Consider the following 57,114-nt stretch of genomic DNA (forward strand, 5'->3'; position numbering starts at 1 on the left):
ACGTACGGTTCTGTAAGAGGGATGAGGCAAAAGCCTCACCCTACTCGATACTCTTTTAGCTAAATGTAGGTTAAAGGATTTACAGTCTAGAATTCGGATAGTTAGTGACCTGAACGTCCTATATTTTGCAAGCTTGCACTGTGGTGTTCAATCCAACCCCATTGATAGAATAAATCAGTTACTTCATTCAGCCCTAGATATGTAGAGCTTAAACCAACAACCGTAAGTACAATGGTATAGGGAAGTGCCATATACACCATACGGCTGTAAGATAAACGTAATACGGGAGCAAGTGTTGATGTTAGTAAGAATAAAAATGCAGCTTGCCCATTAGGTGTGGCTACACTCGGTAAATTTGTGCCAGTATTAATTGCTACTGCTAATAAATCAAATTGGTCGCGACTAATTTGTCCTGCTTTTAAAGCCGCCGCCACTTCATTGATGTAAACAGTGCCAACAAACACATTGTCACTGACCGTCGAGAGTAGGCCATTAGCGATAAAAAACATAACTAACTGTGATTGTCCTTCAAATGTCAGTACCCAAGTTATCACAGGTGTAAATAAATGTTGGTCAATAATTACAGCAACGATTGAGAAAAATACACATAACAGTGCAGTAAACGGCAATGCTTCTTCAAACGCCTTTCCGAGTTGATGTTCTTCGATTATACCTGCAGACGCAGTTGCAAATATAATGACGGATAAGCCAATTAAGCCGACGGTGGCAAAGTGTAAAGCTAATGCAATGATCAACCATACAGCAATAACTGACTGAAATATCAGGTTAACTTTATCACGCTTAGTGCGTTTGTTATCGAGCTCTTTGGCGTGATCAGCAAGTATTTGATGAATAGGCTCTGGTAACTTTGCGCCATAACCGAAAGTTTTTGTCTTTTCAAGTAATATTGTAGTCATAATACCAGTGATGAATACAGGCATAGTCACAGGCAACATACGTAAGAAAAACTCCCCGAATTGCCAGCTTGCTCGCTCTGCAATAATAAGGTTTTGTGGTTCTCCCACCATAGTACAGACTCCACCAAGGGCTGTACCAATTGAGGCATGCATTAATAAGTTACGTAAAAAAGCTCGAAATTCTTCAAGCTCTTGACGATTAACTGGGCGTACTTGGTTATCATCGTTAATATCATGTTCGCTGGTGGAATCTTTTCCAGAGGCGACTTTATGGTAAATACTGTAAAAGCCCATGGCGACAGCAATGACCACCGCCATTACCGTAAGTGCGTCTAAAAATGCAGAGAGAAATGCTGCCGCAATAGTAAATGCCAAGGAAAGCACTGTTTTGCTACGCACTGATACCACCAAGCGGGTAAAAATATAGAGTAATAAATCTTTCATAAAGTAGATGCCTGCGACCATAAATATCAACAGTAAGATAACATCTACATTTTGAACAATTTCATGCTCTACTTGCCCAGCAGTTGTCATGCCTATAAACAGTGCTTCAATTGCAAGTAAACCACCAGGTTGCAGTGGATAACATTTAAGCGCCATCGCGAGAGTGAAAATAAACTCTAAAACTAATGCCCAGCCCGCCATGTAGGGGTTGATATGAAATAACACAGGATTAATAGCTAAAAAAGCAATAATTGTGTATTTATACCATTGTGGGGCAGAGCCTAAAAAATTCTTAAAAATTGTATTGAAAACATTCTGTTGCATAGGTGTTCCTTATTATTATTTATTTAAGTATAACAGTTGTTGGTTAAGTTAATTTAGTCTAGCCATCAGGGCAGGAGTATACTTTGTAAATATTTATAATTTATAATTTATGATCTAATTCTAGAAATTTCATTACTTTATATTCCTTATTTTCCCATTTAGAACTTGTAAAAAATAACTGCTCAACTATCAACCAGCATCATAACCTTGTCGCTGTGCTTTTCCTTATTATTAATGCTTGTTACATCTGGATGCGAAGGATGGCAACATATTGAAGTATACGGTAAAAGTAAGATTGACTGGTTAAAAAAATTTCGTCCTTTCAATAATGGTATACCGACACAGCATTGCTAGAATATTTCGAATGCTCGATACTGACTCATTGCTACTGAGCATGTACAGCTGGGTCAACCAACAGCGTGTTAAATCAAATCAATCTTAATGGAGTGACTTTACTTGTTAGTTTGGCTTCATCTGGTACAATCAGTCAGTTAATAGTTTAAAGTCATGTTATGTGGTAACTCAAGTGGGAATTGAATGAGAATTTTTAAAGCGAAAAGCCCAGCAGGGTTTGCTGAAGAGTACATTGTGGAGTCAATTTGGAATGGTGATTTTCCACCAGGTTCTATTCTTCCTGCTGAGCGAGAGTTATCAGAATTAATCGGTGTTACTCGTACAACCTTACGTGAAGTATTGCAGCGTTTAGCGCGTGATGGTTGGTTAACAATCCAACATGGTAAACCGACTCGAGTAAATAACTTTTGGGAAACCTCAGGACTCAATATTTTAGAGACGTTAGCGCGTCTTGATGAAGATAAAATGCCCGAGTTAACCGACCAGTTACTTTCTGCGCGTACTAATATTAGCGCTATTTATACTCGTGCTGCCATTAAACTAGCACCTGATCGCGTGATAGAAATTCTTTCACAAAGTGATGAACTTGAAGATAGTGCACAAGCGTTTGCTGATTATGATTATAAAGTACACCATGAGTTAGCCGTTGCAGGTAATAACCGTATTTATGTACTTATTCTTAATGGCTTTAAAGGTTTTTACTCTAAAATTGGTTGTCATTACTTTTCAGATCCAGGTACGCGCCAGTTAGCGCGTCAATTCTATAAAGACTTAACCATACTTGCTGAGAAACGCGAACATGACGGCGCAATTTCAATGATGCGTAAATACGGTCATCAAACGGGTGAAATTTGGCAAAAAATCCGCGGTGATATGCCGGAAAATATCATGGATTAACTATCATAGCATTAAAATAAAAAGCCTGTTTTTACAGGTTTTTTTGTGCGTTATTGCTATGTATTTAAGTATTCTATATTTTCGATTGCAGTGATTTGAAAATCCGATTATCTATTTGGTCTGATTACCCCTAAAATATTTCAACAATTATGCGTGCTAGCCCTTGGTATTTAATTTTTAGATCCCATAATAAAGCAAGCATTGCGTAAGCAATTAGAAATAAACTCAAATATTTGGAGAATAAAATGGGTGTATTAGTAGGCCGCCAGGCACCAGACTTTACCGCTGCAGCAGTACTAGGTAACGGCGAGATCGTAGATAGCTACAATCTTCACGAAACAATCAAAGGTAAAAAAGCAGTTATCTTCTTTTACCCACTCGATTTCACTTTCGTATGTCCTTCTGAACTAATTGCTTTTGACAAGCGTTATGAAGAATTCCAAAAGCGTGGCGTTGAAGTAATCGGTGTTTCAATCGATTCACAATTCTCGCACAACGCATGGCGTAAAACTGCTGTGGCAGACGGCGGTATCGGTGAAGTTAAATATGCATTAGTTGCAGACGTTAAACACGAAATCTGTAAAGCGTATGACGTTGAGCACCCAGAAGCTGGCGTTGCATTTCGTGGTTCATTCTTAATCGACGAAGAAGGTAATGTACGTCACCAAGTAGTAAATGACTTACCACTAGGTCGTAACATCGACGAAATGCTTCGTATGGTTGACGCACTAGCGTTTCACACTGAGCACGGTGAAGTATGTCCAGCTGGTTGGACTGAAGGTAAAAAAGGGATGGATGCAAGCCCTGCAGGCGTTGCTAAGTTCCTTTCTGAAAACGAAGGCGACCTATAATTTAGGCCTTTGTTTTAGAATATAAAAAACCGCCAATTTGGCGGTTTTTTTGTTTAGGGTAATCGCTAGAAAGCGAATGGTGGCTCTTCATCAAATAGGTTATTTACGCCAATCGAGATCTTGGTCGATTCGGTAATACGATAAGCCGCTTGTAAATCAACCATTCTAGATGTGTTACACAAGCGATTAGCTTAGGTTTAAATGGGAGTATATTCTTCATCCTTAAATCCTTATCATGATGTAATGTGTTTGTTATCAAATTGAATTACAAAGAGGTGTACTATATTTGATACAGTTAGAATAATTTAAGGGACATAAATAGAAACGCCTAACGGAATTAGGCGTTTTTGAGGTTGTTTAGATAGATTAAACTTTGTGTTTCATTAACCGTTCTTTTTCACGAGACCAGTCTTTGTTTTTACCGTCTTCACGTTTGTCATGCATTTTTTTACCTTTACCAAGGTGAAACTCTAGTTTCACCCAGCATTTTTTCCAATACATGGCAGTGGCGATTAATGAATAGCCATCGCGCTCAGTCGCACCAACTAAACGGTCTAGCTCACGTCTGCTTAATAATAATTTGCGATAACGTAATGGATCGCAAATGACATGGGTTGAAGCACTATTGAGTGGCTGTATTTGACTACCAAGCAAAAACGCTTCGCCATTTTTAAGGTGAATGTATGTTTCAGAGATGTTTACTTTACCAGCTCGGATGCTTTTTACTTCCCAGCCTTGTAGTTCAACACCAGCCTCAAACTTGTCGTGTAAAAAATACTCATGACGCGCCTTTTTATTTAGCGCGATAGTATTACTTGTCGATTTAGATGAATTTTTCTTAGCCATAGTGGCCCATATTATACGTAAAGCTCTACTTTTTACATCGATTTTTTATTTTTGCGGATAAAAAAGTGTTTGTAAATAAAGCGCCAGGAAAGTTTGGGGAAAAACGCAAAGCTTGCTAAAATTCGCCCACACAGTTGGGAGTGAGTATGCCACAAATAAAAAAAAGTGCGCTAGTAATGTATAGCAGCAAAGAAATGTTTGATTTAGTCAATGATGTGGATGCTTATCCTGAATTTTTACCTCATTGCTCGGCTGCAAAGATTATTGCACAGCACGATAATACCATGACAGCAAGTTTGGAAATTTCCAAAGCGGGTATAAAAAAATGGTTTACCACTGAAAACACCTTTGCAGACGAAAATACCGTAACATTACGTTTAGTGGATGGACCATTTAAAGCCTTGCAAGGGCGTTGGCATTTTCAAGTGTTGGATGACAATGCATGTAAAGTTCAATTGCAGCTTGAGTTTGAATTTGCGAGTAAATTAATTGAACTTGCGTTTGGGCGAGTATTTAACGATGTTGCAAAAAACATGGTGAATGCATTTACTCAGCGAGCAAAACACGTATACGGACCACGATTATGATAAAAGTTGAAGTTGTGTATGCATTACCTAACACGGCAACTTGTTTGCTTGTTGAAGTACCCGTAGGTACAACGGCAGAAAATGCCGTGATGCAATCAGGTATCCTCGCTAAGTGCCCCGAAATTGATGGCTTAGCGTTGACCTTAGGAATTTGGAATCGTACCTGTAAGCTTACGCAAGTGCTTGAGGATGGCGATAGAATTGAAATTTACCGTCCTTTAATTGCTGATCCTAAAGACGCGAGGCGTAAACGTGCAGAAAAAGCCAAAGACGAAGGTCGTGCTAATAAGATTACTGGTGGACGACCGCTTGATAAAGCTAAGTAATAGCTCAAACAAAAAAGGTTAGCTGTTGCTAACCTTTTAGTAATTTACTGAGTTGGAGCATTATTGCTCAAGTGGTGTATTAAACTCTGCGGGTTGCTCATAGTCACCACTGAGTGATACCAATTTTTCATTTTCAAAATTGATAGTAAGTGATTTACGTTGTTCGTTATCACGGCCATGATTAAAAGAATATAAATAATGCCACGTGTTTTTATCGAAAGCGTCTTCAGCAACAGGTTTACCTAATACATAAAGAACTTGCTCACGGGTCATATTGATACGAAGCTTGTCAACATCGGTTTGTTCTAAAAAGTTACCTTGTGGGATGTTGATACGATAAACCCAGCTAGAACAACCTGCGGTTGCGCTTAAAGTCAGAGCAACGATAAACCAACGAGAAAAAGTTTTTAACGACTGCATTGTTTGTTTGGATCCTTATTTTTTATAAACTGCATGATACCGATTAGTCACCTAAGGTAAAACCCTTTTGAGTAATTGTTTGTGACTTAATTTTTACTATCGATGTTTGGAGCGTAATTTTGACCTCAGAGTCCGCTAAAAGTTTAACTACCACTGAAAATACTGCGACAATTAATATCTCCACTTGGTCTCTTTATATTGTACAAACACGTTTAGGGCATTGGTACACAGGGATCAGTACGGATGTGGCAAAACGATTTGCAGCACATCAAGCGGGCAAAGGGGCTAAAAACTTAAAGGGGAAGGGGCCACTGACTTTAATATATCAATGTGAAGTCGGTTCTCGCAGTGAAGCTAGTAAACTTGAGATAAAAATTAAACGCTTAAGCAAGGCACAAAAGCGAGCATTTGTTAGCTCTGGGATTTTGTTAACCTGAACTGAGTTTAAAATAGATTTACTATCCACAATTTAGCTCAAAGAGTGTTTATATCGAGTTGGCTAATAAATGCGCCAATATAATTAACTGCATCAATATAAAGTGCTTGGTTAATATTACTTAATAGGTCGGAATTTTTAATTCCAACGACGCTCGTATCTTGAGGTGGTTTGGGTATATGATGGTGGGGATCATGGCCCATACCAAAATAAAATAGTTAATCATTAATTACTCGCGCGGTCATGTCATTGAGTGCCTGTAATTTATTTTTATAACGTTGCTTATCATGATCAAAATCGGCATGTTTATCAGCTAAGCGTAATTGGCGATACGCTTGTTTAAAATCACCTAATTGATAATAGGTACGAGCCAAGCCAAAGTAGCTATCATGAATATGTTTATCAATAAGCTTGGCTTTATTAAAGTGTTTAATAGCGTCTTGATAGTTTTTAATAAGGTAAGCATCGTTACCTAAAGCAACATGGTAGTATGGATTACTTTGGCGTTTTAAGTCCAGTTTAGTTAAAATTTCATTTGCCAGCTCAGTCCGTTCAGTAAGTTGATACAGTAGAGCTAAATTGCCCAGTGCGGTGTTATTGTCAGGGTTTAGTGCAATTGCGTAGTTATAGGCTAGTTCGGCGTTTGCGTATTGTGAATGGAGGCGCAGCAATACCGCTAAGTTACCCCATGCAGCAGAATAATTTTCATCGGCTTTTGTGGCAGCTAAAAAGTAGCTATAGGCTAAGTCGTGTTGCCCATTCAGCATCGCTGTTGCACCTTTGTTGTTATAAAACATAGCGGTAATTCGTTGTTTGCTGATCGGTGTCGTTTTAAATCTTTCACCTCGCGAATTAGGATCAAAATCAATGACAAGTGAGTTTTCGGTATTATAAAGGTAAGTAACACTGTTGCTAGTACTGCTATTACGCTGTTGTGTAACAACTAAATTTATATGCCCAGTTAATAAGTTGTAGCCGTTACTTATCGCCCAATACTCAGGAATGTGTACTGTTTGAAACTGCCCGTACAGGCCTAAATATTCCGCCATGCTATAAGCTAAAATCGATAAAGATAAACAATTGGCATTTAAATCGCTGTAAGCTTGATTTGCTGTGAGGGTCGCTCCTGCTTGATATGATAAAGATGCATCGCCATTTTTTAATAAAAAGTTTAATAATTTTCTGGTGTTATTTAAATTTCGTTTATTGCTTGGGAAGGCTGCATCGAGTTGTTGTGTTATTGCATCACTTAAGGTAAATATCTGTTCGCTACTCTCTACAGGATAAAGCGTGAAAGATTGTTTTTCAGTGACTGGTGGAGGGGGGAGCACTGGTTGATTACTCACATTGGTACAAGCAGATACACTACTAAGCAGCACGATGACTGCTAACTTACAAAGTCGCGTTAATATTGTCATAATCATACCCCAATTAATAACTGACTTAGTAAGTTTAGTCTATTTTTTAGTTGGGGTAGATGTTAACAGTTACAAACTGTGTCAGCGCTTTTCAAAGGTGGCGACTAAACTCGCTAAGGTTTGTGCGCTGTTGGCAAGTCCCTTGATCGCCTGCTCGGTATCAATTTGTTCTCGCATTGCCATATCGCTGATCTCACTAATTTGTTCAATATTACGACCTACGTCAGCAACCACGCTACTTTGCTCTTCTGTAGCTGTTGCAATCAAGGTTGCCATATCATTAATTTCATTAGCGGTATTGGTAACAGCATCAAGCAACTGCACAGAGCTTTGCATTGTTGCTACGCTGTGCTGAGCCTTATCTTTGGATTGGGCTATATGTTCAACCACATTAGTAGCCGTTTTCGCAAGTTCTTCAATCATTGCCTGAATTTCAGTCGTTGATTGTGATGTACGGTTGGCCAGTGCTCTTACTTCATCCGCAACCACGGCAAAGCCGCGGCCGTGTTCGCCAGCACGTGCTGATTCAATTGCTGCGTTTAGTGCTAGTAAATTAGTTTGCTCTGAAATACCACGAATAGAGTCAACAATACTAGCAATAGTCTGGGTTTTATTAGCAAGTTCAGTTACTTGTCCCGCAATTGTGTCAATATCACCGGCTAATGCCGTGATACTCTGTTGGCTTTGTGCTACTTGCTGGTGGCTCTGTAATGTATTGGCTTTACTATCTTCGGTCAGTTTTGCGGCAGTTGCGGCGCTGTGGGCAATTTCTTGCACTGTCGCGCCCATTTCGTTGATTGCTGCTGCAACAGAGATAGTCTGCTCTTTTTGGTTGTCCATTGCCTGTGAGTTACGCTTAGCTTGAGCAAATACCTGATCTGAGCTTTGACGAATTTCTAAACTTTCGTGGGAGACTTGTGCAATGGCGGTTTCAATTTTATCAATGAATTGGTTAAAACCATTCGTTAATGCTAATAACTCAGGCTGGTCACTGTGAGGCAAACGATAAGCGAGATTGGCATCACCAGATCCTAAACGAGTAAATAATTCTGTCATTTTTGAAAGTGGTGAAGATAACGAACGAGCCAGTAAAAAACTGATGATACACGCCAACAGCGCAATAGCGATAGTAAAGCTTAAAATTTGCCACTGTAATGTGGTGATCCCTGCAAAAACTTCTGCTTTTGGCACCTGTGCAACGACATAGAGTTGGGTGTTTTTAATTGGACTTGCTGCTAGAAAAAAAGTGTCGCCATTGAGTTCGACTTCTTGTAAGTTAAATTCATTGCTTGTTAATAATTGACCACTTACTTGATAACCATACAAGCTATCTAGGTTTGTTTTCTCTACTTTATTGACGTCTTGATGGAGTTTAACAACGCCTTTATCGTTAGTAATAAATACAAAACCGGTTTGCTCGATAGTAAATTTACTCAGTAGTGCCTGCATATCAGCAATACTTTTTGCCAGTCCAGTTAAGCCGATGCCATTGAGCTGTTGATGATTAACGAACATTTTTGTGTCACCATTAGGCTCTTGATATAAGCTGATAGAGTAAGCTTGGTTGGCGTTTTTAAAATCAAAAAACCAGCTATCTTGCTGTCTATCTAATACTCTTAAAAAACCATTTTGATTCCAGTACTGCGCGGTATCACGATTAGCCCATGATGCAGTTGCCAGATCGTATTGTTTTACTAAACGGTTTAATTCTTTTATTAAAATTTCATCATTACTATCACGCCTATTTGCCCACGCGAGTATAAAATGATTACTTGATACTTGTTCGGCGGCACTGAGTAGTTCATTAATTTCTAAGCTAATATAGTTATTAATGGCGTGTAGTTTGCTGGGCAACTCAGATTGGATCATCCGTTGTTCGATGATGGTTTTGGCGGATAATAGTGCGGTAATGCCAATCAAGCTGGCGACTGATAAGGCAATAGCGATCCCTAAAATAGTGATTTTACGTGTGATACTAAAATTTTTAAACGGCATTATGGGTACTAAATTTACAAATTATGGGGCATTTTAGCATGTTTTTTTCATGCAGTTCATCATCTAATAGAGTAAGTTCTCAGTTTGTAAGTTACTCTAAAACGTATATTGATAAAGTAAATAAAATGAAAAAGCCCACAGCGTGAGCATGTGGGCTTGGTTTCTAACAAGCGAAATTGTTACTTTCCAGGGATTACAATTTAGGGTTAGAGTTAAACAATTTTCTTCATTGCTGACATGTAGCCACGCAATTTGGTGCCAATGATTTCAACAGGGTGCTCACGCAGTGATTTGTTGATTGCAATTAGTGTTTGGTTATCAACATGATTACAGCGCTCGCCTAAGCCTCTACCAATCACATCAGTATCGATGTTTTGCATAAAGTCTTGTAACAGTGGCAAACATGCGTGATTGTATAGGTAACAACCATATTCTGCCGTATCAGAAATAGTACGGTTCATTTCGAATAACTTTTTACGTGCAATGGTATTGGCAATTAATGGTGTTTCATGTAGCGACTCATAATATGCTGACTCAGCGATAATACCCGCAGCAGTCATGGTTTCAAAGGCAAGCTCAACGCCTGCTTTAACCATAGCAACCATCAATATACCGTTATCAAAAAACTCTTGTTCGGTGATTTCAACATCACCAGCAGGGGTTTTTTCAAAATTTGTTTCAGCTGTTTCTGCACGCCATTTTAAAAGATTTGCATCATCATTCGCCCAATCTTCCATCATGACACGCGAAAAAGTGCCATCGATAATGTCGTCTTGGTGTTTATTGTAAAGCGGGCGCATGATTACTTTTAATTCTTCACTTAATTCAAACGCTTTTACTTTCGCTGGGTTTGATAAACGGTCAAGCATATTTGTAACGCCGCCGTATTTAAGTGCTTCAGTAACAACTTCCCAACCGTATTGAATTAGTTTTGATGCGTAACCGGCGTCTATGCCTTTTTCGATCATCTTATCAAAACATAAGATTGAACCGGTTTGTAACATGCCGCAAAGAATTGTTTGCTCACCCATTAAGTCTGATTTTACTTCAGCAATAAATGAAGACTTTAATACCCCAGCGCGATGACCGCCAGTACCGGCTGCATAAGCTTTCGCTTGCGCCAAACCATGGCCTTGAGGATCATTTTCTGGGTGAACAGCTATAAGGGTTGGTACACCAAAACCGCGTTTATACTCCTCACGAACTTCAGAGCCTGGGCACTTAGGTGCAACCATGATCACAGTGATATCTTCACGCACTTGCATACCTTCTTCAACAATATTGAAGCCATGTGAATAAGCAAGTGTAGAGCCTTGTTTCATCATCGGCATGATTGCGTTTACAACCGCAGTATGCTGCTTATCGGGTGTTAGGTTTAACACAACATCAGCAGTTGGGATCAATTCTTCGTAAGTACCTACAGTAAAACCATTTTCAGACGCATTAAGAAATGATTGACGACGTTCGCAGATTGCAGAATCACGCAATGTGTAGGCGACATCTAAGCCTGAATCGCGTAAGTTAAGACCTTGGTTTAAACCTTGTGCGCCACAACCAACAATAACAAGTTTTTTGCCTTTAAGTGCATCAACACCATCGGCAAATTCAGCCGGATCCATAAATTCACACTGTGCTAGTTGTGCTAACTGCTCGCGTAAAGGAAGAGTATTAAAGTAATTCGCCATCGTTAGTATCCTATAAATTTCGTATTTGTTAGATGCAAGCGCTTATTGCCTTGCTTAAAGTCACCATAAGGAATTTTTACCCTTGCGTAAAATGATATATTTGCATTAAAGTATTTCAAAAAATGAAACACCCTAATTAATAACCGCTAACGGTTGGGATCACTATGGACCATAAACGATTACATTATTTCCTGGCACTTGCCAAAACCTTACATTTTGCTCGTGCCAGCGAGTTATGCCACATAAGTGCGCCCACTTTAAGTCGCAATATTAAGCAGTTAGAGGATGAAGTGGGAGTTACATTATTTAGTCGCGATAATCGCAGTGTAAAGCTAACGGCTGAAGGAGAGTCGTTTATTGACTATGCAACGGCTACGTTAGCTAACTGGCAGCGTTTTCGAGCAAATGTACAAAATCCTGAGCAAACTATATATGGTAAGGTAAGTATTTACTGTTCAGTAACGGCCTCTTATAGTTTTTTGCATCAACTATTAGAGCAACTGCGTTTGCAACATCAACATATAGAAATAAAGCTAAATACTGGCGACCCCGCAGTTGCAATTAATCGTGTGCTTGACGGACAAGAAGCTATGGCAATTGCTGCAAAGCCTGATAAATTACCGACACAAATTGCATTTGCCAGTATTGGTTATTCGTCCTTGGTGTTTATCGCGCCACGTATTCCGTCGTTACTCACTGAAAAACTGGCCCAGTTTGGCGATAAGATAGATTGGTCTGAGCTTGAGTTTATAGTGCCAGAGCAAGGTTTTACTCGCCAAAGATTAGAGCTGTGGTGGCGTAAACATGGTATTAATGCAAAGATCTATGCGCAAGTTGCGGGGCATGAAGCTATGGTGTCAATGGTGAGTTTAGGGCTAGGCATTGCCATGGTGCCAAAAATTGTTTTAGATAATAGCCCATTAAAAGATCGTGTTCAGGTGATCAGTGACCAAAAAGAAGCCCCTGCCGGGTTTGAGATTGGTTTGGCAGTATTACGTAAAGAGTTACCTGATGCCGCGTTAAATGCGTTATGGGAAATTGCTCAATCACTGAAAAACGTTAATAGTTTAGCTCCCTAGCCGAGCCTAACATGCAAAATGTAAAGTTTGTTTACCTTAAATCGTTCCTAGTGTACTAAAGTGTGAATGATTGTAATTGCCTAAGGATTAGTTATTAATACCTTGCTATGATAATGAATATTGGATTGGCTTTTTTGGCATAAAAACAACGATGAAGTTGATAGTTAATTTTCTTACTGTACTTTGTATCTCTGTATTGCTTACGACCCCTTGTTTTGCAAAGCAATCAGAGGAGCCTAGCCAGGGTATCATTCCAGGGCAGTGGCACCTGAGCCTTAATCTGGGCTTAGGTGTTATGAGTAATCCACTAAATGGGGGAGATAACCTCCCTTTAGTTGTGATCCCCGATGTAGCCTATTATGGTGAACAATTCTTTTTTGATAATGGTCGTTTAGGTTATAGCCTGGTACAAGACACTCCACATATATTTAATTTGGTTAGCGAGCTGAACCCTGAAACACGTTTTTTTGTTGATTGGCATCCAAGTAATCTTTTTGCATTAACATCCGCTAATTCATTATTGACAAGTAATAGTGAGTTAAATAAGCAGCAGCAACCTCAACTTAATATAGATCAACTTGATAAACGCAAGTGGGCTCTGGATGCAGGCTTGAGTTATCATTATGTATTCGAGCAACATGTTTTTTCAGTACAAGCATTAGCTGATGTATCCGGCGTGTACGAAGGATGGCGAAGTGCACTGCAGTGGCAAATGCACAATGAGATTGGTGAGCTACAGATTAAGCCAAGTATTGGCATCTGGTATAAATCGGCTGCATTGAATACGTATTTTTATGGCATAACAGAAAAAGAGTCTCCAAATGGTGCAGTTGAGATTGGTAGTAGCTGGCAGCCTTATGCTAAAATAGATGCCCGCTGGCCCTTAAATGAGGCCAATTATTTGCGTTTTTATGTGGCTTATTATGATTATTCGGCCTTAGATGACAGTCCGTTGTTTGAGCAAACGTATTCAATGACTGCCTTTATAGGATTCGATCATATTTTTTAATATGAAGTATTTACAACCTAGTGTGTACATCGTTTTTTTGTTGGTATGGCCAAAGTCGGCAGTCGCAAAAAAAGATTTATTAACAGTATCTCCAAAAGTCTGTGTGGTTTCCGAACAACAAGACTTTTGTGATCTTGATTTGAAATTTGTTTTAAATATGCCTGATAAAATGGATGTATGTTTATATCATGAAAAGCAACAACTCCAATGTTGGCAACAAGTTACCTTAGAAAAATTCAATCATAAAGCGCGTGTTCAGGTTGAAACCATATACTCCCTAGTCAATCCTCACACGGATGAACTGCTGGCGACAACACGTATAGAAGTACAAAGTACTCACGCTAAAACTACTCGGCGCAGATTACGTTCACCGTGGAGCTTTTTTTAATCTTGGAGCTGCAAATGGCAAAGATCTTACTTGTAGAAGATGATTTAGGGTTACAGCAATTAACCCGTGATTATCTTGAAAATAATGGCCTTGAAGTGGCGGTGTTAGACCGTGGCGACGAAGTATTTAGTTACCTTGAAAACACTCCAGTTGATTTGATGATCCTCGATGTAATGCTGCCAGGTAAAGATGGCTTTAGTGTGTGTCGACAAGTACGTGATAAATTTAGCTTACCAATATTAATGTTGACCGCCAAAGGTGAAGACTTTGATCAAGTCATTGGTTTGGAACTGGGGGCTGATGATTATGTTATTAAGCCAGCTGAGCCGAGAGTATTGCTTGCCCGTATTAATGCGCTATTACGCCGTGGCCAAGCTTCAGTGAAGGCGCCAGAAGAATTACAATTTGGCGATTTATGTATTGATAAAACCAGCCGTATTGTTCGTTTAAAGAATAACGAAATCACCCTTACTTCCCATGAATTTGAATTACTGTGGTTATTAGCTTCAAATTCCGGTGAAGTACTCAGTCGTGAGCATGTTCATCAACACATGATCGGTCGCCAATATGATGGATTAGACCGCACCGTAGATGTACGCGTATCGCGCATTCGTAAAAAATTAGGTGATAACAGCGATAAACCATACCGTATTAAAACCGTTTGGGGACAAGGCTACTTATTTGTCTCCGATGCATGGGGTATGTAACTATTAATGGGGAAACTATTCGCAAGTTTATATTTGTACATTATAGTTTCCTTGTTTTTAGTCAGCGGGGTAATTGAACAACTGTGGCCTTATGAAGATAACCAACAACAAATTGCGCTCGATGATGAGTTTGGTCACTCTCTGTGGTTATTAGCGCAAACCCAGCAGGGGCTAACCAAAATAGCCTCGCGCTTTGAAAGTGAAATAGTACAAAAACAAGATTTAATGTTGCCCGCAGAACAACAACAAGAGCTTAATCAACATAATTATATTTATCTATTTGATCAACAACAGCGAGCTATTTGGTATATCGCTATTGATAATGAACAATTATTACAAGTGGGTCCAATTAACGTTTCTGCACCAGTCTTCTCATCCGTTTGGCCTTATCTATTATTATTGTGTGTCGTTGGGATCCCTGTTGGCTTATGGAGTTTTTTACTGTGGCGTGACTTTGCTAAGTTGCGACTGGCCTGTGAAGCTGTTGATGGATCACAAGACTTTGAACTGAGTGCTACCTCTAAATCATTCTTTTTGCCAATTACAGACACTTTAAGCGCTATGCAGCAGCGTATTCAGCATTTATTAACTGCGCAACAAGAACTTACCTCATCAGTTTCACATGAGTTTAGAACGCCACTTGCGCGTTTAAAATTTGCCTTAGCAATGCTTGAGGATAGAGTAACTGATGAAAAAGCATTTGAATATATCGATACCATGCAATTGGATATTGTGGAGTTAGAGTCGTTAGTCAAAGAAATGCTTGATTATGCTCGCCTTGATAGCCAACAACCTAATCTTACCGTGCAAACATGTAACTTAGTGCAGCTAGTTGAAAATGTTGTCACTAAACTTGATTTTGCTACGCAAATAAAACTCAATATGCAATTACCAGCTTTTTACAGTTACACTTGTGATAGTCACTTTCTCGCCCGCAGTATTCAAAATTTAGTGGGCAACGCGTTGAAATATGCCCATCACGAAGTGCGAATTAGCTTAGTTGAAAATACTGGACAGGTAATTTTATCTGTCGAAGATGATGGCCCAGGTATCGAACAATCACAATGGGATACCGTGTTTAAGCCTTTTGCCCGACTTGATAAAAGCCGTGATAAAAAGACTGGAGGTTTTGGGCTTGGCTTAGCCATAGTGGCAAAAATAGTGTCTTGGCACCAAGGCTGCTGTGCGATATCGAATTCAGAATTAGGTGGCGCCAAATTTACAATCTACTTGCCTAAGTAACCTGAGCTATGGAAAATAAATCTATTTTAAGCAGCAATTTTTAGCGCTAAATGCGCCTTGTTTTCACTAAAAACCACTAACTCAATTTATACTCAAAAAAAAACGCCTAATAGGCGTTTTCTGCGGTTAAAACCAAAATCAACAAGTAGCAAAGGAGTAGACTTCATTTTGCTAGGTAAGTTCCATTATTTATCACTTTTAATTTATTTATACGTTTTTAAAAGCTCTGGATCCATGGTTAACTTAATTTGCTCAATCATGCGTGTGAAGTGTATTACAAAAGGGAGGTAGAAAATAGGCTGTGACGGGCAAGAAACAGCCTATTTAATGAGGGGAGTAGGCCCTCATAATTTCCTAATGGATCTGATATTGATGCTTTTTGGTAAATCCAAGCTGTTTAAGTTTGTTTATAATTGATGGATCATCGATGCGGTTTGGTGTTTCGCTATCACGTAAGAAATGATTTTCCGGCACTTGATATATATCGAGCATTTTTTGAAATAGCACTGCGCGCATTGTTAGCGCTGTCATTCCATTTTTCTGTATTTCATCAAGGCGATTTTGAAGCTCAACCAGTTTTGGGTTATTTACATCATCCACCACTGCTTGAAACTGTGTAGTAAACTTATTTTTCATCTAAAAACCTTATTTAATAGCAAAAGATAAAATGCCGATAAATACGTATACACAAACATAAGAAGGTTTTTTTGTGCTAAAAATAGATACTTACGCATTACCTAACAAACGCAGTGTACTCTTTTTTCATGGATAAATGCTAATCGGGATGTAAAGCTTTGTAAATGCGCTTGACTATTATTTTTGGGCTTTTGTGAGGTTGTTTGGGACAGCTATATATAAAGATATGAAAATCAAATGAAAATAATTCTCAGTACCCTTTATGGTACTGAGGATCTTTTTATTTTTTATGGAAATAATTTTTGTTTTACATGTTCAGCGAAGCCGCTACCGGCTTCTAAATAGAAGTTATAAGTCGAGTCTACGCCCATATCTTCTAATTCTTTTTGCTGATCCGGATAGTTAGCAATGGCAGTAACTTGACCTTGGTAACCTGATGCACGCAATTGCTCTAGAGCAAAAATGTTCTGCATATGTTTTGGCATCGCGAGCATGATCATCTCTACATGGGAGTGATTTACCCGTTGCCAAAAGTCTGGATCGGTTGCATCTGCCAAGAGTGCCTTACGGCCTCGTGCAACATGTTTTTCGACTACTTCAGGTTTTATATCTACCCCAGCTACAACGCCAGGATGGGTGATGTTAATTGTTTCATACGCACCGGTGCCAATACGACCCATACCAAAAATAACAATCTTGGTGTCATTTAAGTTCACAGGAAGTTCTTCTGCTAAGCGAGTGGGGCTTTCAAAACGCATGAGCCAAGCTTCGATTTTTACATAAATTTCGTTTGAACGTTTATTTAGTGGGGATGCAATGATAAAGGTCATTGATACTGCAATAGCCATAACAGCCAACCACTCAGACGTGATTAACCCGCTACTGGCAGCAACCATACAAACTATCAAGCCAAATTCGCTGTAGTTAGCTAGACTAAAAGCACTTAATAAAGAAGTACGAGCGCGTAACTTAAAGGCATTCGTTAATAAATAATACAGGGCAGCTTTGACTGGTAGCACCAATACAATAATAAGCGCTATAAGTAATGAGTTGAGCGTCAGATCAGCACCTAAACCAATCGTTAAGAAAAATCCAACTAATAAAATTTCTTTTAGATTGAGTAGTGATTTTGCAAGCTCACTGGCTTTTTTATGAGGAGCAAAGATCATACCGATGATCAACGCGCCTAAATCACCTTTCAAGCCTACAAATTCAAATGCATGATAGCCAACGACAAGAGCAAAGAAAAAGCCAAACAAAGGTAGTAGCTCACCATGTTTAGAACGATTTAGCACCCAAAACATGACTGGTCGTAACAATGGCAAGGCAACTAATAGTGAAAAAGCCCAACCGTTGGGGGTTTTACCTGTGCTGATGGCTAAAAATATCACAGCAAAGATATCTTGCATAACTAAAATACCAATGGCTATTTTGCCATGAAGGCTTGCCATTTCACCACGTTCTTCAAGTACTTTTACAGCAAAAACTGTGCTAGAAAAGCTAAAAGCAAAACCAACAAGTAAGGCACTTTGCCAACTTAGATCAACAAATAATGGCAAAGAAAACGCGCCTAAAAACAGCATCAAACTACAAAAAATAGCGCTACTAATAATAAGATGTAAAGAGGCTGGGGCCCAAACTTGTGGCTTAATAAGATGACTAACTTTTAGTTTTAGACCAATACTAAATAGTAACAACGTGATCCCTAAATTAGCAATCGTATTAAGTAGCTCTGTAGTTTTAAAACCAGATAAATTCAAGACAAAGCCAGCAATCAAAAAACCGATTAGCGGAGGAAGTTTAAGCTGGTACACGCCAAAGCCACACACAAATGCGACAGCAAAATATAATAGTTCCATAATTCTTAATATCACTTCATTTGGTTACCTAGTGTAACGAAATATCAGCAAGTTTGAAAATCATTCGTGTTAAATTGTGCACATATACCAGTGTATGAAAAACACTCGTTTAGTTAGGTGTTCTGCTAAAAACTCAAAAAATAGTTATTTTTTCACTGACAGCAGCTTTTAAATATGGTTAAGATGCAGTAACAAAGGAATTTAAGCGTGATTCAGGTTTCTGTGAGTTAGGCTTAAGGAGAAATAGATGTTTAAAAAAATTCTTGCATCAGTCGGTATTGGTGCAGCAACAGTGGATACCGTGCTTGAAACAGAGCATTTACAACCAGGGCAACTATTTAATGCCCAAATAGTGATCACCGCAGGGGATGTTAGCCAAGCAATTTCAGGTCTTGATTTGGCATTAATGACGCGTGTAAAAGTTGAAGGTGAAGATGGCGCTTATTTTACTAATCATATTATTGATAAGTGGCGCATAACTGATATAGGTACAATTGAACCAGATCAGCAAAAACATATTCCGTTTGAAGCGCGGTTACATTCAGAAACACCGATCACCGAAATTAACGCCGGTTATAATCAATCACATGTCTGGCTTGAAACAGGTTTAGATATTGATTTAGCACTTGACCCTACGGATAAAGATCATCTTCATATTTATCCAAATGATGCCGTAACTACCTTTATGCAAGCGATGGATAAATTGGGTTTTAGCTTGGTAAAAGCGGATGTTGAAAAGGGCTTTTTACGTGCTAGTACGTTTAACTCTGTCTCTGGTTGTTATCAAGAGCTGGAATATAAACCAAATAGCCGTAGCTTGTTCGGTATTCAAGAGATTGAACTATCGTTTGTGCCTGAAGCTCATAAAACCCATGTTTTAATTGAGCTTGACCGTGGTTTTCGTGGCGATGGTTATGTTGATTTAACGATTGAACATGATCACGTTAACCTTGCACATTTATGTGATCAATTAGAACGTTTACTTGCCTAGCGACTATTGAGGTTCGTCAGCTAAGCGTAATAAATAGCCCAGCATTGCCTGGGCTTTTTTATGTAAGGAGTTTTTATGCAATTAGTCAGTAAAGTATTTTCAGAACTTAGTACGCACGAGCTGTTTGCTATTATGCGCACGCGGGTAGATGTGTTTGTTGTTGAGCAGCAATGCCCTTATCCCGAGCTAGATAATGTCGATTGTATGGCGAACACTATACATCTTTATTGGCTCGATGCTGAACAATTAGCTGCATACGCACGTTGTTATGAAAAAAATGAGCAGTATAGCGCTATTGGCCGCGTACTGGTTGAAAAATCACAAAGAGGTAAGGGGTTAGCAGCGTTATTGGTTAAAGAAGCGATCCAGTGTTGTTTTACGCACTGGCCGAACAAGGATATATACATCGGCGCGCAAACCTATTTACTCGCGTTCTACCAGTTGCAGGGTTTTCAATGCACTGGCGAACCCTATTTAGAAGATGGCATTGCACACCAAGATATGATTTTAAGAAACCGCTCAATATAAAGAGCGGTTTTTATTGAGGGTAGATTAGTTAGCCTAATAACGAACTGACAAACACTAAACCAATTGCAATTGGGCAAATGAATCTAATGTACCATGGCCATATTTTCCAAAATAGGCTGCTAGCAACTTCTGGACAGCCTTGTTGTATTTCGTTTAATAGTGAATTGCGATACCAGATCCAGCCGACAAATAAGCAACACATTAAACCAAGAATAGGTTGACTAAATTTAGTTGTGAGCGCAATAACTAAACCAAACAGTACATTAAAGTTCAGGACTATTGTAAAGCTCACCAACGCTATAATCGTTCCGATTAACCAAGTGGCTTTTACACGACCCAGATCAAAGCGTTCTACAGCATACGAAACCGGTGCTTCAAGCATTGAAATAGATGATGTCAGAGCAGCTATACTCATTAATGCAAAAAAGGCAAAGCCAACGAATAAGCCAATGGTGCCCATGCCATCAAAAAGAGCAGGTAATACTTGAAATACTAACGTGTCTTCAGAAAGTAACTCTCCAGTCGCTGAGAATATTTCCACCCCTTGTGCCTGCGCAACGTACATCGCAGGGATAATTAGTAACCCAGCAACAAAAGCAATAAACACATCAATAAGGGTAACGTAGGCGCCAAGTGAAACTAAATTTTCTTTTTTACTTATGTAAGAGCCATAAATGATCATCACACTAGTGCCTAATGACAATGAAAAGAACGCTTGTCCCAGTGCACTTACAAGTAATTCAGGGTCTAAAATAGAGTTGAAATCAGGTACTAAGTAGGCTTTTAGGCCTGTCATAGCGCCTTCTTGCATCATCACATAAATAATCAGTGCAAATAAAATAGTCAGCAATGCGGGCATTAAACGTTTTGACCATTTTTCAATGCCATTTTCTACTCCGCGGCTAATGATTGCGACTGTAAGAATAATAAATCCAGCAGTAAATATAAGGTTTCTAGAGAGTGATTGCTCACTCAACCAAGTTGAAGAACTCTCACTACCCACTAAAGTGGCAATGGGCTCTAGAGTGGCACTGATCATCCAACCGGCGACAATGGCATAAAAGCTGAGGATCAGTCCGGCACATATAATACCGCCAAAACCGACCACAAATGCAAAGCGTTTTTGGAGCAGGTTATTTGAAATTTTCCGCAATGAACTAACCGCATTGGCTTGACCATGACGACCAATTGTTAGCTCTGCCATCAGTGCAGGGTAAGCTAAACAAAATGCTAACACAAGGTAAGCAATTAAAAAGGCTGCGCCTCCATTGCTGGCTGTTTGTGTCGGAAAACCCCATATATTACCAAGACCTACTGCAGATCCTGCTGCGGCCATAATGAATCCAAAACGGGAGCTAAACTCCCCTCTGACTGCGCTCATAATTATTTTTTCTTCTCTATATAGTGACGGCGCTGACAATCTACTGTAAATGTTAAAAAATAAAAAGCTCTATTTTTAACTACAGCCGTGCAGAATAAACGCCTGACTGTATTTACAAAATTTAGAATGTTAATGCTGTTAACCTTACTCGTTTAAGTTATTGTTACCTAATCATAATAAGGTGCTTGACGATGCTGTAAACTGTAACATAAAAATTATAACTGTTCTGGGTTATGTATTTTAAGGGTAAAGCATGCACCCGCAAGCTGTTTAGCGCGATTTACGCTTACACTGCCATGATGCCAATCAGCTACCTTAGCTACAATGGCAAGTCCTAGACCATAACTTTGATCGGCACGATTGCGATGACTCTGTTCTTGAAAAAAAGGACTAAAAACTTTGTGCCAATTTTGCTCTTCGATACCTGGACCATCATCCTCAACAGTGATTATCAGAGTTTGCTCTTTCATTGATGCTGTGAGAATAATTTTTTGTTTGGCAAAGTCACAGGCATTGCTGAGCAGATTAGTGATTGCGCGAGCTAACCAATGTAAATCTGCATAAATATGAGAATTATCATCACAGCTAAGTTGTAAATCAAGTTGCTGCTGTACTAACTTTGGCTCTAGTTGTTGTATTAAGGTGCTTAGGTAGCTGTTTAATTCAGTGTGTGAGTAAGTTAATTGATTGGCTTTTTGCTCAAGCGTGGCAAACGCCAAATAACTTTTCAACATGGATTCCATTTGATCTAAATCGGCTTCCATACGATTTAAGTAATGTTTTATTTTCTCTTCGCTATGGCTGTCCAGTGCCGCATCTAAGCCAAATCGTAGGCAGGCAATGGGGGTGCGGATATCATGAGATAAACTCGAGGCCATCAGCTTATTTTCATCGAGTAACTTTTCAATCTGGCTTGCCATGCGGTTAAAAGTAAGCTCAACATCTTTAATATAAGTGAAATGCGATACCCTAATGCGGGCATGTAAGTCGCCGCTGGCAAACTTTTTAGCTACGTCATTAAGTACGCCTAGTCGTTTCGCTAATGGCGCAATAATAAACCCCATAAACACACATAATCCAGCGTAAAACAGTAAAGTAAGTAACATGTCATTTTGTTGATCTTGTTCGTGGGGTTTTTCTAAACGTAATTTAAGATGAAAAGGCGTGAGTAAATCATTACTGTAGAGTAGATAAAACCCTTTTTGATCTTCTAAAATCAACCCTCCTTCAGCATTGATCTTTTCCAGCAGTGATGGTGGCAGCGCCAAAGATTGCGTGGCGCGATAACTTAATCCCAGCGAAAACTGTTGTGCAAGTAAGGCGGTGTAGTCTGCTCTTTGCATGAAGGGTTGGTTGGCAATTTGCTGGCTGAAGCCCATTAAAAGCTTACTTTGTAAGGCAAACTCATCCTGTGCTGTATGGGTTTGCTGACTAAAAGCATCAATTAACCAACCTAATATTACAATCGAGAGCAGGGCACTGGCTAATAAGGAGAGATAAAACTTTTTCATAGCATTCGCCAGTATGCTTTAACGGCGATCACCAAGCGCTTGCGACGAGTAAATAGCCTCGCCCCCAAATTGTTTTAATTTTTTCAGGTTGCTGGGGATCATCATTAAATTTTTTACGCAGTGCAGAAATGAGTACATCGACACTGCGATCAAGACCATCATATTCACGGCCTTTCGTTGCTTTGAATACAGCATCTCGCGATACAACTTGCCCAGCGTTACAGGCTAAATAATGCAGTAATAAGTACTCAGCGCTGGATACCCCTTGATCAATATCATTAATAAAAACATTGCGAGATTGTGTATCAATTTTTAAAGAGCCCACTTGAATAATAGTATCATCCGCTTGCGACTCTGAATTGTCGTTATTGGCACGCAGTGCAGCTTTGATCCGCGCGAGTAATGCACGCGGCCTGACCGGTTTCATTATATAATCACTGGCACCGACTTCGAGGCCAATCACTTCATCCATTTCTTCGTCTCGGGCGGTCAGCATAATAATAGGGCTTTGGTAAAATTGACGTAGTTCACGACAGACACTAATACCGTCTTGGCCGGGGAGCATAATATCGAGTAAAATCAAGTCCGGTTTGAGCTCTTTGACATGACTGACAACTTGGTCGCCACGTCCACAAATATGAGTCGTGTAGCCTTGCTCAGTTAAATACTCCGCCACCCACTGGGCTAAAGAGCCGTCATCTTCAACAAGTAATATTGTGCCGTAATTATCCATGCTTTATCTCGTTTTAAAAAAGCCGCCAGCGGCGTTTCTTTTGGCGATTTTGATACACCCATTGCAATTGTACTTGTGTTGACGCAATGATTTTACCGGTATCGCTGTTTATTAACTCAAATGAAATGCTTTCAATAGAATCAAAAGCATAATTTAACTTTCCGCTACTTTGTCTAAGCCAGCATTGCATAATATGCTTAGATGTTGCATCACGTAAACAGTAATTACCGATGCTACTTTGTTGCCAGCTTAGCTCAATATCAGCATAGCAGCTGCGTCCTTCTCGAAGTGCGACACAGGTATCGGGCAACGCAATTAAACTACTGTCATGCGGTTTTTCGCCATTAGCCAATAACGGCTTGGTGTTAAGTAACAGTAATAAAATTACTGTGATTTTAAAATACATAGCGCACGCCTACCATGGCTTTATGCTGATAACCCTGAGATACAATGGGACTGTTGGAAATTTCATTTGAAAACCAGGTTGATAGCCAGCCACTTAAAAATACCCAGTGTTGATTGAGTGGGTACTCGGCGTGGAATTCAACAATCATACTCATTGCGGTGTCTGTTTGATAGACCGCACGAGTAGCGCTGGCTTCTTCTGTTGTAATGCCAAAATAGTAATTGGTGAAATCAGTTGAGTAAGCGCTGATGCCAACACCGGTACGAAACTCCCAGTTTTGCCATGGTAAAATATGACTAAAAAAGCTATTTACAACCCAACCATTATGAGCATTAGAAATATCATGTAAGTATTCAAAAGAGATTTGTGAGTTTTCAAAGCGGCGGGTGAGGCGTAAGCCAGTGTCAAAGTCACTTTTTCGGCTTCGTATACCTTTAAGCTCTGGCACGACTCCACTGTTATAAAAGCCGAGTCCTGTTTCATCGAACCCTCCTTGCATATTAGTACCAAGAATATCAAGATCCCAATCATACTTATTGATGATGCTATAACCAATAATGATGCCGCCGCTGAGTTGGCTATGATCAATATCTAAATAAAAGCGTTTGTAAGAAATAGCAAGGTTGATATCAAGTTCTAGACCGTCACTGTAAGAATCGATTCCAACTAGATAAGAATCTTCAATATAATAGCCAGCGCCAGCACTCCAATCCCAAGCAAAGCCTGAGGTTGGCTCTAAGGTGTTATCAGCATAATAGCGATTGCTGGCATTACTAGAGGTGCTCCATAAACCTATACTGATGAGCAGTAATAATAGCGGTTTCTTTAGATAGTGTTGTTTATGTAGCATCCATGATCCAAATAAATTCAGCAGTTGTTAAGTGTATTATATTGTCAAAGAGTTCCTTTGAACTGTAAAAAATTGTAGCCAGTAGTCACTCTGTACATCGACTTAGTGTACTTTAATTTTATCGATCAAAATACTACTTAGATAATAGTGCATCATCGGTGTTAGAGCACTCACTTCAGTACGATTACAGGGTCCTTGAAGTTTAGTTAAACTCGTCATTTTAGAAATGGTTTTATAGCTTGGTATACTGACCTCTTGATTGGCGCGGGCAAGACGTGCTTGTTCAGTATTTTGTTGATGGATAAAAGTGGCTACTTCAAGCTCATTACTGATCACTTGTTCATCACTGAAGCTGTAAATAAGTGGTTCTCGATGGAAGCTTGCACTGTCGATTGAGGACTTTCCAAACCACACTACATCACCCGATGCGCGATGGATCAGACGCATACTAACCTCTGCATTAATGGTCGAGCATTGTTGGATCGGATACAGTTGTGTTACTTGCGCAAAGAGAGGATACGCTTTATTCGGTGGTTGTATATGATATTCGGTATCGTCAATAAAGTTAAGCTCTAGCTGGTGTATAGCTAGGGTATAATCACTACTGCCTTGATCAACGACACGTAAGTTCATGGTCGTGAGTGCGTCAGTAATTTGTTTAAACAGGGTATCCGTGACACTTGCTTTGTCGGCAATAATTTGCACTGTTTGGTTACGAGTGATTTTATGCGCAGGTAGTTGCACTGATTTTACTTTCGGTGAAGCATGTTCGGTTTCATAGGCTACTTGATAGCTTTGGCTTTTTAATTGCGGTTTGAGTGGCATTTCTAAAGGCACAGCAGGTGGCGGCGAAGTGACACAGGCTGTTGTAATAAAAGTAAAAAAAACTATTGATAAATAACGTATGAACACTTTAAAACCCTTTGAAAGCTCGATAATTAGAATATTGTACGTTAGTCTTAATAAAACTTCATGGTATTATAAGGCTAAGAATGTCTTAATCTAGATAAATAATAAAAAATGAAGCCTTTTGTGTCGTTAAGCAACTCCCTTTTTTTAGTTATCACTTTAGTGTTATTTCAATCGCAGGTTCATGCCAGCGATCAACAGTGGCAAGAATTTGTCAGTGATTATACACAACATCTCGAACATAAATTAAAAAGCAAAGGGATCCCTGGGGCTGCGTTGTCGATTGTTAATGGCCCTGATGATACGCATATACAAGGATTTGGGGTAACAAAGCTGAGTAAGGGCTTAGCAATCAATGCCCATACTCGGTTTCGCTTGGCGTCGGTATCTAAAACGTTTGCAGGCTCACTCAGTGCAAAGTTAGCCAATGAGGGAAAGTTTTCTTTAGACGACCCCGTCAGTAAATTTATCCCAGCCCTCGCTAATACGGATTACAAAAATAATTTAAAAGTTTTTCACTTGCTCAGTCATTCCAGCGGTCTAGTACCCAATGCGTATGATAACTTGATTGAATCAAGAATGAGTTACCCTGATATCGTGCAAAAGTTGTTGAGTGTTGAACCTATTTGCCTGCCAGGGCAATGCTATGGCTATCAAAATGTGATGTTTAGCTTAATTGCTGAAGTGATCAAAAGCAGTACTAAATTGGATTACTCTCGGTGGATGAGTGAGTTTATATTTTCTCCATTAAGTATGAATGATGCAAGTTTGGGTTATACGGCCATGGTAACGGATGATAACTATGCTCATCCCCATATCAGAGGGCGCAAACGTTGGCACACTGCTAAATTGAAAAAAAACTACTATAAGGTACTCCCCGCAGCAGGCGTTAATGCTAGCGCCAGTGATATGGCTATTTGGTTAAAAGCGCAGTTAGGATATTACCCAGCAGTATTATCCAGTGCAGTGTTAGCCAGTCAAACTCGTCCTTATACGCATACAAAAAAAGAGTTACGCCGTCGAGTGTGGAAAAAGCACTTAACAGAAGCCTATTACGGCTTGGGTTGGCGAGTATACGACTATGATAATGAAACGCTTTATTACCACAGCGGCTGGGTGCAGGGTTATCGCAGCGACCTTGTCGTAATACCGCACTTAAACATAGGTTTCAGCCTGATCTTGAACGCAGAAACAGGTGTCATTAATGAATTAACCACAGAATTTATTGATCGCGTATTGCTATTCAAACGTGCACAACAACTGGCAATGTATAAAGAGGAAGACAAATGAAATATATTTTAGCGAGCTTAATATTACTGTTTACTGCGAATTTAACAGCAGCACAGCAAAGTATTTTTTATTTCGCCATATAGATGTTGAAACGATGCCTGAGAGTGAATTTAACTGCTACTTTATTTTACAAAGCGAAGCGCAAGGCTATCAGTTGAGTGATATTAAGATGGATTTTTGAGCAGTATGATATATTTATTTATAATTTATTGCAGTTACGTCGCAGACATAAAAAAACCAGCAATGGCTGGTTTTTTATAACGAAATAGAAAATTAATTACGTGGTAATTGAATTTTCTTTTCTTCACTTTGACGATAAAGCACAAGTATGTGACCGATTGTCTGTAATTTCTCTGCACCGGTTTCACGAATAATTGCTTCAAAAATCAGTGCTTTAGTTTCGCGATCATCAGTAGGTACTTTAACTTTGATAAGTTCGTGAATCTCTAAAGCGCTTTGAATTTCAACTAGTACACCTTCTGTTAAACCGTTAGAACCTAGTAGTACTACAGGTTTTAGAGAGTGTGCTTGACCTTTTAAAAACTGCTTTTGTTTGTTCGATAATTTCATGTTGTTACAAATTTTGCTGAATATGGCTTGAATTAAGGGTATTCTAACGCCATCTAGAGAATATTACTAATTAGTTGCGTGATAATTTATGACGAATAAAAAACTTTCGGCCAGTTCACAGCGATGGTTGAAGGAACATTTTGATGATCCTTATGTTCACGAGGCACAAAAGAAAGGTTGGCGTTCTCGTGCGATTTTTAAACTCGACGAGATCCAAAATAAAGATAAATTACTACGCCCAGCCATGACGGTGGTTGATTTGGGAGCTGCCCCGGGAAGCTGGTCACAGTATTTAGCAGAAAAAGTAGGCGATAAAGGGCAAGTGATCGCTTGTGATATATTACCTATGGATTCATTGGCCGGCGTTGATTTTTTGCAAGGAGATTTCCGAGAAGAAGCTGTTTTAGATGCGTTATTAAATCGCATTAATGGTAAAAATGTTGATGTGGTGCTCTCTGATATGGCACCAAACATGAGTGGTAATAGCTCCGTTGACCAAGCTGGAAGCATGTATTTAGTGGAATTAGCACTCGATATGTGTAGCCACGTTTTAAAGAAAAATGGTGCATTTGTGGTTAAAGTATTCCAAGGTGAAGGCTTTGATGAATTTTTAAAAACAGTGCGTGATAGCTTTAAAATTGTAAAAATCCGTAAACCCGACGCCTCGCGTGCGCGATCACGTGAAGTATATATAGTAGCGATAGGCTACAAACTGTAGTACAGTTGTCCGGCGTTTAGTTGAATTTAAATTAATTGGATACAAGAGGTTAACCCCTTGAGCGATATGGCGAAAAATCTAATACTCTGGCTGGTCATTGCAGTTGTGCTAATGTCAGTGTTTCAGAGCTTTAATGGTGGCGATCAAGTAGATCGTCAAACAAGTTACAGTCAATTTGTAAAAGATGCCCGAAGTGGCGCTATACAAGAAGTGGCAATAGAAAGTACCAGTGGCACAATTACTGGCACTAAAACCAATGGCGAACGTTTTCAAACGATCATGCCTATTTATGATAAAGATATTCTTAATGACTTATTAAAAAGTGATGTGAATGTAAAAGGTGTTAAGCCTGAAGAGCAATCGTTCTTAGCGAGCATCTTAATTTCATGGTTCCCAATGTTATTACTAATTGGGGTATGGATTTTCTTCATGCGTCAAATGCAAGGCGGCGGTGGCAAAGGTGCTATGTCGTTTGGTAAGAGTAAAGCACGCTTAATGAGTGAAGACCAAATTAAAACCACGTTTGCTGATGTTGCAGGTTGCGATGAAGCAAAAGAAGATGTCACAGAGCTAGTGGATTTCTTACGAGATCCTTCTAAGTTCCAAAAACTCGGTGGTAGTATTCCTAAAGGCGTACTGATGGTAGGTCCTCCAGGTACGGGTAAAACCTTGCTTGCTAAGGCCGTTGCTGGTGAAGCTAAAGTACCGTTCTTTACTATTTCAGGTTCAGACTTTGTGGAGATGTTTGTCGGTGTTGGTGCATCGCGTGTTCGTGATATGTTTGAACAAGCGAAAAAAGCAGCGCCCTGTATTATCTTTATCGATGAGATTGATGCGGTAGGACGTAAACGTGGCGCTGGTATGGGTGGTGGTCACGATGAGCGTGAGCAAACACTTAACCAAATGCTTGTTGAAATGGATGGCTTTGAAGGTAATGAAGGCATTATCGTGATTGCCGCGACTAACCGTCCTGACGTTCTCGATCCAGCATTACTTCGTCCAGGTCGTTTTGACCGTCAAGTGGTGGTTGGCTTACCTGATATTCGTGGTCGTGAACAAATCCTTAAAGTACATATGCGTAAAGTACCATTAGGTGACAACGTTGAAGCGTCAGTTATTGCACGTGGTACACCGGGTTTCTCAGGTGCCGATTTAGCAAACTTAGTAAATGAAGCTGCACTTTATGCTGCACGTGGTAATAAACGTGTTGTAAGCATGGCTGAATTTGATGCTGCTAAAGATAAAATCATGATGGGCGCAGAGCGCAAGACCATGGTGATGAGCGAGAAAGAAAAAGAAATGACTGCGTACCACGAAGCAGGTCACGCAATCGTTGGCCGCATAGTGCCAGAGCACGATCCTGTTTATAAAGTATCAATTATTCCACGCGGTCGTGCCCTTGGTGTAACTATGTACTTACCAGAACAAGACCGTGTTAGTCACTCTAAAGAGTTACTGGAATCAATGATTTCAAGCTTATATGGTGGCCGAATTGCTGAAGCACTGATTTATGGTGAAGATAAAGTAACTACAGGTGCAAGTAACGACATTGAACGCGCAACAGATATTGCCCGTAAAATGGTGACTCAGTGGGGTCTAAGTGAGAAGCTGGGTCCGCTAATGTACACTGAAGACCAAAATGAGATGTACATGGGTGGCGGCGGTGGTCGTGCCATGAGCATGTCAGATGAAACGGCTAAAGTGATTGATGCAGAAGTTCGCTCGTTATCAGATCGTAACTACCAACGCGCTGAGCAAATTTTAAAAGATCATATTGATATTCTACATTCGATGAAAGATGCATTAATGAAATATGAAACGATTGATGCTAAGCAAATTGATGATCTAATGGCACGTCAGCCTGTACGTGAACCACGTGATGCGCATGACCGCCGTGATACTGCTGATAAAAAGCCAGTGGTTGAAGAGAGCAAAGCAGAACCAGCTGCTGAAAAAGACGACAAACCAGCTCAAAAAGATGAAACAAATCTTGATGATAAAGCTGAATAACAGTTAAAATAGCTAAATCAAAAGCCCCGATTGTCGGGGCTTTTTTGTAGTTTTGAATACAGATTATCAATGCAATGGATGTATTGAAGGTGATAGATGACCACAGTTAAGTTACCTAGAGGTCGCAGTTTACACCTCGACACCCCAGTGATAATGGGGATTTTAAATGTCACTCCTGATTCTTTCTCAGACGGCGGACGCTACTACCAAACAGACAGCGCTGTCATAAAAGCTCAAACCTTATTAACAGACGGCGCTACCATACTCGATATTGGTGGTGAATCAACGCGTCCAGGCGCACCTGATGTTAGTCTTGAAGATGAATTAGCCAGAGTAATCCCCGCAATTGAGGCAATTCGTGCCCACAGTGATAGTGCCGTTAATGATTGCATCATTTCGATAGATACCAGTAAAAGTGAAGTAATGCGTCAAGCTATTCTAGCTGGAGCTGATATTGTTAATGATGTGCGTGCTTTACAAGAGCCAAACGCACTGGCAACAGTTGCACCGTTTTCAGACGTTGCAGTGTGCTTAATGCATATGCAAGGGAAACCGCGCACCATGCAAAGCAATCCTCAGTATGATGATTTACTCAGCGATATAAAAGATTTTTTTGTACAGCGGATCAAAGCGTGTGAAACAGCGGGGATTCAGCATCAGCGACTTATTCTAGATCCTGGATTTGGCTTTGGCAAAACCCTTAGCCACAATTTTCAAATACTGGCGCGGTTTAATGAATTTGACCACTTTGGTTTACCTGTTTTAGCAGGACTATCGCGTAAGTCAATGATCGGCAACTTATTAAATAGACAAACAAACGAGCGCCTTGCTGGCAGTTTAGCTGGGGCATTAATTGCAGCGCAAAATGGCGCAAAAATTATCCGTGTACATGATGTAAAAGAAACCGCAGATGTGCTTGGCGTATGGCAAGCGTGCGAACAAGGAATTTAATTATGAATAAAAGAAAATATTTTGGCACCGATGGTGTACGTGGCATGGTAGGTGAGTACCCAATTACTCCAGAATTTGCGCTTAAGCTAGGTTGGGCGGCAGGTAAAGTGCTATCAAAAAACGGCACAAAAAAAGTTATCATAGGTAAAGATACCCGTATTTCAGGTTATATGTTAGAGACATCACTTGAAGCGGGTTTGATCGCCGCAGGTATCGATGTGGTGTTACTTGGCCCGATGCCAACACCAGCAGTTGCCTATTTAGCACAAACATTTCGTGCTGAGGCTGGCATTGTGATCAGTGCATCTCATAACCCATATCATGACAACGGCATTAAGTTTTTTTGTGGCCGAGGTTTGAAGTTAGCAGATGAAGTCGAGCTACAAATTGAAGCGATGCTTGATGAACCAATGACCTGTGTGGCATCTGATAAGCTTGGTAAAGCACGTCGTTTAGAAAGTGCTGATGGTCGTTATATTGAGTTTTGTAAAAGCCAATTCCCACAAGGCCTGTCGTTAGAAGGTTTAAAGATTGTATTAGATTGTGCCAATGGTGCAACTTATCATATCGCACCATCAGTAATGCGTGAATTAGGCGCTGAGATAATTTGCCACGCTTGCGAGCCAAATGGTGTCAATATCAATCTAGAATGTGGTGCTACACATGTTGATGCATTGAAGCGTAAAGTATTAGAGCAGAACGCGGATGTAGGTATTGCTTACGACGGCGATGGCGACCGTGTAATGATGGTTGATCATAATGGCCGAGTATTTGATGGGGACGATATTGTCTACATTATTGCCTGCCAAGCTGCCAATGATGATATGTTAGGTGGTGGTGTTGTTGGCACTGTAATGTCTAATATGGGGCTTGAAAATGCACTCAAAGCGAAAGGTATCGAGTTTGCCCGCAGCAAAGTGGGTGATCGCTATGTAATGGAATTACTACAAGAAAAAGGCTGGAAAATCGGTGGTGAAAGCTCAGGGCATGTATTGAATTTAGATTTGATCAGCACCGGCGACGGTATTATCTCAAGCTTGCAAGTGCTTGCCGCAATGGTTGCTCAAAACCGCACTCTAAAAGATTTAGGAGCAGGCTTTGTTAAATACCCAATGAAGATGATTAATGTACGCTACAAAGCGGGCACCGATCCAACACTTGCGCCAGAGGTTATTGGTGCGGTTGCTGATGTTGAAAAACAACTTGCTGGTAAAGGCCGTGTATTATTACGTAAATCTGGCACAGAGCCGGTTGTTCGCGTGATGGTAGAAGCCGAAGAAGAGAAAATAGTCCTTGATAGTGCACAAAAAATTGCTGCAGTTGTCGAATCTATGAGCAAACAAACTGATTAAGAACAATAACCTCTTGTAACTTTGGGCGAGTCGAGTTACTATCTCGCCCGCTTTCTAATGTGGAGTGGAAAAATGGCAATACGCAAGCCAATGGTCGCAGGCAATTGGAAAATGAACGGCTCGAAAGAGTTAGTGCAGCAATTATCTGACGCTATCAACAACGTAAAATCAGATCAGATAGACGTTGTGGTATTTCCACCTTACCCATTGTTGCCTATGCTAACAGCTACAGGTATAACAACTGGGGCACAAACGGTTTCTGAAAATGAATCAGGTGCATTTACTGGTGAAGTTGATGCGCAATTAATTAAAGATTTAGGTTGCCAATATACGTTAGTTGGTCACTCTGAACGGCGTAGTATCTACGGCGAAAGCAATGACACTGTTGCAGCTAAGTTTGCTCGTGCACAACAAGTGGGTTTAACACCTATTTTATGTGTTGGTGAAAGTGAAGAGCAACGCGAACAAGGTCAAACTGAATTAGTCGTTGCTGCACAAATTGATGCAGTAATTGATAAATTAGGTCTAGCAGCACTGAAAGATTCTGTGATAGCATACGAGCCCGTTTGGGCCATTGGCACAGGTAAGACTGCATCGCCTGAACAAGCACAACATGTGCACAAATTTATCCGTGATAAAATTGCTACTATCAGTAGTGATTTAGCACAAGGGCTGACCATTCTTTATGGTGGCAGCGTAAATGAAAAAAATAGCGAATTATTATTTGCACAACCAGATATAGACGGTGGCCTGATTGGGGGCGCTAGTTTAAAAGCAGATTTATTTACTGCAATCTGTGAAAGTGCAAAAGGGACCGTATAAGATGTACGAAATTTTATTAGTAGTTTATTTAGTTGTTGCTTTAGCGCTTGTTGGTATGGTTTTAATTCAACAAGGTAAAGGCGCAGATATGGGTTCATCATTTGGTGCTGGTGCCTCTGCAACCGTTTTTGGTTCGTCAGGTGCAGGTAACTTTATGACAAAAACAACTACAATCTTAGCCAGTGTCTTTTTTGTGCTAAGTATTGTACTAGGTAACTTAACTGCAGGTCAGATCAAAAAAACTGATGAGTGGGAAAACCTAGAAGCAGCACCAGCAGTTGAAACAATTGCTCCTGCAGCTGACGATGTTCCAGTAACATCAACGAAAGAGAAATCTGACGTACCAAATTAATACATTTTAAAAGTATCGTTAAACGATTTATCATCCTCAAATAAATCAGTAAGTTTAACACCTAAAGTGAAAGCTTTAACAATGCGGTTGTGGTGGAATTGGTAGACACGCTACCTTGAGGGGGTAGTGCTTTCGGGCGTGGGGGTTCAAGTCCCCCCAACCGCACCATCTTATAAAAACCAGTAACAGCGATGTCACTGGTTTTTTGCTTTAATAAAACTGAAATTATTAATACTTAGGTTTATATCGATAGTGCTTACTTTAAAGGCAGCCTAACGTTGAGTCAGTGCATAAATATTAGTTCGCTTGTTCACGCTCTTCACGTGCAGCTTTTAACTCATCAGCCAATTCTTTAGCTTTTTGCTTGGTTTTTTCTGTCAGCTCGCCTGTAGCTTCTTTACTTTTAATCCAAGCATCAATGGCGACTTCTTTGCCATCATCATACATATCAAGGCCAAGTTTTTTACTTTCTTGCAGTAGTTCGTCAAGTGATTCACCTTTAAATTGATTGCTGGTTTCTTTTACTTCATCCCATGCATCATTAAGTGCTTTTTTAACCTCAGTTTTAGCTTCAGCGGCATCTTTTTTTGCTTCGCTGGCGTCTTCGCAACCGGTTAGTGCTACACAGCCTAATAAAACTAAACTTGTTAATTTGTTCATATTTGTTCCTTTGTATCATAATTATGTTCCGAGGAATATTTCCTCTGGTACAGTATTGATGGCAATCTTAAAACAAGCAATATACAGGCTAAAAAATGAATATACTTCGAACAGCACGACTAAATTTTAAATTAATGGATGAAAATGACGGCGCATTATTATTTGATCTGGACAATGATCCTGCGGTCATGGAGCACCTAACGCGAGGCCAGGTAAGCACCATGAACACCATCAAAGATGTTTTTATTCCACGCATGCAAGCCTACCGCCATCCACAACAGGGCTGGGGGCTTTGGCAAGTTAACCTCAATGATAATGACAGCTTTATTGGCTGGATATTAATTCGGCCAATGGGATTTTTTACTACAGAGCCCGATTTTAGTGATATTGAAATTGGCTGGCGCTTTAAGCGTGTAAGTTGGGGAAAAGGCTATGCCAGTGAAGCTGCCGCCGCTGTTGCAGATGCAGTGACAAAAAACGGCGATGTTAAAACACTCAGTGCTACCGCACTAAAAGCAAATAGTGGTTCTATCAAGATAATGAAAAAGCTTGGCATGAAATTTATCGAGCATTATAACCACCGCGACGAATTTGGTGAGTTACCCGCCGTGTTATATCGAAAGTCTGTCTGATCATAAGCTCGGTGTACGAATTTATTTTAAACGCGGTTGAATTTAATATGAGCGCCGATGAAGTGGTAAATAGCCCGCGTTTTCATCATCAACTTTGGCCTAAAAAAATGATCCGTCATCATACAGGTTTAGATGCAAACGTTGTTAAAGCACTAGAGGAAATGGGCTACACCTTAGATCAGCGCCAATTTTGGTGATATGCATGCGAGCATCGAACGTGATGGCAAACTCGATGCCGGCTCAGAAGCGTCAGGGCGGGGTAAGGCGATGGTGTTTTGATTCTAGCTGTAAGTGGTTAGCCGTAAGCTGTAAGCTTGCGCGGTGTTAAATTAAGCGATTGTGGTTGGGTTGATCATAGCGAAGCCCAGTTACAAAAGGTTTTAGGGGCTAGGTAACTAGGAGCTAGGGGAGTAACTCGTAGGCGCGAGTTTACCTCGCGCAGTACGCAGTTTAATGAAATTGGGTGTCAGCGAACGACTCGCCATAGCATGTGGTATCACCAGCACCAAAAGTAGGCGCTTGGAAGCGAAGACCCTTGTCGAAGCTCAAAAACAAAAGGAATTAACATTGCGCTGAGCAATAACTATTTAGCGTCACAAGGTTTAGTGTCATTGAGGGATATTTGGATCAATATTCATTACGGGAGATGAACCGCCCATAGCACTTCCTATTAATGAAAAGCGCATGATGGGTGGTGTTGGGGCTGGAGGAGTAAATAGTATCACCTTTTATGATAATGACGATTTCATCACCACCACCATTTTCATATGACGCAACGTCTATCCCTGCCGCCCAATTAGCTTTGTAAGAAAAGCACCTTAGGTATTCGTCTTCACAAAGCTCTATATCCAAAGCTGCACTAGCTTTTAGAGTAGAGACTAGTTTTTTATTGGGTAGATTATCTAATATCATTTAAGCTGTCTTTGTATGGGAGTAGACAATTTTATTTCCGATATTTTTCTTTGTATTACAATATATTGCTCCTAAATCAAGAAAGTACATACATGCAATTAGATCATCAAGTCTCTGCTTTTTATAGGCAAGCCGGTGGCTCACCCTCCGGCAATTTTTACTTTGAATTTGAGTGTTTCGAGGATGGCTTTGAGTTTTTCGCGGTCGTCGCCTTGTACTTCAATGATACCGTCTTTTACCGCGCCGCCTTGGCCCATTTTACTTTTAATGGTTTTGGCGAGTTTTTTTAAATCGTGTTGCTCGCTGTCAATACCAGTTACCAACATAACGCCTTTACCTTTACGGCCTTTGGTTTGGCGTTCGATGCGCAGGGCGCCGTCTTTAAATACTTTACTAGCCACTTCTGTGCTTGGTTTTGGTTGGCTGATACGGCCTGTTTCGGTTGAATAAACGAGATTACTATCACTCATGCTTAACCTGCATTTAAAAAGTTAAATAAACAATGGGCTAGATAATATCAAATTTAAAACAAATTTGTGCATAGAGTGTTTTATTTTTGGTTATTTATCATTAACAAGTTATATTTAATACTAATTAAGAATGGATAATCTGAGCAGGAGTTAACTAATGAGTCTAAGTAAGAGTGCATCAGCAGATGGTGCGACACTGACTATTCAAATTAAGGGGAAGTTCGACTTTAATTTAGTGCAGTCATTTCGACAGTCGTATTCCGATATCAATGAAAAAACCGCTAAGGTCGTAATTGACTTACGAGAAACCGATTACATGGATAGCTCCGCCCTTGGTATGCTGCTGAATATGAAAAAGACCTTGGGAACCTCAGTTGATGCAATTCAAATCAGTAATTGTCAGCCGCAACTGAAAAAAATCCTGCAAATATCACGTTTTGATAAAAAGTTTGATATCGATTGATGCATATTCTCGTTGTTGATGATCAGCCACTTAATTGCATGCTTTTAAAAGTAATGTTGATGCAACAAAATTACGAGGTATCAACCGCTGCCAATGGGGTTGAAGCATTAGCAATATTAGATCAGCAAAGCATTGATATTGTGTTACTCGATGTAATAATGCCAGTGATGGATGGCTATGAAACGGCAGCTAAAATTAAGCAGCGCCATAATGAAGTTCACCTACCTATTATTTTTATAACCGCTTTGGAAGATCAAAGCAGTTTTGAACGTTGTTTAGAGGTCGGTGGTGATGACTTTATTCATAAACCGTTTGATAAAGTAATTTTAACTGCGAAAATAAAAGCTCATAGCCGCACCCGTAAGCTGAGTTTAAAAACCCACGAACAAAATAAGTTATTAGAATATCATTACAATCAAACCGAGCGTGAGCACGAAATCGTTGAGCATATTTTTAATAACGCCCTAGAAAACCAAAATAAGTTTACCGACAACATTGATTTTCATCTCTCACCGGCTTCTATGTTTAATGGTGATATGTGTTTGATTGGGCAAAGTCCTATTGGTAGTTTGTATTGTATGCTGGGGGATTTTACCGGCCATGGCTTAGCAGCTGCGGTAGGGGCATTGCCAGCGTCGAAAGTGTTTTACACTATGGTTAATAAAGGTATGGCGGTTAGTGATATTGCAGCTGAAGTTAATGCCGTATTAGTGCAACTATTACCCGGGCATATGTTTTGTGCCGCGACAATTATTGAATTAAGTAGCTCAGGGAAAAGTGTTTCAGCTTGGCTTGGTGGCTTGCCTGATGCTTATTTAATTGATCAACAAGGAAGCGTATTAAAAACTTTAGAGTCACAGCATATGGCTTTAGGGATTTTAGAAGGCGACGAATTTGAACGTGAATTAATTCATTTTGAAGTCGATACGAGTATGCGTTTGGCGCTGGCCACCGACGGCATTATAGAAACCACTAATAAAAACGGTGAATTTTTTGCAGAGCAACGCTTTATAAAGGCACTTGCAAGTAAACCCAAAGTGACTAGTCAAGATATGATCGCGCAAGTGACTAAGTTTGCTCATGGTAGTAAACAACAGGACGATCTTAGTTTAGTACTTTTTAATTGTTTAGCGGTTCCTCCTGCGGCTGAAGAGCAGGCCGTTTATTCTCGTTTACCCTTTAATTTTTCTTTAACGCTGAATTCTCGGCAAATAAAACAAACCGATCCAGTGCTTGAAATCGTTGAAGTACTTACTCGAGTTGGCGGTTTAAAAGAGCACCGCTCTGATATTTTTTTACTGCTCTCTGAGGCTTATAACAATGCACTTGATCATGGTGTATTAGGGCTCGATTCAAATATTAAAAATAAAGAAGATGGCTTTATTGAGTATTATCAACTTCGAGAGGCGACATTAGCCAAACTTGTTGATGCATTGATCATTGTCGATATACGTTATTGCCCTGATACATTGTGCCTGTATTTTATAATTTGCGATTCTGGCAATGGTTTTTCAAACACCGATGGTAATGCCAGCTGTAATAATCGCGATCATGGTCGCGGGCTATCGATACTAGAAGAAATAGCAGAGCAGGTGACTTATAACTCATCGGGTAATCAAATTGAAATGTGTTATCGATTGCTACAACAACAAAGCTAGTCGTGATTGTTTAGCCATGCTATGATTCATTTTTAGATGTTTGGATGGCTAAATGATTTATTCTTATTTATCTCTTGCGCAGTTAGATGTGCCCGCTCAGTTAGTCTCTGATGAGCTTACTAAGCTCGAAAGCTACTTATCAAATCAGCCGCTTCCTGCGGTACGCTGGCAATATCAAGTACCAGAGCTGGGTGAAGGCGGGGCGTGCAGTTTATTTGGTTATTTACAAGATGAGCCGTTTAAACTCACTGATTTTTTACCACAAGATCAGCACACTACGCAAAAGCTTGCTCAATTACAACTGATTGTTGATTACGTTGTAGCGCAAACTAAAGTTGATTGGTACGGCATTTATCAAAGTACAGCAACACCTGAGGGGGAGCAATTACTTAAACTGACTTACTTTGGTGCGCCAAGCCGACCGCTTTTTCCACTTACCGAGGCCTTTGCTGCCGGTAGTAATAATGTACAGGTGGCACTAAGTCGTAAAGGGCGAGTGATCAACAACGTTGAGCAGTATTTGGCTGCGGGTGGTGAATATTATACCTGTGATCCTAAAGTAAAATCAGAGGCCTGTTTACCGCTTTTTGACAGTGCAAATCGCTGCGTTGGTATTGTTGATGGCGAAGCGTTTAATAACGATTTTTTCAACCAGCAAACCTTAGCACTCCTAATTGCATGCTGTATTAAAATTCCTCACTTTTTAGTGTAAATAACACTAGCCATGCTAGTGAGTTTTTATGTTAAGCTAAGTGCAACAGCTAACCCTTAAATAATGAAAGAGATAGTCAATGTTCTCAGTATTAAAACCATTACCCACTGATCCTATTCTTGGCCTTATGGCGGCCTATAAACAAGATACTAACCCAAATAAGATTGACTTAGGGGTTGGTGTTTATAAAGATGAATTCGGTAATACGCCGGTATTAAAAGCAGTTAAAAAAGCTGAAGCGTTCCGTCTTGAAAACGAAACTAGCAAATCATACATTGGTTTGGCGGGTAACTTAGATTACTGCCAAAAAATGGAAAATCTATTATTAGGTGAGCACCAAGCATTATTAGCTAATCGGGTTCGTACAGCACAAGCACCAGGTGGTACAGGTGCATTGCGTGTTGCAGCTGAATTTATTGTTCGCTGTAATCCAGGTGCGACGGTATGGGTTACTAATCCTACATGGGCAAACCACATTAGCTTGTTTGAAGCCGCTGGCCTAACAGTTAAAGAATACCCGTACTACGATTATGAAAACAAAGATTTATTATTTGATGAAATGATCGAAACCCTTACCCAAGTGCCCAAAGGTGATGTGGTATTACTACACGCATGTTGTCATAACCCAAGTGGTATGGACTTAAACGAAACGCAGTGGCACACAGTTGCTGAACTGGCAAAAGATATTGGCTTTACCCCTCTGGTTGATATTGCATATCAAGGTTTTGGTTCAAGCTTGGAAGAAGATGCAAACGGTTTACGTATTTTAGCTGATGCAGTTGATGAGCTGATCATTTGTTCGTCATGTTCGAAAAACTTTGGTTTATACCGTGAGCGTATTGGTGCATGTTCAATCATTGCGAAAGACAGCGCGACAGCTGATATTTCAAACTCAGTATTGTTAAGTGTGGTACGTAGTATCTATTCAATGCCACCGGCCCACGGTGCTGACATTGTAAACACTATTTTAAGCAGCGCTGAACTGACACAGCAGTGGCACAGTGAACTTGATGAAATGCGTAACCGTATCAATGGCCTGCGTACTTTGATAAAAGACAGCCTAGCGGCAAAAGAGATTGCTCAAGACTTTTCATTTATTGACCGTCAACACGGTATGTTCTCTTTCTTGGGTATTAATAAAGAGCAAATTGAACGCCTGCAAAAAGAATACGGTATCTACATTGTTGGTTCAAGCCGCGTTAACGTAGCAGGTATCAGTCAAGCTAATATCGATTACTTTGCAAATGCTGTTGCAGCCGTTTGTAAGTAATTTTACTTAAATAGCGTTTATTAAAATAAAAAAACCGCACTAACTTATTGTTGTGCGGTTTTATTTTTTTTTAACCTAGAACTACGCGTCAATTAAATCGCATTGCCGCTATAATAACGACAATGCAAAGGGAAGGCTAATTTAACCAGTGGATCGCACCATTGATACGATCATTGTAATTTTCTAATGGCGCACCAAGATTTGCGACTAAAATTGTATCTGCGTCAGCACCACGGTTAATATGACCTTCAAAACGATCGTCTTGAAAATCGTCGCCGCCGATGCCAAACGATTGCTGTTTTGATGGCACTATAAATACCGTCATCGGGCCATAGTCTGATTCAAAAACTAGGTGTAATCCTTCTTGACCCTTAAAGTCACAAAACATTACGTAAGTTACTTTACCTGGTAATTCATCTAAATGGCCACCTAATACAGCAAGTTTTTCATTTACCGCTGCTAAGCTGATTGCTTCGGTCTTTTGCAGCGAATTTATTTCATAGTAAATATGAGCAAGCGCATGTTCGCTAGCTGCGTACGCGACATTTTGTTCGCTGCTAAATAAAAATGCTCCCACAGCCACCAATACTGAGGCTGCCATGGCAAGTGGTAAACGAGCATGTTTAAAACGTGTACTTGCCTCAACTACATTATCTGTTTGTTGTGGCGATGTTTGCGTGCTGGTATCAGCTGATGCTTGGTTGACTTGCTCAGTCGTGACCAATTCGTTTTGTGTATGCGCTGCGGTGTTTGCCAAAATACGCTCGGCAAGACCTGCAGGCACTGGTACGTCAAGTGCATTGGCAAGATCTAATTCAAAGGCCTGCATATCATGCATAAATTCTTGTCGCTCAGAGTGTTGCTCTGCAAACTCCACAAGCTCCTTATCAGTGCTGTTTGGCTGTGCGCTAATTCGGCGACGAAACTCGAGATCATCCATTAATTTGATGCCCCTTTAAGTTGTTCATCATCACGGCTCAATGCCTCTTTTAACTGGTTTCTGGCGCGGTATAAACGCGTCATAACCGTGTTTTTATTTAAATCTAATATTTCTGCTATCTCTTCACCTGAGCAACCCATAACTACTTGTAGTAATAATGGCTCGCGGTATTCATCAGGTAGCTTAGCGATTTGACGCTGGATCACTGTTTGTTCCATTTCGTCATCCAAGGTGACACTTTTTTCGTCAACTAAAGTGTCGTTTTCAACATCGCTATAATCAAATTGTTTGCGTTCAAAACGACGGGCATTTTCCCGGCGTAAAATCGTCAATAGCCATGGCTTAGCTGCTTTTTGATCTAATAATGAATCCAGAGATCGCCAAGCACGTAAAAATGTTTCTTGGACAAGATCTTCGGCAATATCAGGATCTCGGCAGAGCCAATAAGCAAAGCGATATAATTCGCGATGATAAACATGAACAAGTTTTTCATAGCGTGTATTTTTCTCTGCCATATCAACTAAGACCTGACTTTTAGAGTTTTCATTTCCAAGCATAAGCACTTTTTTATTTATTTTAAGTTATTTACTATTTGAGTGCGGGGATTGCGCCACGTCACTTAAACTCTATTTATAAAGTCCTTTTAATACAGCTTGTTGCGATTTTTTTTGTACTTTACGTTGCTCTTCCAACATGCCAACAATCACCATCAAATCAACATCTGCATCACTAGGACTATAGAGTGCTGCCCGTAGTTTAGCAATATGTTGACTAAGCTGTGTATTATCAGCTAGTTGCTCAAGCTTGTCTATTGCACCGCTCGATTGTTTTGTTAAGTACATTGCGTAACGATTTAGCGCCTGATAAAAGGCACTTACATCATTGCTTTTAGCGTGTTTCTTTAATTCATCTAATGAAATTGATGAATTACTATGGGTTATTGTCGGCTTTGCTTGCATCAAGCTGCGCTGAGATTGACTGCGCCACCATAAAATTAAGGTTATAAACCATAATAAATAGCCAATCACACTGATAATAATTAACCATAACGGATACTGATTTATCGGTATTGCTTGATAACTGATTGCTGCCGTATCAGTGGTTGCGCTTTGTGATGGCGTAAGTGGCTGCGCAGCAACGGCTGGGGTACTTGTGCTACTCGGTGTTACTGTAATAGTACGAGCTGGTAATGTTGCATAACTGATCCGATTAATCTTGGTATTATACCAAGGCACGCTTACCTCTGGCAGTGTGTAAGTGCCTGGCATCTGCGGTAACAATGCGTACGAGGCTGTTTGTTGTGATATTACTCGGCCATCGCGAACCAAGTGATTATTTTCTTTTTCATCTGGGTAACTGCGAATACCTTTGATTTCAGGCAGTGCAATATCAGGTAGTTGCTCTTTGGTGATGCCAAGTGCGGTTAAAGTCAGCGTTCGCGTAATCGGTGTACCCACTTCAACCGTGTCGTCAGCGGGTTGCCATTGCTCATCTAAATTAACTAATTCACTAGGCAGCCATGCACCTTGGTAGTCACTTGGTATTGGTTTAATTTCAATATCGACATTATCACCCAGCGCAGAGACATCTAACTGGCGATAGTCTTGGCGAATTCGACCTTGAAAAGTTGGGGCTTGAATCGTGTAACTACCACTTTTTTGTGGCTGTACTAAATACTCGCGAGTGATCACTAAGTAACGCTTACCATCAACAAGTTCATAGTTTTCAGTTTGCTTGCCAATTTGGCTTAGCTGCGCATCGGGCATCGCGGGGGCACTTAAATTACCATCAAGTAACTCTTTGGCAAGATATAGCTTAACTGTGTAAAGCCCTGCTTCTTGAACAAATAGGCTGTCACTTGAAAGTGATGCATTAATAAAAATATCGTTGTTTTGCTGCGCATCTTTACTGCGTTCAGCCACTTTTAATGCAATGGGCGCAGAGCTGACACCAGCTACACTAAATGCTGGGATTGTATAATCCCCGGCAGTGCGGGTCATAAGTTTAATAGACCAAGTGGTTTCTTTTGAAATACTACCATTAATGATGTTTGTGCGAGTGCTGACACTGGTGCGGCCAACCACGAAGTCTTTTAACAGGACTGAAGTATCAGGTTGATCATTTTTTATGGTGTCATCTGCACTGATATTGAGCATAAAAAATTCACCCGCTAGTACCGGGTTTTTATCAACACTGGCTTGTAATTGCGTAATAGCCCACGAGGGCATAGCGCTGATAAGCAATAAACAACAGATTAATCGCATTACCATGATTTTTCGACTCCTTGTGGACGGCGTTGATTGTTTCGTTTTTGGGCTTCTAATTGCATTTTGTTACGTAACAGGATTGCGGGATCATCGGGTACTTTTCGTAGTAACTGACTAAGCTGCTGGGCTTTTTCTTTTTCTTCGTTGGTAAGCTCTGCGGTTTGCGCTTGCATAGCTTGCTGCTGTGCCGCTTCTTCAGCTTGTTGCTGTTGTTCAGGAGTCATTTGCGCCTGCTTATCATCGTTTGCAGAGTCATCTTTGGGCTCGGTTTGCACATCTTGTTGCTGTTGCTCATCAGTTTTATCACCTTGCTGAGGTTCAGCCTCCATTTGTGGATCGTTTTGCTTATCAGTTTGTTGATCAGATGGTTTGCCGTCTTGCTGTTTATCATCAGTCTGCTGGTCATCACTTTGCTTAGATTCATCGCCTTGTTGAGATTGCTGATCCTGATTAGGCTGCTCACCTTGCTGTGACTTATCTTTATTTTGCTGATCTTGACCTTGTTCACCATCTTGGTTTTTTTGGTCTTGATCTTGATCGCCGTCTTGGCCTTGTTGATTTTGCTGTTGATTTTTCAACTGTTCAACAAGTGCCTGATTTTCTTTTGCTTGGGTAAAGTCGTGTTGCAAAGCTTGTGCTTGCTGATAGGCGGCAATTGCTTCGTCGAGCTTGCCTGCCTTTGCTAGAGCATTACCGTAATTATATAAACCAGTGGCGCTTTTATCTTGGCTAAATTGTGCCAATGCAGCATCAAAATTACCTTGCTGGTAAAGCGCCGCGCCTTTTAGTTGACTAGAATCTGCTGTGGCAGCTTGCTCATATTCACCTTGTTGATAAGCGTCTAACGCACGTTGATCGTGATTTTTAAATACCAAAGGCAGCTCTACTGCATAAGCATTGTGTTGCGGTAAAAAGCTCACAACTAAAAATGCAGCTGCAAAAGATCCTCGGCGAAAAATCCACAGCATCATTGGCAGTAAAATAAATAAGCCATAAATCCCCGCATCAATACGCCAGAGCGCTTGACTTTGTTTTTCATTTTTCAGTATTTCATTATTCGCACTGGGTGCAAAAATTTGAAGGTCGCGGGCACTCGGTTGATAAGTGGCAAATTTACCACCACTGTTTCTCGCTAGACTATTAAGCATACTGATGTTAATGGTAGGCACTACAATTTGTCCGTAACTATCTTTTAAAAACCCACCTTTAGGAAGTTTAATTGGCGCACCTTGCTCAGTTCCGATACCGTAAATGTTTAATCGATAAGGGTTAGCGTCTGTAAATTGGCTGATATCTTGTTGCTCACTTTGTTCAATGCCGTCGGTTACTAAGATAATATCGCCTTCAAGGTATCCGGCTTGTGTTAATAACTCTTTTGCAGCATCCAGCCCAGCAAGTACGTTGGAGCCTTTATCAGGCATGATATCTGGGCTTAAACTTGGGATCAGGTTTTCAAGCGTCGCGGCATCATTGGTTAGCGGCGAAATGGTATAAGCAGTGCCTGCATAGGCAACTAATGCAGTGTCGCCTTCTTTAAATAGTTTAATCATATCCAGCGCTTTGAAACGCGCTTGCACTAAACGACTGGGCGCAATATCCGTGCTGTACATCGATAGTGACATATCCATCACAATCACGCGGGCATTTTTGCTTTGAAATACCGGCACGTGTTTTTCTTCAAAACTGGGACCTGCGCTAAAAATAACGGCTAATACCGTAAAGAGGGCTAGTAGCCGCATGGGTTGCGTGTTTTTTTGGTTATTGGTGTTGATCACAAATCTTGCTAAGTGAGCTGCTATTAATTCACCTTGGCTGGTTTTCTTGTGCTTTATCATTGCAATAGTAAACATTAAACACACAGGAACTAATAACCACAATACGGCTGGGCGGATAAATTCAAAGTCCATTAGGCCTCCTGTCTTAATGTTTTTGCACTGATAAACATAACGCGCAGACCAATCAAGGCCAGTGCGATTAATAAAGGGAAGTAAAATAACGCGCTTTGTGGACGAAAGGTTTGCTCATCAGCGCTGATCGGCTCAAGTTTATCAAGTTCTTGATAAATTTGTTGTAAGCCGGCAACGTCTTTTGCGCGAAAATAAAGGCCGCCAGTTTGTTCGGCAATGCGTTTTAGCAGGGTTTCATCTAAACTACCTCCACTCATGCCACCCATATTAAATAAGCTAAAGCCACGCGGATTATCAGAGCCTACGCCGATGGTATACACTTTAATACCTTCTTCGCGAGCAAGCAGTAGGGCTTCTTCTGGATCTAAGTTACCGGCGGTGTTTTGACCATCTGTTAATAACACCACAATGCGATTACTTTCATCTTTACTGGCAAAACGTTTTACTGATAAGCCCAGCGCATCGCCAATGGCGGTGGCGCGGCCAACCAAGCCTATTTGTGCTTCTGATAGCATTTGGCTTACGGTTTTAACGTCTCGCGTTAGTGGTGTTTGTAAAAACGCCGTATCACCAAATAAAATCAGCCCTAAACGGTCGCCTTGACGTTGCTCAATAAAGTCACTTAATACCGCTTTTACCATGGTTAAGCGATCAACATATTGGCCTTGATAAGCCATATCTTGCTCGGTCATTGATCCTGATAAATCAACAGCTAGCATGATATCGCGGCCTTCATTAGGTAAGGTTATTGGATCATCAAGCCAGGTTGGATTAGCTAAAGCGGTGACTAAAAGCAGCCAAATCAACCATTCAAATACACTAATACCACGCGCCTGTTGCTGGATAACTTGTGCACCTAAGTTGTGTTTGGCGAAGCTTGGGATCCGTAAGCGGGTATTGCCTTCACTGTGTGCTGGCTTAAATAATAAGCGCAACAACCAAGGCAGTGGTAATAATACAAATAACCAAGGCCAGCTAAATTCAAACATTCAGCGGCTCCTTTAATTTAAATTGCACAATGGCGAGTTTTAATTTCTGTGCCAGCGCAGTTTGATTGCTTTGTGATTGATAAAGGCTCATTAGTTCGTGTTCAGTAAATTGTTGTCCGGTCAGCTTATTTAGAGTAATACACCATTGTTTTGTGCCTTGTGATGCAGCACTTTGCTGATAATAGTGTAAAATCAAGCGTTTAATTAAAATATGTAGTTGCTGGGCATCTTCAGCGTGTTGCTCACTAAGGGAAATGGCTTGACGTTTGGCTTTTTTAAACAGCCGTGCCCGGTACAACTGATAACTTATAAAGCTGACAGTTACGAGTAACACCACAATGATGAGCCACCAAATAGGGGCTAAAGGCCACCAAGAAACATGGCTTGGCACAATCACATCATGAAGACCAGCTAATGGAGAGGTTTGCATATTACTTTCTCACTAATTGCAGCTCAAGAGGTGTGGCTGCATTGAATGATATTAAATTAAGGCCCGATTTAGTTAAGCGTTGCATTCGTGTGGTAAATGCTTGCTCGGCAGTTTTAGCAAATTTATCACGAAAACTTTTATCCATCAGCGGCAGGGCAAAGTCACTGCCGTTGGCGTTCACCGTGACCGTTTGTTTAAACGCGGGTAGTTGATGCTCAAATGGGTCGCTAATATGGCAGCCGATCAGTTCACAATGTCGACTCAGTATTTCGAGTTGTTTAAAACTGGCATCATCAAGGGCGCTAAAATCTGATACTAAATAGACTAAGCTGCCCGGCTTGGCTAAATGATTCAAACGCTTTAGGTTATCACTGAGTTTATTGTCTGCGGGCTCATCAATCTGCGCGAGTGCTTGCTGGTGGTTATTACACAAATTATGGCACAGTTTTAACACGGCTTTTTCGCGGGCGCTGGGCTTGAGCTCTAAATGACCATGCTGATTAAACACTATGCCACCGATGCGATCGCCGCGTTGACACGCTGACCACGCCACCAAGGCACTAATATGCGCTGCTTGCACAGATTTAAGTAGTAACTTTGAGCCAAACAGCATTGCATTAGAAAAGTCGGTAAACACAAACACTGGCCGTTCCTTTTCTTCTTGAAACAACTTAGTGTGTGTTTCACCAGTACGTGCTGTAACGCGCCAATCAATTGAGCGAATGTCATCGCCTTGTTGATAATGACGTACTTCAGCAAACTCCATACCTCGGCCTTTATGAGGCGCGAGATATTGGCCGGTCAGGCTATTTCTAATTTTAACTTTTGGCGCAAGCTCTAATAAGCGAGCTTTCGCTTTATAATACATCAGCTCTTTCAAGCCTAAGTTGACCCCATGGCTATGACTTAGGCTGAGCCACTGTTGGTTATCTAATTGGCTTTGCATGGCTTATGGTACGGCAACAAGTTCTAAAATACGGCTAATGACTTGATCTTTAGTAACGCCATCGGCTTGTGCTTCATAACTTAAAATAATGCGATGGCGCAGAACATTATGCAACACAGCTTGAATATCATCTGGAGCAACAAAATCGCGGCCTTGTAACCATGCATGAGCACGGGCACATTTATCTAAGGCGATGGTGGCACGCGGACTTGCGCCATATTCAATCCAGCTGCCTAACTGGGCGTCTAGTTTTGCGCCTTCACGCGTAGCAATAATAAGTTGCACTAAATATTGCTCAAGCGGCTCAGCTAAATACAGCCCTAAAATCGCTTTGCGAGAGGCAAATAAATCGCTTTGACTAATTTGTTGTGCGGGTGCTTGATGTTCGCTCAACGCTTCGCCACGGGTAAGGCGTAAAATATCAAGCTCATGCTCGGCGCCTGGATAATCAATGCTTAGGTGTAGTAAGAAACGGTCTAATTGCGCTTCTGGTAGCGGGTAAGTGCCTTCTTGCTCCAGTGGGTTTTGGGTTGCCATCACCATAAATAAATCCGACAGCGGATAAGTGTTTTTACCAACCGTGACTTGGCGCTCAGCCATGGCTTCTAATAAAGCTGATTGCACTTTAGCGGGGGCACGGTTAATTTCATCAGCTAATATAAGGTTATGAAATAATGGTCCTTTTTCAAAAACAAATTCGCTGGTCTGTTGGCGATAAATATCAGTTCCGGTTACGTCAGCAGGTAATAGATCGGGGGTAAACTGTACGCGTTGGAATGAGCCTTCAACGCCTTTGGCTAATGCATTTACTGCGCGAGTTTTAGCAAGCCCTGGAGGGCCTTCTACTAATAAGTGACCATCGGCTAAAATAGCAATAAGTAGTGCTTGCGTTAATTCTGGCTGGCCAATAATTTGGCTATCTAAATAAGTTTTTAATTGTGAAAATACGTTAGTGGCCATAGTAAAAAAACTGTCCTGATTTGCAAGGTTTATAAAAAGCTCTAATGGTTATTGGGATTATTGTTCTATAACACAAGTGTTAGACTCAAGTTTTCAAAATAGTTCGTTATATTTTAACGATTTTTACCCTAGCATAGAAAGCGCAGTATTTTTTGTAAATAGGCTAAAAAAAGCCTATGGTTGGTAACTAATTATACTATTTTCAATTTCGCTATTGGCTTTAGCACACGGGTTGTTTAGAATCGAGGAAAATAAACAGGTCAGACCTGTCAGCGGGAGAGCATTAATGTCTGAGCAAAATATACTAAAAACAGCAAAGGGCGATCGTATTGCCATCGTCAGTGGTTTACGTACCCCATTTGCTAAACAAGCAACTGCATTTCATCATGTACCAGCCCTTGATATGGGCAAGTTAGTCGTTAACGAAATGCTTGAACGTCTTAACTTTGATAAATCTGAAATTGATCAATTAGTGTTTGGTCAAGTAGTACAAATGCCAGAAGCGCCAAACATTGCTCGCGAAATCGTATTGGGTACTGGCATGCCAGTATCGGTTGATGCGTACTCAGTATCACGTGCATGTGCTACTAGTTTCCAAGCTATTGCCAATGTGGCTGAATCAATCATGGCAGGTTCGGTGCAAGTGGGTATTGCGGGTGGTGCAGACTCGTCATCGGTATTGCCAATCGGCGTAAGTAAAAAATTAGCCGGTAGCCTAGTTGATCTTAATAAAGCACGTACCTTAGGGCAGCGCTTAAAAATATTCTCTAAGCTGCGTTTAAAAGATTTATTACCAGTACCACCAGCTGTGGCTGAGTATTCGACGGGTTTGTCGATGGGGCAAACTGCTGAACAAATGGCAAAAACGCACAGCATTAGCCGCGAAGATCAAGATGCCTTAGCGCATCGTTCACATACACTTGCCAGCCAAGCATGGGCTGATGGTAAACTTGCTGATGAAGTAATGACTGCACATTTACCGCCGTATAAAAGTTTTATCGAGCAAGATAACAATATTCGCCATAATTCCACGGTTGAAGGGTACGCTAAATTAAAACCAGCGTTTGACCGTCAGCATGGCTCAGTCACTGCAGCAAACTCAACACCGCTAACCGATGGTGCAGCAGCGGTATTAATGATGAGTGAAAGTAAAGCCAAAGCACTCGGCTATAATATTTTAGGGTATGTACGTAGCTTTGCATTCTCTGCCATTGGTGTGAATGAAGACATGCTAATGGGGCCGGCTCATTCAACGCCAGTTGCATTAGCGAGAGCAGGTATAACGCTTGCCGATCTTGATTTAATTGAAATGCACGAAGCCTTTGCAGCACAAACGTTAGCGAATATGAAAATGTTTGCCTCAGATAAGTTTGCGCAAGAAAAACTCGGTCGCAGCAAAGCGATTGGTGAAATTAACATGGATAAGTTTAACGTTTTAGGCGGTTCGCTTGCATATGGTCATCCATTTGCAGCCACTGGCGCACGACTTATCACCCAAAGTTTACATGAACTCAACCGCCGTGGCGGTGGCTTAGCACTAACAACTGCGTGTGCCGCAGGTGGCTTAGGTGCAGCCTTTGTATTGGAGAGTGCGTAATGACACAGTCAGTATTTAATTTAGACCTTGATGATAGCGGTATTGCCGTTGTTACCATTGATGTGCCGGGCGAAAAAATGAATACCCTGCGCGACACTTTTGCAGATGATTTGCAAGCCTTGCTTGATGACGCAAAACAGCAGTCAGTTAAAGGCATGGTATTTATCAGTGGTAAAAGCGATAACTTTATCGCCGGCGCCGATGTGAAAATGCTGGATAGCGTAGAGCGTCGCGAAGATGCATTAGCGATCAGCGAGCTATGTCACCGTGCCTTTTTTGATATGAAAAAACTGCCATTTCCAACTGTCAGTGCCATTCATGGTGCGGCATTGGGTGGTGGTTTAGAATTTGCCTTGGCATGCGATTATCGTGTATGTACAGACAGTGATATCACTAAACTTGGCTTACCTGAAGTGCAACTTGGTTTATTACCTGGTGGTGGTGGAACGCAACGCTTGCCTAAACTGGTTGGTTTGCAAAAAGCTCTTGAGTGGACCCTAACGGGTAAACAAATTCGCGCTAAACAAGCTAAAAAATCGGGTTTGGTAGATGATTGTGTACCACAGACCATATTGCTAAAAGTAGCAAAAGAGTTTGTATTAAAAGGCAAAGCAAAAGCGGCCAAGCCAAAGCTTGATCGGATTAGCCAATTATTAGAATCGAATCCGTTTGGCCGAAACTTGATCTTTAAAAAAGCACAAGAAAATGTACTTAAAAAAACCGGTGGTCATTATCCAGCGCCGTTGGCTATTATCAAAGCAATACGCGCAAGTGTTGAGCTGGATGAACTAAAAGCTTATAAAACAGAAGCGGAAGGTTTTGCTACTTTAGTAATGAGCAGCGAATCAAAGTCATTACGTGGGATATTTTTTGCCACCACTGAGATGAAAAAAGAGTGGCGCAACGACGACGCGCCAGCAATCACTAAAACAGCCGTATTAGGCGGTGGTTTAATGGGCGCAGGTATTGCTCATGTGAGCGCAGTAAAAGCCGGTGTACCAGTTCGTATCAAAGATGTTGCAGAGCAGGGCATTAGTAATGCCATGAATTACAGCTATAAGATTTTAGATAAAAAGCAAAAACGCCGCATTTTATCTAAAGCTGACCTGCAACAGACTATGAACAGAATTACCGGTACTACTAATTACAGTGGCTTTAAGCACATTGATTTAGTGATCGAAGCGGTATTTGAAGATCTTAGCCTAAAACAAGGTATGGTGGCCGATGTTGAGCGTGAATGCCAAAATAACACTATTTTTGCTAGTAACACGTCATCATTGCCTATCTCACAAATTGCGGCAGAAGCTGAGCGCCCTGAAAACGTAATTGGCTTACATTACTTCTCACCAGTTGAGAAAATGCCATTGGTTGAAATCATTCCACACGAAGGCAGCTCAGAAGAGACCATCGCGCGGATTGTAAACTTTGCTCGTAAGCAAGGTAAAACCCCAATCGTTGTTAAAGATAGCGCAGGTTTTTACGTTAACCGTATTTTAGCGCCTTATATGAATGAAGCGGCTAACTTATTGCTGGCAGGTGAGCCAATTGAAAAGATTGATGCGGCACTCGTTGAGTTTGGTTTCCCTGTTGGACCATTAGCACTATTAGACGAAGTTGGCATTGATATCGGCTCTAAGATTGCGCCAATTCTTGAACAAGAACTCGGTGATCGTTTTAAAGCACCCGATGCGTTTTCACGTTTAATTGATGCCAAACGCTTAGGTCGTAAGACTGGCCGTGGTTTTTATCTTTATGATAAGAAAGCTAAAAAAGTAGACGGATCAGTGTACGAATTACTCGGCGTGAGCCCATCACCGCGTTTAAATAAAAGCGAAATTGCTAAACGTTGTGTGGCGCAAATGCTTAACGAAGCTGCGCGCTGTTTAGACGAAGGCATTATAGCCAGTCCTCGTGATGGTGATATTGGCGCAATCTTTGGTATTGGCTTCCCGCCATTTTTAGGGGGGCCATTTAGCTATATGGATAAACTTGGCGCAAACAAAGTAAGCTCAGAAATGGCTACTTTTGCTAATTTTAATCCGGTATTTGCGCCATGTGCAGCTTTAGTTGCGATGGCTGATGCTGGTGCAAGCTTTTATCAAGTCACGCCTGTTCAACAAACTAAACCTGTAGCAGAGTTTGATGAACAAGAGGAGGTAACCGTATCGGATGGCGAAGCGCTTGAAGAGCAAACCGTGCAAGAAGTCGCTGCTGATACAGAAGCAGTAGCTGACACTGTTGAGAGTATAAAAGAAAATAAATAGCCTTTTGAGTTTATTTGTTATAAAACGCACTTATTACAGTGCGTTTTTTATGTTTATTGCTTTTATAGACATCATACTCACGATTAAAAAGTGGACGACTAAGGAAGGTTATTATGATACTCACAACAGCCAGACTCACCCTGAGGTTACTCACGGCTGATGATTGGCCACTGTTCTTTGCATTGCATAATGACTCTCAAGTGATCGAGAAGTGCTTTGATAAGCCGTCTGAGGCGCAAATACGTGCAAAATTTAATGAGCGTTTAAAGCCGTGGCAGCCAAATTCAAATCAACCTTTATGTATGGTTATTAGCGAGAGTGGTAGCGGCAAGCAAGTTGGCGTAACGGGCTTTACTGCATCGCAATTGGCAGATACACAAGAAGTAGGTTACTTATTATTGCCTGAGTTTTATAGCCGTGGCTATGCTACGGAATCACTCGATGCATTTTTAACATGGGCAAGAGGGGAGTTTAATCTTCAGTTGATCAAGGCCGTGGTTAGCGCAGGTAATATTGGCTCTGAAAAAGTGCTCGCAAAATGTGGTTTTAAATTAGTCAGGGTTGAGCCGTTAGCTTACGAAATCGGTGGAGTGTTAATGGATGATCATCATTATTTGTTAGACTGCACAGATAAAATCTAAGTTGTACTGTTCAAATGTCTTGAGCAGTACAACAAATCTTACATATGGATTTCAATAGCCTTACGATCTTTTTCCGGCATATTGGCAATCACTAAATTAAATGAATTATCAATCATACGTTCAATTTCACCTTGCGGGATTGAGCCATCTAAAATAACAGTATTCCATAACCGTTTATTCATATGATAGCCTGGGATCACTGAAGAAAAAATATCACGTAGTGATTGCGCTTCATCAGGGTCGCATTTTAAATTCATCCACCAAATAGGGTTACCGTCTTCGTCAGTTTCCCCTTCGTTGCCAACCGATAAAGTGGCAAACATTTTATGGTTTACTTTATATACATCAACTTCTTGGCCGAAAGATTTGGTAACCATAACCAGAGGTTTTTTTGCTAAATACTCATGTGCAGTGTGCTGATCCATGATCCAGTCCTTGAGGTCATTTTTGGTAGTTTAACCATAGCAGCTTTTTCATAGTTTAGTCATGAAAAATCGATTAATAGGTCAAATTTATGAGTAAATACAGACCCTACGAGAAAAATAGCGATGTGTGATATTTTCTTATTGAAGAAAATCCAGTTCGTGGTATGTTTCTGGGGATTTATAAATTATAGGAAATACACTGATGCCAAAGGCAAGTGAAGTTAAAAAAGGTACTGCGATTGAGTTTAATGGCCGCGTTTTAGTGGTTAAAGATATTGTTCGTTCTGTACCACAAGGCCGTGCTGGTGGAAGTTTGTACCGTATGCGCTTGTACGATGTAGTAACTGGTAGCAAAGTAGATGAAACATTCAAAGATAGCGACATGTTAAAACTAGCTGATTTAACGCGTCGTGAAGCAATGTTCTCGTATTTAGATGGCGAAGAATACGTATTTATGGATAACGAAGATTACACGCCATATAATCTTAATAAAGAAGCGATCAGCGAAGAAATTTTATTCGTCAACGAAGAAACCCAAGGCGTGCATGTCATTGTAATTGACGGCGCACCAGTGGGATTAGATTTACCATCAAGTGTTGAACTTGTGGTTGAAGAAACAGATCCTTCAATTAAAGGTGCATCAGCGAGCGCGCGTTCTAAGCCTGCACGTTTATCAACTGGTTTGATAATTCAAGTGCCGGAGCATATTTCTACTGGTGATCGCATCCGTATTAATACCGCAGAGCATAAATTTATGGGCCGTGCTGAAAAATAATAATATTTACGTCTTTTACAGTATGAATCCATAAAACACTTAACCTATTTAATTAATTTAAGTCGCTCGGGTGTTTTATGGACTTCTAGGTATATTCTTTATTTAAAGTAGGGTGCGAGGGACTAAATTGAATAACCCGACGCACTTTAAGGCTGCTCTGCTTTATGATTTAACATTTCATACTAATGGAATATTGAAAAATAACACAAAAACGCGCATTATAACGCGTCATTTCCTTGGTTGAATGTTACTTTTTTAGATACGTTCAACTTTTTGTAATCATTAAATTTGTAGTAAATGTAATGCTAAACCACGGATTGGAAAATAGGGCGTTTGTTAAATTACCTGAAGGTGTGGATATAGCTATCACATCGGCTGGATTGGTTTCGCGTAGTTATGCCTACATCATCGATTTTATTATTCGCACAATTTTGATAGCCATTATTGCAACTGTGCTTATGTTATTCGGTGATTTTGGAGAAGGTATTTTACTTGTTATGTATTTTTTAATTTCATGGGGGTATAACATCTTTTATGAAGTTAAAAATGGCCAGACTCCAGGTAAAAAACGTCTAAAAATTCGTGTTGTTCAAGATAACGGCCTACCTCCAAACTTTTCTCAAATTGTTGTAAGAAATCTAATTCGCCCCGCAGATATGCTGCCAGTTGGTTATTTTCTTGGGTTAATTGTTATGTGTTTTAATCCCCGCTTCAAACGCATCGGTGATTGGGCGGCAGGAACTAGCGTAGTTTACGAAGAAGACGCTATGAGTCGGGAGCTGTTACCAGATGGGCCTGCTGAAAGACCTGGCATTGCGTTTAGTACCGAAGAGCAATTAGCTGTTTTAGACTTTATTGAGCGTGCCCATGAATTTTCACCTGCACGACGTCAAGAAATAGCAAATATTTTATCCAAGCCATTAAACATCGAAGAAAATGATAGTGTTGAAACATTATTTAATTACGCAAGGTATTTTGCTGGGCAGAATAATATCAACAGTGGTAGCTCCAATAGTGAGAGTAAGCAATGAAGCAAACTCAATTTGTAAATTTAAACAGCCAAATATGGCAACAATTTCAAGCATATTGCGAACTAAATAATACTTTTCCTGAAGACTTTCCTAAATTATATCGAAAAATTTGCAACGATTTAGCCATAGCAAGAGCTAGGCAGTACAGCCCTTTACTTATTCAGCAGCTAAATCAATTAGTACAACAGGGTCAAAAAACACTGTATTTATCCCGCAAAAACCAATTTTCAGAAATTTGGCAAATAGCCCGCAGCGCTTTTCCTCGTGCTTTGTACGAAAATCGTGTCATGTTGGGTGCTAATTTGTTGGCATTTTGGGGGTTGGCGGTTATTGCTTTTATTTGGGTCACCCTTTATCCAGATGCCGTTTATACTTTTTTAGGTCAAAGTACGGTGCTTGAAATTGAAAAAATGTATAACCCAGCAGGTGCTGTTCAAACAGCTACCCGTGATCCTGATAAAGATATATTAATGTTTGGTGTCTATATATATAACAACATTGGGATTGCCTTTCAAATGTTTGCAGGGGGAGTTTTGCTTTGTTTCGGTGCTGTATTCTTTTTGCTTTTTAATAGTTTTTATTTCGGTGCTATTGGTGCGCATATTGTTAATGTTGGTTTTGAAAAAACATTTTTCTCGTTTGTTATTACTCACGGGTCGTTTGAATTAACAGCGATTATTATTGCCTCTGCGGCAGGCTGTCAGATTGGCTACGCGTTATTAAACCCAAGCCAATTTACACGCAGTTATGCTATGAAAAAAGCGGCTCAAAAAGCGCTACCGTTAATTGTTGGTGCTTTTGTTATGTTAGTTTTAGCCGCCTTTATTGAAGCATTTTGGTCGCCTCGTGGCATTGCTCATGAAATTAAATTCGTCGTAGGTGCTGTTTGTTGGGCATATGTAATTTATCGATTGTATAGAGGTATGCGCTATGGAACTTAATCGTCTTAGCTTTAATCCTCGAAAACGCGGCGCTTATGAAACGTTTGATTTGACGGTATTACTTACTAAACAACACTTTTTACCGTTATTTAGTTTGTATATTTGTTTAGCTGTGCCAGTGTTCATCCTGGCCGGTGTATTGTTTGGTTGGTCATGGAGTGCCTTTATTGTATGGTTTTTAAAACCGTTATTTGAGCGGCCAATTTTAGACTACATGTCAAAAGTCGTATTTAATCAACAGGCAACCATTTCGAGTAGTTTAAAATCAATCCTGAAGCTGCAAGTGGGCGACATATTCATCAATTTGACGCTTTATCGACTGAACCCTAACAGAGCTTTTTTAGCACCTGTAACGCAGTTAGAAAGGCTAGAAGGCGGTCATAAAAAAATGCGAAAACAGGTGTTGTTTGCAACGTCAAAGCCAAAACAA

The 57,114-nt window shown here is 40.5% G+C and carries 58 protein-coding genes, 1 tRNA gene and 2 pseudogenes (1 of these 61 only partly in view); 34 read left to right on the forward strand and 27 right to left on the reverse strand.

Annotated elements, in window-relative coordinates:
• Positions 1-101 precede the first annotated feature (101 nt).
• A complete protein-coding gene (gene nhaB, locus HHO47_RS08020; protein WP_169019822.1) occupies positions 102-1,685 on the reverse strand; it encodes a sodium/proton antiporter NhaB in 1,584 nt (527 codons plus the stop codon).
• Positions 1,686-1,816: 131 nt separating this feature from the next.
• Here nhaB and HHO47_RS08025 point away from each other — a divergent pair.
• The 3 genes and pseudogenes from HHO47_RS08025 to HHO47_RS08035 all read left to right on the forward strand — a co-directional run.
• Positions 1,817-2,115: pseudogene (locus HHO47_RS08025) on the forward strand (transposase family protein); the annotation flags it as partial.
• Positions 2,116-2,222: 107 nt separating this feature from the next.
• Positions 2,223-2,936 (forward strand): fatty acid metabolism transcriptional regulator FadR, encoded by a 714-nt coding sequence (gene fadR / locus HHO47_RS08030; protein WP_064666576.1) that lies wholly within the window; start codon positions 2,223-2,225, stop codon positions 2,934-2,936.
• A gap of 245 nt (positions 2,937-3,181) precedes the next feature.
• The gene (locus HHO47_RS08035; RefSeq protein ID WP_169019823.1) at positions 3,182-3,787 is read left to right on the forward strand and encodes a peroxiredoxin; all 606 of its coding nucleotides are present in this window, start codon (positions 3,182-3,184) and stop codon (positions 3,785-3,787) included.
• A 366-nt stretch (positions 3,788-4,153) separates the two neighbouring features.
• On the opposite strand, the gene smpB is transcribed toward HHO47_RS08035, so the two are convergent.
• Complete coding sequence (smpB, locus tag HHO47_RS08045; protein ID WP_064666579.1) at positions 4,154-4,633, reverse strand: SsrA-binding protein SmpB; 480 nt, start codon at positions 4,631-4,633, stop codon at positions 4,154-4,156.
• 146 nt (positions 4,634-4,779) lie between these two features.
• Between smpB and HHO47_RS08050 the strand changes: the two genes are divergently transcribed.
• Both HHO47_RS08050 and HHO47_RS08055 read left to right on the forward strand, forming a co-directional pair.
• Positions 4,780-5,220 carry a type II toxin-antitoxin system RatA family toxin gene (locus HHO47_RS08050; protein WP_169019825.1) on the forward strand — a complete coding sequence of 147 codons (441 nt, stop codon included), beginning with the start codon at positions 4,780-4,782 and terminating at the stop codon, positions 5,218-5,220.
• Positions 5,217-5,546 carry an RnfH family protein gene (locus tag HHO47_RS08055; RefSeq protein ID WP_169019826.1) on the forward strand — a complete coding sequence of 110 codons (330 nt, stop codon included), beginning with the start codon at positions 5,217-5,219 and terminating at the stop codon, positions 5,544-5,546. The genes HHO47_RS08050 and HHO47_RS08055 overlap by 4 nt, the downstream gene beginning before the upstream one ends.
• Positions 5,547-5,606: 60 nt before the next feature.
• Here HHO47_RS08055 and HHO47_RS08060 read toward each other — a convergent pair whose 3' ends face one another.
• On the reverse strand, positions 5,607-5,966 hold the full coding sequence (locus HHO47_RS08060) for an outer membrane protein assembly factor BamE (protein WP_169019827.1): 360 nt from the start codon (positions 5,964-5,966) through the stop codon (positions 5,607-5,609).
• A gap of 119 nt (positions 5,967-6,085) precedes the next feature.
• On the opposite strand from HHO47_RS08060, the gene HHO47_RS08065 reads away from it, so the two are divergent.
• On the forward strand, positions 6,086-6,403 hold the full coding sequence (locus tag HHO47_RS08065; protein ID WP_169019828.1) for a GIY-YIG nuclease family protein: 318 nt from the start codon (positions 6,086-6,088) through the stop codon (positions 6,401-6,403).
• 217 nt (positions 6,404-6,620) lie between these two features.
• Here HHO47_RS08065 and HHO47_RS08070 read toward each other — a convergent pair whose 3' ends face one another.
• From HHO47_RS08070 to ilvC, 3 genes are all read right to left on the reverse strand, one after another.
• Entirely contained in the window at positions 6,621-7,820 is a 1,200-nt protein-coding gene (locus tag HHO47_RS08070) for a tetratricopeptide repeat protein (RefSeq protein WP_169019829.1), read from the reverse strand.
• An 81-nt stretch (positions 7,821-7,901) separates the two neighbouring features.
• Positions 7,902-9,815 carry a methyl-accepting chemotaxis protein gene (locus HHO47_RS08075; RefSeq protein WP_169019830.1) on the reverse strand — a complete coding sequence of 638 codons (1,914 nt, stop codon included), beginning with the start codon at positions 9,813-9,815 and terminating at the stop codon, positions 7,902-7,904.
• Between the two features lie 212 nt (positions 9,816-10,027).
• Positions 10,028-11,500 (reverse strand): ketol-acid reductoisomerase, encoded by a 1,473-nt coding sequence (ilvC, locus tag HHO47_RS08080; RefSeq protein WP_169019831.1) that lies wholly within the window; start codon positions 11,498-11,500, stop codon positions 10,028-10,030.
• A gap of 164 nt (positions 11,501-11,664) precedes the next feature.
• Here ilvC and ilvY point away from each other — a divergent pair, with 164 nt between their 5' ends.
• The 5 genes from ilvY to HHO47_RS08105 all read left to right on the forward strand — a co-directional run bounded on the left by ilvY (position 11,665) and on the right by HHO47_RS08105 (position 15,925).
• Positions 11,665-12,579 (forward strand): HTH-type transcriptional activator IlvY, encoded by a 915-nt coding sequence (gene ilvY / locus HHO47_RS08085; RefSeq protein ID WP_169019832.1) that lies wholly within the window; start codon positions 11,665-11,667, stop codon positions 12,577-12,579.
• A 151-nt stretch (positions 12,580-12,730) separates the two neighbouring features.
• Positions 12,731-13,588: a MipA/OmpV family protein gene (locus tag HHO47_RS08090; RefSeq protein WP_169019833.1), complete on the forward strand. Its 858-nt coding sequence runs from the start codon at positions 12,731-12,733 to the stop codon at positions 13,586-13,588.
• A gap of 1 nt (position 13,589) precedes the next feature.
• Complete coding sequence (locus HHO47_RS08095) at positions 13,590-13,976, forward strand: DUF3019 domain-containing protein (protein ID WP_169019834.1); 387 nt, start codon at positions 13,590-13,592, stop codon at positions 13,974-13,976.
• 14 nt (positions 13,977-13,990) lie between these two features.
• On the forward strand, positions 13,991-14,683 hold the full coding sequence (locus HHO47_RS08100; protein WP_169019835.1) for a response regulator: 693 nt from the start codon (positions 13,991-13,993) through the stop codon (positions 14,681-14,683).
• A gap of 6 nt (positions 14,684-14,689) precedes the next feature.
• On the forward strand, positions 14,690-15,925 hold the full coding sequence (locus tag HHO47_RS08105; RefSeq protein ID WP_169019836.1) for an ATP-binding protein: 1,236 nt from the start codon (positions 14,690-14,692) through the stop codon (positions 15,923-15,925).
• Positions 15,926-16,279: 354 nt separating this feature from the next.
• Here the strand turns inward: HHO47_RS08105 and HHO47_RS08110 are convergent, their stop codons facing one another.
• Entirely contained in the window at positions 16,280-16,561 is a 282-nt protein-coding gene (locus tag HHO47_RS08110; protein WP_169019837.1) for a hypothetical protein, read from the reverse strand.
• 287 nt (positions 16,562-16,848) lie between these two features.
• Entirely contained in the window at positions 16,849-18,420 is a 1,572-nt protein-coding gene (locus HHO47_RS08115) for a cation:proton antiporter family protein (protein WP_169019838.1), read from the reverse strand.
• A 247-nt stretch (positions 18,421-18,667) separates the two neighbouring features.
• Between HHO47_RS08115 and HHO47_RS08120 the strand changes: the two genes are divergently transcribed.
• The gene (locus tag HHO47_RS08120) at positions 18,668-19,411 is read left to right on the forward strand and encodes a sporulation protein (RefSeq protein ID WP_169019839.1); all 744 of its coding nucleotides are present in this window, start codon (positions 18,668-18,670) and stop codon (positions 19,409-19,411) included.
• 75 nt (positions 19,412-19,486) lie between these two features.
• Positions 19,487-19,939: a GNAT family N-acetyltransferase gene (locus HHO47_RS08125; protein ID WP_169019840.1), complete on the forward strand. Its 453-nt coding sequence runs from the start codon at positions 19,487-19,489 to the stop codon at positions 19,937-19,939.
• 28 nt (positions 19,940-19,967) lie between these two features.
• Here the strand turns inward: HHO47_RS08125 and HHO47_RS08130 are convergent, their stop codons facing one another.
• The 6 genes from HHO47_RS08130 to HHO47_RS08155 all read right to left on the reverse strand — a co-directional run bounded on the left by HHO47_RS08130 (position 19,968) and on the right by HHO47_RS08155 (position 25,726).
• Positions 19,968-21,320, reverse strand: a complete 1,353-nt coding sequence (locus tag HHO47_RS08130) for a sodium-dependent transporter (protein WP_169019841.1) — start codon at positions 21,318-21,320, stop codon at positions 19,968-19,970.
• A gap of 215 nt (positions 21,321-21,535) precedes the next feature.
• On the reverse strand, positions 21,536-22,831 hold the full coding sequence (locus tag HHO47_RS08135; RefSeq protein ID WP_169019842.1) for a sensor histidine kinase: 1,296 nt from the start codon (positions 22,829-22,831) through the stop codon (positions 21,536-21,538).
• A gap of 28 nt (positions 22,832-22,859) precedes the next feature.
• Entirely contained in the window at positions 22,860-23,564 is a 705-nt protein-coding gene (locus HHO47_RS08140; RefSeq protein ID WP_169019843.1) for a response regulator transcription factor, read from the reverse strand.
• 13 nt (positions 23,565-23,577) lie between these two features.
• Positions 23,578-23,970: a DUF3019 domain-containing protein gene (locus HHO47_RS08145; protein WP_169019844.1), complete on the reverse strand. Its 393-nt coding sequence runs from the start codon at positions 23,968-23,970 to the stop codon at positions 23,578-23,580.
• Positions 23,960-24,820: a MipA/OmpV family protein gene (locus tag HHO47_RS08150; RefSeq protein ID WP_169019845.1), complete on the reverse strand. Its 861-nt coding sequence runs from the start codon at positions 24,818-24,820 to the stop codon at positions 23,960-23,962. Before HHO47_RS08150 ends, HHO47_RS08145 begins: the two co-directional genes overlap by 11 nt.
• Before the next feature lie 102 nt (positions 24,821-24,922).
• A complete protein-coding gene (locus HHO47_RS08155; RefSeq protein WP_169019894.1) occupies positions 24,923-25,726 on the reverse strand; it encodes a hypothetical protein in 804 nt (267 codons plus the stop codon).
• Between the two features lie 114 nt (positions 25,727-25,840).
• Here HHO47_RS08155 and HHO47_RS08160 point away from each other — a divergent pair, with 114 nt between their 5' ends.
• The gene (locus tag HHO47_RS08160; RefSeq protein WP_169019846.1) at positions 25,841-27,019 is read left to right on the forward strand and encodes a serine hydrolase domain-containing protein; all 1,179 of its coding nucleotides are present in this window, start codon (positions 25,841-25,843) and stop codon (positions 27,017-27,019) included.
• Positions 27,020-27,292: 273 nt separating this feature from the next.
• Here the strand turns inward: HHO47_RS08160 and yhbY are convergent, their stop codons facing one another.
• The gene (gene yhbY / locus HHO47_RS08165) at positions 27,293-27,589 is read right to left on the reverse strand and encodes a ribosome assembly RNA-binding protein YhbY (RefSeq protein ID WP_169019847.1); all 297 of its coding nucleotides are present in this window, start codon (positions 27,587-27,589) and stop codon (positions 27,293-27,295) included.
• Between the two features lie 88 nt (positions 27,590-27,677).
• On the opposite strand from yhbY, the gene rlmE reads away from it, so the two are divergent.
• The 7 genes from rlmE to HHO47_RS08200 all read left to right on the forward strand — a co-directional run bounded on the left by rlmE (position 27,678) and on the right by HHO47_RS08200 (position 33,962).
• On the forward strand, positions 27,678-28,307 hold the full coding sequence (gene rlmE, locus HHO47_RS08170) for a 23S rRNA (uridine(2552)-2'-O)-methyltransferase RlmE (RefSeq protein ID WP_169019848.1): 630 nt from the start codon (positions 27,678-27,680) through the stop codon (positions 28,305-28,307).
• 66 nt (positions 28,308-28,373) lie between these two features.
• A complete protein-coding gene (gene ftsH, locus HHO47_RS08175) occupies positions 28,374-30,317 on the forward strand; it encodes an ATP-dependent zinc metalloprotease FtsH (RefSeq protein WP_169019849.1) in 1,944 nt (647 codons plus the stop codon).
• A gap of 96 nt (positions 30,318-30,413) precedes the next feature.
• Complete coding sequence (gene folP / locus HHO47_RS08180) at positions 30,414-31,268, forward strand: dihydropteroate synthase (RefSeq protein WP_169019850.1); 855 nt, start codon at positions 30,414-30,416, stop codon at positions 31,266-31,268.
• 2 nt (positions 31,269-31,270) lie between these two features.
• Positions 31,271-32,620, forward strand: coding sequence for a phosphoglucosamine mutase (glmM, locus tag HHO47_RS08185; protein WP_169019851.1), 1,350 nt, complete (start codon positions 31,271-31,273; stop codon positions 32,618-32,620).
• Between the two features lie 72 nt (positions 32,621-32,692).
• Positions 32,693-33,442, forward strand: coding sequence for a triose-phosphate isomerase (gene tpiA / locus HHO47_RS08190; protein ID WP_169019852.1), 750 nt, complete (start codon positions 32,693-32,695; stop codon positions 33,440-33,442).
• 1 nt (position 33,443) lies between these two features.
• Complete coding sequence (gene secG / locus HHO47_RS08195) at positions 33,444-33,794, forward strand: preprotein translocase subunit SecG (RefSeq protein WP_169019853.1); 351 nt, start codon at positions 33,444-33,446, stop codon at positions 33,792-33,794.
• A gap of 83 nt (positions 33,795-33,877) precedes the next feature.
• A tRNA-Leu gene (locus HHO47_RS08200) sits at positions 33,878-33,962 on the forward strand.
• A 129-nt stretch (positions 33,963-34,091) separates the two neighbouring features.
• Here HHO47_RS08200 and HHO47_RS08205 read toward each other — a convergent pair.
• On the reverse strand, positions 34,092-34,454 hold the full coding sequence (locus tag HHO47_RS08205) for a hypothetical protein (protein ID WP_169019854.1): 363 nt from the start codon (positions 34,452-34,454) through the stop codon (positions 34,092-34,094).
• Positions 34,455-34,549: 95 nt separating this feature from the next.
• Between HHO47_RS08205 and HHO47_RS08210 the strand changes: the two genes are divergently transcribed.
• A complete protein-coding gene (locus HHO47_RS08210) occupies positions 34,550-35,086 on the forward strand; it encodes a GNAT family N-acetyltransferase (RefSeq protein ID WP_169019855.1) in 537 nt (178 codons plus the stop codon).
• Positions 35,086-35,365 (forward strand): annotated as a pseudogene (locus HHO47_RS08215) (gamma-glutamyltransferase); the annotation flags it as partial. The gene HHO47_RS08210 and the pseudogene HHO47_RS08215, both read left to right, overlap by 1 nt.
• A gap of 348 nt (positions 35,366-35,713) precedes the next feature.
• Here the strand turns inward: HHO47_RS08215 and HHO47_RS08220 are convergent.
• Both HHO47_RS08220 and HHO47_RS08225 read right to left on the reverse strand, forming a co-directional pair.
• Positions 35,714-35,998, reverse strand: coding sequence for a hypothetical protein (locus HHO47_RS08220; protein ID WP_169019856.1), 285 nt, complete (start codon positions 35,996-35,998; stop codon positions 35,714-35,716).
• 140 nt (positions 35,999-36,138) lie between these two features.
• Entirely contained in the window at positions 36,139-36,468 is a 330-nt protein-coding gene (locus HHO47_RS08225; RefSeq protein WP_169019857.1) for a stress response translation initiation inhibitor YciH, read from the reverse strand.
• A 157-nt stretch (positions 36,469-36,625) separates the two neighbouring features.
• Here HHO47_RS08225 and HHO47_RS08230 point away from each other — a divergent pair, with 157 nt between their 5' ends.
• From HHO47_RS08230 to HHO47_RS08245, 4 genes are all read left to right on the forward strand, one after another.
• The gene (locus tag HHO47_RS08230; protein WP_169019858.1) at positions 36,626-36,931 is read left to right on the forward strand and encodes an STAS domain-containing protein; all 306 of its coding nucleotides are present in this window, start codon (positions 36,626-36,628) and stop codon (positions 36,929-36,931) included.
• Positions 36,931-38,589, forward strand: coding sequence for an ATP-binding SpoIIE family protein phosphatase (locus HHO47_RS08235; RefSeq protein WP_169019859.1), 1,659 nt, complete (start codon positions 36,931-36,933; stop codon positions 38,587-38,589). The genes HHO47_RS08230 and HHO47_RS08235 overlap by 1 nt, the downstream gene beginning before the upstream one ends.
• Before the next feature lie 52 nt (positions 38,590-38,641).
• Positions 38,642-39,301, forward strand: coding sequence for a GAF domain-containing protein (locus HHO47_RS08240; RefSeq protein WP_169019860.1), 660 nt, complete (start codon positions 38,642-38,644; stop codon positions 39,299-39,301).
• 79 nt (positions 39,302-39,380) lie between these two features.
• Positions 39,381-40,571, forward strand: a complete 1,191-nt coding sequence (locus HHO47_RS08245; protein WP_169019861.1) for an amino acid aminotransferase — start codon at positions 39,381-39,383, stop codon at positions 40,569-40,571.
• A gap of 136 nt (positions 40,572-40,707) precedes the next feature.
• Here the strand turns inward: HHO47_RS08245 and HHO47_RS08250 are convergent, their stop codons facing one another.
• The 8 genes from HHO47_RS08250 to HHO47_RS08285 form a co-directional block, all read right to left on the reverse strand.
• Entirely contained in the window at positions 40,708-41,511 is an 804-nt protein-coding gene (locus tag HHO47_RS08250; protein ID WP_169019862.1) for a DUF3379 family protein, read from the reverse strand.
• Positions 41,511-42,068, reverse strand: coding sequence for a sigma-70 family RNA polymerase sigma factor (locus HHO47_RS08255; protein ID WP_169019863.1), 558 nt, complete (start codon positions 42,066-42,068; stop codon positions 41,511-41,513). Before HHO47_RS08255 ends, HHO47_RS08250 begins: the two co-directional genes overlap by 1 nt.
• 69 nt (positions 42,069-42,137) lie before the next feature.
• A complete protein-coding gene (locus HHO47_RS08260) occupies positions 42,138-43,781 on the reverse strand; it encodes a BatD family protein (protein ID WP_169019864.1) in 1,644 nt (547 codons plus the stop codon).
• Positions 43,775-45,685, reverse strand: a complete 1,911-nt coding sequence (locus HHO47_RS08265) for a vWA domain-containing protein (RefSeq protein ID WP_169019865.1) — start codon at positions 45,683-45,685, stop codon at positions 43,775-43,777. The genes HHO47_RS08260 and HHO47_RS08265 overlap by 7 nt, the downstream gene beginning before the upstream one ends.
• Positions 45,685-46,674, reverse strand: a complete 990-nt coding sequence (locus HHO47_RS08270) for a vWA domain-containing protein (protein ID WP_169019866.1) — start codon at positions 46,672-46,674, stop codon at positions 45,685-45,687. Before HHO47_RS08270 ends, HHO47_RS08265 begins: the two co-directional genes overlap by 1 nt.
• A complete protein-coding gene (locus tag HHO47_RS08275) occupies positions 46,667-47,104 on the reverse strand; it encodes a DUF4381 domain-containing protein (protein ID WP_169019867.1) in 438 nt (145 codons plus the stop codon). Before HHO47_RS08275 ends, HHO47_RS08270 begins: the two co-directional genes overlap by 8 nt.
• A gap of 1 nt (position 47,105) precedes the next feature.
• Entirely contained in the window at positions 47,106-48,050 is a 945-nt protein-coding gene (locus HHO47_RS08280) for a DUF58 domain-containing protein (RefSeq protein WP_169019868.1), read from the reverse strand.
• Positions 48,051-48,053: 3 nt separating this feature from the next.
• Entirely contained in the window at positions 48,054-49,010 is a 957-nt protein-coding gene (locus HHO47_RS08285; RefSeq protein ID WP_064667661.1) for an AAA family ATPase, read from the reverse strand.
• A gap of 286 nt (positions 49,011-49,296) precedes the next feature.
• On the opposite strand from HHO47_RS08285, the gene fadI reads away from it, so the two are divergent.
• The 3 genes from fadI to HHO47_RS08300 all read left to right on the forward strand — a co-directional run bounded on the left by fadI (position 49,297) and on the right by HHO47_RS08300 (position 53,512).
• A complete protein-coding gene (gene fadI, locus HHO47_RS08290; RefSeq protein WP_145240359.1) occupies positions 49,297-50,607 on the forward strand; it encodes an acetyl-CoA C-acyltransferase FadI in 1,311 nt (436 codons plus the stop codon).
• Entirely contained in the window at positions 50,607-52,871 is a 2,265-nt protein-coding gene (gene fadJ / locus HHO47_RS08295; RefSeq protein WP_169019869.1) for a fatty acid oxidation complex subunit alpha FadJ, read from the forward strand. The genes fadI and fadJ overlap by 1 nt, the downstream gene beginning before the upstream one ends.
• Before the next feature lie 113 nt (positions 52,872-52,984).
• On the forward strand, positions 52,985-53,512 hold the full coding sequence (locus HHO47_RS08300; protein ID WP_169019870.1) for a GNAT family N-acetyltransferase: 528 nt from the start codon (positions 52,985-52,987) through the stop codon (positions 53,510-53,512).
• Between the two features lie 38 nt (positions 53,513-53,550).
• Here the strand turns inward: HHO47_RS08300 and HHO47_RS08305 are convergent, their stop codons facing one another.
• Positions 53,551-53,937, reverse strand: coding sequence for an MmcQ/YjbR family DNA-binding protein (locus HHO47_RS08305; protein ID WP_169019871.1), 387 nt, complete (start codon positions 53,935-53,937; stop codon positions 53,551-53,553).
• A gap of 202 nt (positions 53,938-54,139) precedes the next feature.
• Here HHO47_RS08305 and efpL point away from each other — a divergent pair, with 202 nt between their 5' ends.
• The 4 genes from efpL to HHO47_RS08325 form a co-directional block, all read left to right on the forward strand.
• Complete coding sequence (efpL, locus tag HHO47_RS08310) at positions 54,140-54,712, forward strand: elongation factor P-like protein EfpL (RefSeq protein ID WP_145240366.1); 573 nt, start codon at positions 54,140-54,142, stop codon at positions 54,710-54,712.
• A gap of 317 nt (positions 54,713-55,029) precedes the next feature.
• Positions 55,030-55,743 (forward strand): RDD family protein, encoded by a 714-nt coding sequence (locus tag HHO47_RS08315; protein WP_211183655.1) that lies wholly within the window; start codon positions 55,030-55,032, stop codon positions 55,741-55,743.
• Entirely contained in the window at positions 55,740-56,684 is a 945-nt protein-coding gene (locus tag HHO47_RS08320; protein ID WP_169019873.1) for a stage II sporulation protein M, read from the forward strand. The genes HHO47_RS08315 and HHO47_RS08320 overlap by 4 nt, the downstream gene beginning before the upstream one ends.
• Positions 56,674-57,114, forward strand: the start of a protein-coding gene (locus HHO47_RS08325; RefSeq protein ID WP_169019874.1) for a hypothetical protein. 1,026 nt of this gene lie beyond the right edge of the window; 441 of the gene's 1,467 nt are visible here — the first part of the coding sequence; it begins with the start codon at positions 56,674-56,676; its stop codon lies off the right edge, out of view. Before HHO47_RS08320 ends, HHO47_RS08325 begins: the two co-directional genes overlap by 11 nt.

Origin of the sequence: Pseudoalteromonas arctica, from assembly GCF_012927645.1 — a bacterium.
GTDB lineage: Bacteria > Pseudomonadota > Gammaproteobacteria > Enterobacterales > Alteromonadaceae > Pseudoalteromonas > Pseudoalteromonas arctica_A.

What these genes read in the sequence shown, in the direction of transcription:
- nhaB (WP_169019822.1), bottom strand. Translation starts at nt 1,685, where the DNA reads ATGCAACAGAATGTTTTCAATACAATTTTTAAGAATTTTTTAGGCTCT.
- fadR (WP_064666576.1), top strand. Translation starts at nt 2,223, where the DNA reads ATGAGAATTTTTAAAGCGAAAAGCCCAGCAGGGTTTGCTGAAGAGTAC.
- HHO47_RS08035 (WP_169019823.1), top strand. Translation starts at nt 3,182, where the DNA reads ATGGGTGTATTAGTAGGCCGCCAGGCACCAGACTTTACCGCTGCAGCA.
- smpB (WP_064666579.1), bottom strand. Translation starts at nt 4,633, where the DNA reads ATGGCTAAGAAAAATTCATCTAAATCGACAAGTAATACTATCGCGCTA.
- HHO47_RS08050 (WP_169019825.1), top strand. Translation starts at nt 4,780, where the DNA reads ATGCCACAAATAAAAAAAAGTGCGCTAGTAATGTATAGCAGCAAAGAA.
- HHO47_RS08055 (WP_169019826.1), top strand. Translation starts at nt 5,217, where the DNA reads ATGATAAAAGTTGAAGTTGTGTATGCATTACCTAACACGGCAACTTGT.
- HHO47_RS08060 (WP_169019827.1), bottom strand. Translation starts at nt 5,966, where the DNA reads ATGCAGTCGTTAAAAACTTTTTCTCGTTGGTTTATCGTTGCTCTGACT.
- HHO47_RS08070 (WP_169019829.1), bottom strand. Translation starts at nt 7,820, where the DNA reads ATGACAATATTAACGCGACTTTGTAAGTTAGCAGTCATCGTGCTGCTT.
- HHO47_RS08075 (WP_169019830.1), bottom strand. Translation starts at nt 9,815, where the DNA reads ATGCCGTTTAAAAATTTTAGTATCACACGTAAAATCACTATTTTAGGG.
- ilvC (WP_169019831.1), bottom strand. Translation starts at nt 11,500, where the DNA reads ATGGCGAATTACTTTAATACTCTTCCTTTACGCGAGCAGTTAGCACAA.
- ilvY (WP_169019832.1), top strand. Translation starts at nt 11,665, where the DNA reads ATGGACCATAAACGATTACATTATTTCCTGGCACTTGCCAAAACCTTA.
- HHO47_RS08090 (WP_169019833.1), top strand. Translation starts at nt 12,731, where the DNA reads ATGAAGTTGATAGTTAATTTTCTTACTGTACTTTGTATCTCTGTATTG.
- HHO47_RS08095 (WP_169019834.1), top strand. Translation starts at nt 13,590, where the DNA reads ATGAAGTATTTACAACCTAGTGTGTACATCGTTTTTTTGTTGGTATGG.
- HHO47_RS08100 (WP_169019835.1), top strand. Translation starts at nt 13,991, where the DNA reads ATGGCAAAGATCTTACTTGTAGAAGATGATTTAGGGTTACAGCAATTA.
- HHO47_RS08105 (WP_169019836.1), top strand. Translation starts at nt 14,690, where the DNA reads ATGGGGAAACTATTCGCAAGTTTATATTTGTACATTATAGTTTCCTTG.
- HHO47_RS08110 (WP_169019837.1), bottom strand. Translation starts at nt 16,561, where the DNA reads ATGAAAAATAAGTTTACTACACAGTTTCAAGCAGTGGTGGATGATGTA.
- HHO47_RS08115 (WP_169019838.1), bottom strand. Translation starts at nt 18,420, where the DNA reads ATGGAACTATTATATTTTGCTGTCGCATTTGTGTGTGGCTTTGGCGTG.
- HHO47_RS08120 (WP_169019839.1), top strand. Translation starts at nt 18,668, where the DNA reads ATGTTTAAAAAAATTCTTGCATCAGTCGGTATTGGTGCAGCAACAGTG.
- HHO47_RS08125 (WP_169019840.1), top strand. Translation starts at nt 19,487, where the DNA reads ATGCAATTAGTCAGTAAAGTATTTTCAGAACTTAGTACGCACGAGCTG.
- HHO47_RS08130 (WP_169019841.1), bottom strand. Translation starts at nt 21,320, where the DNA reads ATGAGCGCAGTCAGAGGGGAGTTTAGCTCCCGTTTTGGATTCATTATG.
- HHO47_RS08135 (WP_169019842.1), bottom strand. Translation starts at nt 22,831, where the DNA reads ATGAAAAAGTTTTATCTCTCCTTATTAGCCAGTGCCCTGCTCTCGATT.
- HHO47_RS08140 (WP_169019843.1), bottom strand. Translation starts at nt 23,564, where the DNA reads ATGGATAATTACGGCACAATATTACTTGTTGAAGATGACGGCTCTTTA.
- HHO47_RS08145 (WP_169019844.1), bottom strand. Translation starts at nt 23,970, where the DNA reads ATGTATTTTAAAATCACAGTAATTTTATTACTGTTACTTAACACCAAG.
- HHO47_RS08150 (WP_169019845.1), bottom strand. Translation starts at nt 24,820, where the DNA reads ATGCTACATAAACAACACTATCTAAAGAAACCGCTATTATTACTGCTC.
- HHO47_RS08160 (WP_169019846.1), top strand. Translation starts at nt 25,841, where the DNA reads ATGAAGCCTTTTGTGTCGTTAAGCAACTCCCTTTTTTTAGTTATCACT.
- yhbY (WP_169019847.1), bottom strand. Translation starts at nt 27,589, where the DNA reads ATGAAATTATCGAACAAACAAAAGCAGTTTTTAAAAGGTCAAGCACAC.
- rlmE (WP_169019848.1), top strand. Translation starts at nt 27,678, where the DNA reads ATGACGAATAAAAAACTTTCGGCCAGTTCACAGCGATGGTTGAAGGAA.
- ftsH (WP_169019849.1), top strand. Translation starts at nt 28,374, where the DNA reads ATGGCGAAAAATCTAATACTCTGGCTGGTCATTGCAGTTGTGCTAATG.
- folP (WP_169019850.1), top strand. Translation starts at nt 30,414, where the DNA reads ATGACCACAGTTAAGTTACCTAGAGGTCGCAGTTTACACCTCGACACC.
- glmM (WP_169019851.1), top strand. Translation starts at nt 31,271, where the DNA reads ATGAATAAAAGAAAATATTTTGGCACCGATGGTGTACGTGGCATGGTA.
- tpiA (WP_169019852.1), top strand. Translation starts at nt 32,693, where the DNA reads ATGGCAATACGCAAGCCAATGGTCGCAGGCAATTGGAAAATGAACGGC.
- secG (WP_169019853.1), top strand. Translation starts at nt 33,444, where the DNA reads ATGTACGAAATTTTATTAGTAGTTTATTTAGTTGTTGCTTTAGCGCTT.
- HHO47_RS08205 (WP_169019854.1), bottom strand. Translation starts at nt 34,454, where the DNA reads ATGAACAAATTAACAAGTTTAGTTTTATTAGGCTGTGTAGCACTAACC.
- HHO47_RS08210 (WP_169019855.1), top strand. Translation starts at nt 34,550, where the DNA reads ATGAATATACTTCGAACAGCACGACTAAATTTTAAATTAATGGATGAA.
- HHO47_RS08220 (WP_169019856.1), bottom strand. Translation starts at nt 35,998, where the DNA reads ATGATATTAGATAATCTACCCAATAAAAAACTAGTCTCTACTCTAAAA.
- HHO47_RS08225 (WP_169019857.1), bottom strand. Translation starts at nt 36,468, where the DNA reads ATGAGTGATAGTAATCTCGTTTATTCAACCGAAACAGGCCGTATCAGC.
- HHO47_RS08230 (WP_169019858.1), top strand. Translation starts at nt 36,626, where the DNA reads ATGAGTCTAAGTAAGAGTGCATCAGCAGATGGTGCGACACTGACTATT.
- HHO47_RS08235 (WP_169019859.1), top strand. Translation starts at nt 36,931, where the DNA reads ATGCATATTCTCGTTGTTGATGATCAGCCACTTAATTGCATGCTTTTA.
- HHO47_RS08240 (WP_169019860.1), top strand. Translation starts at nt 38,642, where the DNA reads ATGATTTATTCTTATTTATCTCTTGCGCAGTTAGATGTGCCCGCTCAG.
- HHO47_RS08245 (WP_169019861.1), top strand. Translation starts at nt 39,381, where the DNA reads ATGTTCTCAGTATTAAAACCATTACCCACTGATCCTATTCTTGGCCTT.
- HHO47_RS08250 (WP_169019862.1), bottom strand. Translation starts at nt 41,511, where the DNA reads ATGGATGATCTCGAGTTTCGTCGCCGAATTAGCGCACAGCCAAACAGC.
- HHO47_RS08255 (WP_169019863.1), bottom strand. Translation starts at nt 42,068, where the DNA reads ATGCTTGGAAATGAAAACTCTAAAAGTCAGGTCTTAGTTGATATGGCA.
- HHO47_RS08260 (WP_169019864.1), bottom strand. Translation starts at nt 43,781, where the DNA reads ATGGTAATGCGATTAATCTGTTGTTTATTGCTTATCAGCGCTATGCCC.
- HHO47_RS08265 (WP_169019865.1), bottom strand. Translation starts at nt 45,685, where the DNA reads ATGGACTTTGAATTTATCCGCCCAGCCGTATTGTGGTTATTAGTTCCT.
- HHO47_RS08270 (WP_169019866.1), bottom strand. Translation starts at nt 46,674, where the DNA reads ATGTTTGAATTTAGCTGGCCTTGGTTATTTGTATTATTACCACTGCCT.
- HHO47_RS08275 (WP_169019867.1), bottom strand. Translation starts at nt 47,104, where the DNA reads ATGCAAACCTCTCCATTAGCTGGTCTTCATGATGTGATTGTGCCAAGC.
- HHO47_RS08280 (WP_169019868.1), bottom strand. Translation starts at nt 48,050, where the DNA reads ATGCAAAGCCAATTAGATAACCAACAGTGGCTCAGCCTAAGTCATAGC.
- HHO47_RS08285 (WP_064667661.1), bottom strand. Translation starts at nt 49,010, where the DNA reads ATGGCCACTAACGTATTTTCACAATTAAAAACTTATTTAGATAGCCAA.
- fadI (WP_145240359.1), top strand. Translation starts at nt 49,297, where the DNA reads ATGTCTGAGCAAAATATACTAAAAACAGCAAAGGGCGATCGTATTGCC.
- fadJ (WP_169019869.1), top strand. Translation starts at nt 50,607, where the DNA reads ATGACACAGTCAGTATTTAATTTAGACCTTGATGATAGCGGTATTGCC.
- HHO47_RS08300 (WP_169019870.1), top strand. Translation starts at nt 52,985, where the DNA reads ATGATACTCACAACAGCCAGACTCACCCTGAGGTTACTCACGGCTGAT.
- HHO47_RS08305 (WP_169019871.1), bottom strand. Translation starts at nt 53,937, where the DNA reads ATGGATCAGCACACTGCACATGAGTATTTAGCAAAAAAACCTCTGGTT.
- efpL (WP_145240366.1), top strand. Translation starts at nt 54,140, where the DNA reads ATGCCAAAGGCAAGTGAAGTTAAAAAAGGTACTGCGATTGAGTTTAAT.
- HHO47_RS08320 (WP_169019873.1), top strand. Translation starts at nt 55,740, where the DNA reads ATGAAGCAAACTCAATTTGTAAATTTAAACAGCCAAATATGGCAACAA.